Origin of the sequence: Streptomyces chlorus, assembly GCF_042655885.1 — a bacterium.
GTDB lineage: Bacteria > Actinomycetota > Actinomycetes > Streptomycetales > Streptomycetaceae > Streptomyces > Streptomyces chlorus.
Genome location: NZ_JBHSOA010000008.1, coordinates 6,163 through 62,469, shown reverse-complemented (window position 1 = coordinate 62,469; position 56,307 = coordinate 6,163). Strand labels below are relative to the sequence as shown.

The window sequence follows — 56,307 nt, the reverse complement described above, 5'->3', positions numbered from 1 at the left end:
AACATGCTCCGCGCTTACGCCTGGGCCCTGCAGGAACCCCCCAGCCGGATCATCGGCCGCCTGGACGAGGCGCTCCTGCACATCACCGATGTCGCCATGGCCACCGTGATCTTCGCCCGGCTCGAAGAGGCCCACGACGGCCATTGGAAACTGTCCTGGACCAATGCCGGCCACCCGCCACCCCTGCTGATCAGCCACAACGGCCTGACCGACTACCTCACGGACGGCCACGGCATTCTCCTGGGCACCGGGACCCGTGGCCCCCGCACCGACGCCGTCGCCCTGCTGCCCCCCGGATCCACCCTTCTGTTGTACACCGACGGGCTGATCGAAGAACCCGGCCACACCCTCGACGAGGGTCTGCACCGGCTGCGCCAACACGCCGCCGCCCTCGCCCACCGCCCTCTGGCCTCCTTCACCGACCATCTGCTGCGCCGGGTCCGCCCCGTCGCCAACGACGACGACGTCGCCCTCCTCGCCCTGCGGACGCCCACCCGAACGCGATCCTGACCGGCGGCTCCTCGACGGGATCCCGGCCCGGCGTGCGGCAGGATCGGTGGGACGGCCGGGTCGGTGCGGAAGTCCATGGCGAAGGGCCGGTCCGCGGCCAGTGCCCGGTCCCGGGCCGCCTCGACATGCCGGGGTTTCTTCACCCGCACACCGTCCAGTCCGATCCGTTGGGCGATCTCCGCGTAGGGCAGGTCGGGGATGTGCTGCGATTCCTCGAACTGCGGCGCGCCGGACATCGCCCGCATCTCCCAGGTGACCTGGTTGAGGTCTCCGTTGTTCAGCACGGCGACGATCAGCCGTGGATCGGACCACTCCTGGCGGTACTTCGCCGCGGTGCCCCTCTCCACGAGCTCGCACACCATGCCCTCGGCGGCATCCCCCGTCACGGCACGGCCCAGCCGCTCCGCCCGGCCGACCGCGGTCCTCGACACACCGCTGAAGCGGCCGCGACAGCCTTGTGGGTGTCCCGCCCCTACCGGGGTACCCGGCTCCGGAGCGGCGAATCCGTCCCCCGTCGACGACGGGTGGCGCTGCCGTCGCAGAAGCCGAGGAGGAGGACCTATGTCGCATCCAGCACGCCGCAGCAGGGGCTCGTTCTCCGGGTGGGACGCCCTCCGGGAGCTCGAAGACCTCCGCTCCCGGATGGAGCACCTCATGCGCTCCACCTTCCCCTTTCCCGGCGACGACTTCTCCGAGGCCGGCACGGCCGATACGTGGACGCCGCCGGCCGACGTCGAGGACACCGGTGACGCCCACGTAGTGGAGCTGGAGCTCGCCGGCGTGGACAAGGACCGGATCAATGTCGAGGTCAGCGACGGTGAACTCGCCGTCCACGGTGATATCGAGGAGCGGGAACGCACGGGCATGGTCCGGCGGCACACCCGTCACGTCGGACGGTTCCACTACCGCACGACACTGCCGCCCAACGCCGACACCGAGCACATCAGTGCGGAGCTGGCCAACGGAGTCCTCACGGTGCGTGTCCCGAAGACCGGGAAGGCCACGCCGCGCCGCATCGAGATCACCGGCTGAGCCGAGGGCGGGGCCGGCCGTCAGCGAGCGGCCGGCAATCCCGTCCCGTCATTCCTTCCCACACCCCGAGCATCCGAGCAAAGGCAGCGATCATGCGAGCTCACCTCGGCGATCAACTCGTCATCGAAAGCGCGGCGACCGGCGTCACCCGGCGCGACGGCGAGATCATCGGACTCCACCACAAGGACGGGACACCCCCGTACGACGTGCGCTGGTCGGACACGCAGGTGGTGACGCTCGTGTTTCCCGGGCCCGACGCGCACATCCTGCATCCGGGGCACGAGCCCGGGACCGCCCGGGAGCCGTCCCGTCCACCGGGCGCGGCCGGGGCGGGTGCCGATTCCGGTGCACCCCACACCGGCGACCTCGGCCGGCGGGTGGCCACCGAACGCGAGCGGCAGGGCCTGACCCGGACCGAGACGGCTCGCCGCGCCAGGATGGCGCCGGCGTACCTCGCGTACCTCGAGGAACACCAGGCCGATCCGAGCCTGGCGACGCTCATCAACCTGGCCGGGGCGCTGAACACCACGGTCCAGGCCCTGCGCGGCGGCGGCACCGAGATGCCGCCGGGCCAGGGCGTCGCGCTCGCGCACCCCCGGCTCCTGGACCTCGGCCCCGAGGAATGCCGCGCCCTGCTGTCCACCCACGGTGTGGGGCGCGTCGCGGTGTCGACCCCGGACGGCCCGGCGGTCGTCCCGGTGAACTACGAGGTCGTCGATGACGTGATCGCCTTCCGCACCGCTCCCGACTCCGTGCCCGGGACGGCCGTGGGGTCGGACACCGCCTTCGAGATCGACCATGTGGACGAGGCCATGAGCCAGGGCTGGAGCGTGCTCGCCGTCGGCCCCGCGCGGCTGGTCACGGACCCCGACGACGTGCGGCGGCTGACCGAACACGCCCACACCGCTCCGTGGGCCGGGGGCGAACGCGAGATGTGGGTGTCGATCCGGCCCACGAGCCTGACGGGGCGCCGCATCAGTCCGGCCGACCCCTGAACGGCGCCTTCGCACAGCTCACGCTCCGCCGCCCCGGGCACGCGAGCCCGGGGCGGCGAACCCGGCCTGATCCCCGAACCGCACCACAGGACCCGGCGAAGGGAGGCCCCGGTGCCGGGGCACCCCCGCCGATGAGCGGAGATGCCCCGGTCCGTGGGAGCGTGCGGCCGTCGGAGGTCCGACGACTCCGCGGCCGTCAGAGGAGCCAGCGGTTGCGGCTGACGAAGGGGAGCCGCGCCCAGACCCTGCCCAGGCCCCAGGTGGCGCCGGCGCCCGCGGCGGCGAGGGCGATCAGGACGACGGCGTAGATCAGGTGGTAGTCGACGAACGGGTTCGTCGACATGCTCGGCGATCCGTTCGACAGGTGCTGGGCCGGCGGCCATTCCGCGACCCACATCAGCGCCATCATGAGGGTGCCGCCGACCGCGGCGAGCCGCAGGCCGATGCCCGCGATCAGGGCGACGCCGATGCCGAGCAGGCCGAGCATGAACAACCAGTCGGCCCACACCGCCCCGGCCCAGTCGTGGAAGGCGGACTCCATCGGCCCGACAGCGACGCCGCTGAGGAACCCCTGGGTCGGCGAGCCGCCGTCGGTCCATGCCTTGCCGGAGGGGGTGGCGTAGCCGAGGCCGAACGTCTTGTCCAGGAACGCCCACAGGAAGACGAAACCCGTCAGGATCCGGAGCCCGGCGAGGATGTACGCGCGGGTCGCGGTGTCCGCCGCCGCCGTCGACTCGGCGGACGCGGGAGCCGTCCCGGCCCGGCGCAGAGACGGGACGCGGAATCCCGGACGCCGTTGGGAGTTGTCGTGAACTGCCATGATGCTCATCCCTCCAGGGGTGTGCGATGCGCAGAAGGTGAACGGCTCTCGTTACACCTTCAATATCTCGCATCGCAGGCCTCCTACGGAAAGGCTGCACGGCCCGGTCTCCGGGTCGAACGTCCCTCTGTCCGGGGCCAGTTGGTAGAGCCCGGGAGAGGTCGGACCAGGTCGAAGTCGACCGGCAGCACGGCGGGCAGGGCCCGGCGCGTGTGGACGATACGGCCGACAGGCACCGTGCCCATCAGCCGCATACACTCCTGCCGCCCGAGTTCGCGGAAGCCGTCACTGGGGTGGGACGGCGCTCGGTCACGGCCGCAGCGGCTGCCTGTCCCCTCACGTACGTGCCACGCGTGCTGCGGCCGACAGTTGCTTCTCGAAGGGCAGCAGGCCGATGGTTTCCGGGTCGGCCTCCGTGTCGAACAGCGGCGTGTAGCCGGTGGCCAGGTACAGGCCGCGCGCCTCGGGCTGGCGTGGACCGGTGGTGAGGTGGACGCGCCGGTAGCCGCGGGCCTCCGCCTCACGTTCCAGTTCCTCGACGACGCGCCGGGCCAGGCCAGGCCGCGCCGACGGTGGGCGGAGTGCGTCCAGATCCGCTTCAGCTCGGCCGTGGTCACGTCGTACCGGCGGAAGGCACCGCCCGCGACCGGCTCGCCGTGCTCCAGGAGCAGGAGCAGGACGCCGCCGAGCGGGGCCGTGAACTCCTCGTCGGGGTAGCGGGCGAGTGCGGCATGGGCCTCCTCGCCGTAGCGCGTCGCGTACTCGTCATACACGTGCGGAGGTCTTCCGGGGAGGCCCTCCGGGCGCCTCCCCGGAAGACCTCCGCACGCTACCGCCCCCAAGGACGTTCGCCTCAGCCGACGCCGGCCGGCGACGCCGTCGTACCGGCGGACTCCGCGGACTCGGCGGACTCGGCGGTGAGCCGTTCCATGCCGCTGGTGTCCTTCAGCGGCTTCTCCTTGATGAACAGCACGACGATCACGGCGAGGGCCGCGACGGGCGTGGCCACGAGGAAGAGGTCCGCGGTGGCGACGCCGTAGGCGTGCTCCACGATCCCCCGCATCGGCTCGGGCAGCGTCGTCATGTCGGGCACCCCACCCCCGCCGGACTCGTTCGAGCCGGCCGGGATGCCCGCTTCCGTCAGGCCCTTGGTCATCTCGGTGGCGACCCGGTTGGCGAGGATGGCCCCGAGCACACTGGTGCCGATGGTGCCACCCATGCTCCGGAAGAAGGACAGCACCGAGGTGGCGGCGCCCAGCTCGGTCGCCGGGACGTCGTTCTGCGCGGCCAGGACCAGGTTCTGCATCAGCATGCCGACGCCGATGCCCATGACGGCCATGTAGACGCTGAGCAGGGCGAAGGGGGTGTCCGCCTCGATGGTGGACAGCAGTCCGAGGCCCGCGGTCATGATGATGGAGCCCGCGACCAGGTACACCTTCCACCGGCCGGTGGCGGTGATGATCTGCCCGGCGACGGTCGACGAGACGAGCAGACCGAGGATCATGGGCAGGCTCATCAGGCCCGCGACGGTCGGGGACTTGCCCAGGGAGATCTGGAAGTACTGCGAGAGGAAGACGGTGCCGCCGAACATGGCCACACCGACGAGGAGACTCGCGACCGTGGTGAGCGTCACCGTGTGGTTGCGGAAGATGCCGAGGGGGATGATCGGCTCCGGCACGCGCGCCTCGACGAGGACCGCGGCGATCAGCAGCAGTACTCCCCCGCCGGTCAGAGCGGCGGTCTGCCACGAGATCCAGTCGAACTCACGGCCGGCGAACGAGACCCAGATGAGCAGGGTGCAGACACCCGCGACGATCAGGAAGGCGCCCAGGAAGTCGATCTTCGCCTCGCGGCGGACGGTGGGCAGCTTCAGAGTGCGCTGCAGCAGCGCGATGGCGAGCAGCGCGAACGGCACGCCGATGAAGAAGCACCAGCGCCAGCCGAGCCAGGACGTGTCCACCAGAACACCGCCGATGAGCGGTCCGGCCACGGTGCCGACCGCGAAGACGGCGCCGAAGATGCCGGCGTACTTGCCCAGCCTGCGCGGCGGGATGATGGCCGCCATCACGATCTGCGCCAGAGCCGTGAGTCCACCCGCGCCGATGCCCTGCACCACGCGGCTGAAGATCAGCAGGCTCACGTCCTGGGAGAAGCCCGCCAGCAGGGAGCCGACGACGAACAGGGACAGGGACAGCTGGAGCAGCAGCTTCTGGTTGAACAGGTCCGACAGCTTGCCCCACAGGGGCACCGTCGCCGTCATCGCCAGCAGCTCGGCCGTGATGACCCAGGTGTAGGAGGACTGGCTGGCCTCCAGGTCGGCGATGATGCGCGGGAGCGCGTTGGCGACCACGGTGCCGGCCAGAATGGCGACGAACATGCCGGCCATCAGCCCCGACATGGCCTGGAGTATCTGCCGGTTGGTCATGGAGGTGGGCGGCGCCTCTGCGGGCGCCGATGATGAGGTCACTTCAGCTCTTTCACAAATGTTCGAAGGTCGGGTGAGAAGCGGGTCCGCTCAGGCTTCATCCGCCGGTGCGACCGGCACGCCCGGCACGACCGGTTCCGCAAGTCCGGCGGCCAAGTGGTCGAACACCGTCCGGAAGACGGCCTCGAAGGTGGACTCGTCCTGCCGCACGCACCAGTACTCCACGGCGACACGGACCGCCGTGGTGCCGACTGAGGCCAGCAGTCTCGGATACAGCCCCAGGGCCTGCCTCCGCAGCTGCCCCTCGGCCGTTTCGAAGGGGGGACGGTCCCCGGTGAACAGCGGCGAACCGGCGCCGATGCGCTCCGCGAGCGTCTCGGCCAGAATGAACTCGTCCTCGATGTGGGCGCCGACACTGCGCGCGAGCAGGTGCGGTGACCTGCGCAGCACTTCGGAGTACAGCCGCCACAGCTCGTGCTGCTGTTCCACCTCTCCCAGTTCCGCGGCCAGCGCGTCGCGCAGCGCCACCAGCGGGGAGACGTCGGCGGGCGCGGCGAGCACCGCCTGCCGGACGCGCACGCCCGACTCCGCGCCCACCATCACGAACGCCTCGTCACGGGAGTCGAAGTAGTTGAAGAACGTGCGGGGCGATACACCGACCGCTTCGCTGATCGCGTCGACGGTGACGTTCTCCGCGCCGTGCTCCGCCGCCAGCCGCACTGCGGCCGCCACCAGAGCAGCGCGGGTCTCCCGCTTCTTGCGGCCCCGAAGCCCACCCTCTGCGGGGTCCCTGTTACGCACGTCGTGCAGGATACGCAAATATGCAGAGCCTGCAAAAATCTATCCGGCCTCGCTCCGCCCCCCTTCTCTCCCCGACGGCGGTGAAGAAGCGCCTGGGACGGCTGCGGGGCACGGGAGTGCTCCACCTCGCCGTCGAGTACGACCACGAGCCCCTCGGGCAGGGCATCGAGGCGCTGATCTGGCTGACAGTCGCCCCGCACGCCCTCGCCGAAGCAGGCGCGGGGGTGGCCGGCCACTCGGCGGTGCGGTTCGCCGCCGCCGTCACAGGGCGGACGAACCTCGTCATCTCGGCTCTGTGCCGCAGCACCGAGGAGCTCTACACGTTCCTCAGCGAGGGGGTCGGCGCCCTGCCCGGCGTCCACACGACGGAGACCGTCCTCACGCTCCGCCGGGTCAAGACCCTCACCTCCGAGCACAGGTGACACCGGGGCCGGACGCGCGTACGGGGTTCCGTGAGTTCCCTGCCGGCCACGCGACGGTTCATCCGGGTGTCGTCCAGCGGGGGGCTGTCTCGGCCCAGGCCCTCTCCCAGGCGGCGAGGTTGCGGCGACGCACGGCGTGGCGGGTCACGGCATGGGCGGCGGCGCCGGTGAGGGCGATTCCAACGGCGGCGAGGAGGGCGCAGCCCATGCTGTGGCTGCGGACCTGTTCACGCGTCAGCGGCGGCTCGGTCGCCTCGCCGTCGGCGGTGACCCAGATGCGCACCGGGCTGCCCGCCGACAGACCCGGCGGGACCTCGGCCCGGGTGGTGGCGGTGCGCCCGTCGGGGGTGGTGAAACGGACCTCGGCCGGGTAACGGGCGAGCTTCGCCTCGTCGGATCCGGGCTCCGGATGGCGCGGGACGTCCTCGGTGAGGGTCGCGCTCGTCTCGTGCCGGGTCAGAGTCTGGTGGCGGGCCGTGTCCGCGTAGTGGCGGTGGGCGAGATCCGCGACGACGACGCCGGCCACGGGCGCCACGGCCAGTACGGCGAGCAGCAGCCCGAGGCCGAGCCTGGCCTGGAGACGGTCGGTGGGGCGGCGCAGGGGATTGGGCCGACGGCGCCACGGCCGGGGGTCCGGGGGCGGGCCGAGGCGGGGTCCCGGGGGCGGCTGTGCGGGAGGAATGGTGCCCGCCACGTCGTAGCTCCTTCGGGGTGGGTCGGTGTCGAGGCGCGGGTCACGTACGCGAGTCACCGGCGCCCGGCGGAATGGGCCGGGCGCCGGTGACGGTGCCCTTCGCACGCGGCACCCCCTCGGCGAGGTGCGCACCGAGGTGCCCCACCGGGAGCGGTCCGGTGGGGTGGATGTCCGCGGCGAGGGCGGCCACCGCCTGCGCGCCCGGGACGGTGGATGCAGCGCGCGGGCGGAGGAATTCGGCGGCCGGGCGGGTCACCCGCGTACGTGCCCCGCACGCGGGCGATCCGCCCGCACGTGCCTCCTACGCACATGCTCCGTCCGGTCCGGTGGCCGGTGGTGTGCCGTGGTCATCGCGCGGCCTCCCGCACCTGCTGGCAGCGGGCGCAGTAGCGGGCCTGCGGGACGATCAGCAGCCGGTCGCGCTCGACGCGGCCACGGCACAGGTGGCAGACGCCGTAGTCCCCGGTGTCCATGCGGGTGAGCGCCGCCTCCACGTCGGCGAGCACCATCCGGGCGGACGCGGCGAGCCTGACCTGGACTTCGAGCTGGCCGGCGACCGGCGGTCCGTCCGGGTCCCCCGGATACGGCCCCGCATCGACGGCGAACTGGCGCAGCTGGTCCCGGCGGAACAGCTGTTGCTCACGCAGGTTCGCACGCAGCAGGGCGAGGTCCTCGGACGTGAGGACCTCGCCGTGCTCGTCGATCGTCTGGTGGGTCACCACTGCACCCCCCTTTGGGCGGAGCGGAAGAAGAACACGGACGGGGCGGGGCCGGGGCCTGGGCGGGTGCGGTCAGGCCGCGCGGCTCTGGCACGAGACGCAGTACGGGGTGTGCGGAAGGATTTCCAGCCGCTCCGCCGGAACGGGCTTGGCGCAGCCCAGGCAGGCGCCGTAGCTGCCGTCCTCGACACGGGCGAAGGCCTCGTCGATCTCCTTGAGGACGCGTTTGATGGCGTCCCGCTGGTTGGCCAGCAGATGGTCGTCGGGGCTCTGTCCGGTGTCGTCGAGGGCCTTGAGTTGTGCCACCCGTGTGGTGCGGGCGTGTTCGAGGCGCTGCCGGATCTGGTCCACGGCGGGGTGGTCGGTGCGCGATTCGGTGAGGGGCAGGTCGAGCGACACGGGAAGTCTCCTCCGGTTACAGATGGTCGATCCATCACCATCGCCGTTTCCCCGCCCGGAACCCATTGGGCGCGACACCCATCTCTGCCGGGTCCGAGGACCCACCCCGGGCGACATGGGCCCGCCGGGCGGGCGGAAATGGGTCACGGAGCCCATTGACCGGAGGCCGTCGGCTCGTGCACTGTGTCTGTTTCGCTGTTCGCCGGGATCAGGGGCCGCTGCCGCATCAGGTGTCGCGGTGCCCGACAGTAGAGGCGGTGCCCGACAGTAGAGGCAGACGAAAGAGGAAAGGCGTGACCTCCGTGTCCCTGTACTGGCGGATCTTCGGACTCAACGCGTTGGTGCTGGGCGCGGCCACCGCGTTGCTGCTGTGGGCTCCGGTGACCGTGTCCGTGCCGGTGCTGCTGACCGAGGCGGTGATCCTCGTGGGCGGCATGAGTGTGATGCTCGTCGCCAACGCGGCCCTGCTGCAGATCGGGCTCGCCCCGCTGGACCGGGTGACCCGGCTGATGACCACCGTCGACCTGCTGCGGCCCGGTCAACGGCTTCCGGTGCGCGGCGGCGGGGAGGTCGCCGAGCTGGTCAGCACGTTCAACGCCATGCTGGAGCGGCTGGAGAAGGAGCGCGCCGCGAGCAGCGCCCGCGCCCTGCTCGCCCAGGAGGCGGAGCGGCGCCGGATCGCCGCCGAACTCCACGACGAGGTCGGGCAGAGCATGACCGCCATCCTGCTGGCCCTGAAGCGGGTCGCCGACGAGGCGCCCGCTCCGCTGCGCGACGAGATCCAGCAGGTGCAGGAGATCACCCGGGAGAGTCTGGACGAGGTCCGCCGGCTGGTGCGCCGGCTACGTCCGGGCGTACTGGACGATCTCGGTCTGGTCAGTGCGGTCACCTCGCTCGCCACCGAGTTCGCCACGCACACCGGGTTGCGGGTGCAGCGCCGTTTCGGCGCCGATCTGCCCACTCTGGACAACGGTACGGAGCTGGTGATCTACCGTGTGGCGCAGGAGAGTCTGACCAATGTCGCCCGGCATGCCGAGGCGCGTTCCGCAGTGGTGAGCCTGTACCGGGACGACGACCGTGTCGTTCTCGAGGTGACCGACGACGGCCGTGGCATCGGCGCCGCCCACGAGGGGGCCGGTCTGCGCGGTATGCGTGAACGGGCCCTGCTCATCGGGGCCACACTGGACATCACTCCCGTCGCCCGGACCGGTACCCGGATCCGGCTGGCCGTGCCCGCCGTCAGGAAGCAGTCATGAACCATCAGGTCCCACCGACCCCGATCCGCATCCTGCTCGCCGACGACCACGCCCTGGTGCGCCGCGGCGTCCGGCTGATCCTCGACCGGGAGCCGGACCTGGAGGTCGTGGCCGAGGCCGGTGACGGTGCGGAGGCGATCTCCATGGCCCGCGCCCAGGAGATCGACCTGGCGGTGCTGGACATCGCCATGCCCCGGATGACCGGTCTGCAGGCCGCCCGTGAGCTGTCCGCCCTGAAGCCGGGCCTGCGCATCCTGATGCTGACGATGCACGACAACGAGCAGTACCTGTTCCAGGCGCTCAAGGCCGGGGCCGGCGGGTACGTGCTGAAGTCGGTCGCCGACCGCGATCTGGTCGCCGCCTGCCGGGCCGCGATGCGGGACGAGCCGTTCCTGTACCCGGGGGCGGTCACTGCCCTGATCCGCAACTACCTCGACCGGGTCCAGCACGGCGAGGAGGCACCCCAGCTGCTGACCCCGCGCGAGGAGGAGGTGCTCAAGCTGGTCGCCGAAGGACACTCGTCGAAGGAGATCGCCGAGATGCTCTTCATCAGCATCAAGACGGTGCAGCGGCACCGCGAGAACCTGCTGAGCAAGCTGGGGCTGCGGGATCGCCTGGATCTGACCCGTTACGCCATCCGCGCGGGGCTCGTCGAGCCTTGAACACCACCCTGCCGGGACGCGCCTCCCGCACCGCCCGCCTTCCGCTCCCCGCCGTCGCGGTCCTGGCCGCCCTGGCCGCCGTACTCCTGACCCTGGGGTTCGGCCTCACCGACGACCCACGGGCCGTCCGCGCGGCGCAGCCACCCGGCTACGACGCCCCTGCGGCGCCCGGTGCCCCGGCGTCCGACGGGCCGGGACCGTCCGTTCCGGACCCCTCCGCCGCGCCCGGGACCCACTCGTCCGACATCCGTCCGCACACCGACGACGGCTGCACCGCCCGTATCGTCCCCCTGAGGCCGCAGCGCGATGCCGGGGAGCGCACGGTGCCGGCGGGCCATCTGCTCTTCACTCCCGCGCACACCCCCCGCATACCCCCGCAGCCGGCCCGGCCCGCCCCGGCGGCCGGGCATGCGCCGCCCGCCGCCGCCCACATGCCGTCGGACCTCGGCCGGGGGCCTCCCGGACCGTCCAGCACATGAGAGTCCTGTTCCTTTTCCTCTCCGCCGCGTCCCGGACCGGCCGCGGTGTGCCTGCTGGAGTCATCCGTGAAAAGTTCCGCCCGTGTCCGGGCGTTGTTCGCACTTGTCGTGATCGTCCTGTCCGTCTACATCGCCGCGACGGTCCCCGTCCGTCTGGGACTCGACCTGCGCGGCGGTACCCAGATCGTGCTGGAGACCCGTTCCACCGAAACCCTTGAGGCCAACGGCGAGGCGACGGACCGCACGCTCGAGGTGCTGCGCGGCCGTATCGACGCCCTCGGTGTCGCCGAACCCACCATCGTCCGGTCCGGGGACAACCGGATCATCGTGGAACTGCCCGGTGTGCAGGACCCGCGGCAGGCCGCCGAGGTGCTGGGCCGTACCGCGCAGCTCACCGTCCACCCGGTGCTCGGCCCCGGTACCGATCCCGAGTCCGCCAAGAAGCTGCCCAAGGGCGAACGCGTCCTGGGAGGCGAGGCCGGGGAGCGGCTCCACCTGGCCCCCGCCGCGCTCACCGGCCAGGACGTGAAGGGCGCCGAGGCCACCTTCGACCCGCAGAGCGGTGCCGGCTGGATGGTCACCGTGGACTTCGCCGACGACAAGGGCTGGTCGAAGCTGACCGGCGAGGCGGCCTGCAATCCCGCGGGTGATCACAAGCGCCGGGTCGCGATCGTGCTGGACAACAAGGTCATCTCGTCGCCGCAGGTCGACCCGTCCGTGGCCTGCGGGGCCGGCATCACCGGCGGGTCCACCCAGATCACCGGGTCCTTCACCGGTGACGACTCCAAGGAACTCGCCCTGCTCATCAGCGGCGGTGCTCTTCCGGTGCCGGTCGAGACGGTCGAGCAGCGGACCGTGGGCCCGACGCTGGGTGCCGAGGCCATCGAGTCGAGCGCCTGGGCCGCCGCCGTCGGCACCGCGCTCACCGCGCTGTTCATCATCGTCGTCTACCGGCTGATGGGTTTCCTGGCCATCGTGGCCCTGGCCTGCTACGGCGTGATCTCCTACGCCGCTCTCGCGGGCCTCGGCGCGACCCTGACCCTGCCGGGTCTGGCTGGTTTCGTCCTGGCGATCGGTATGGCCGTCGACGCCAATGTGCTGGTCTTCGAACGAGCGCGCGAGGAGTACAGCAAACGCAACCGGCCCAGCAGCCGCTCGGCCCTGACCGCCGGCTTCAAGGGCGCGTTCAGCGCGATCGCCGACTCCAACATCACCACGCTCATCGCGGCGGGGCTGCTGTTCCTGCTCGCCTCCGGTCCGGTGAAGGGCTTCGGCGTCACTCTGGCCATCGGTGTCCTCGCCTCCATCATCAGCGCACTGGTGATCACGCGGGTGCTGGCCGAGTTCGCCGTGGAGCGCCGCTGGGTGCACCGCCGTCCCAAGCTCACCGGTCTGGCCTCCATCGGGCGGGTCCGTGAGTACCTCACCCGTCGCAACCCGCAGCTGATGCACCGCCCGCGCCGCTGGCTCATGGTGTCCCTCCTCGTACTCATCGTCACCGGCGCCGGCATCGTGGTGCGCGGGCTGAACTTCGGTGTCGAGTTCACCGGCGGCCGGCTGATCGAGTACTCGACCACCAAGACCGTCGATCCGGACCGAGCCCGTGCGGCCCTGGCCGACGCCGGCTTCCCGCAGGCCGTCGTGCAGTCCTCCGGGGACAACGGCCTGACGGTGCGTACCGAGGAGCTGAGCAACGCCGAGGCGGTCAAGGTCGCCGAGACCATCGACGAGGTCGGCGGCGGAGCGGAGAAGGTCCGCGACGAGCTGATCGGCCCGAGCCTCGGCGACGAACTGCGCCGCAACGCGCTGATCGCGCTCGGCCTGGCCCTCGGCGCCCAGCTCCTGTACCTCGCCTTCCGGTTCCGCTGGATGTTCGGTACGGCGGCGGTCAGCACCCTGGCCCACGACGTGGTGATCCTCACCGGTATCTTCGCGTGGCTGGGCAAGCCGATCGACGGGATCTTCCTGGCCGCGCTGCTCACCGTGGTCGGTTACTCGGTGAACGACTCCGTCGTGGTCTTCGACCGCGTCCGGGAACTGTGGCAGAAGGATCCCAAGGCGCCCCTGCCCCAGTCCACCAACATGGCGGTCCTGCAGACGGTGCCCCGTACGGTCAACACCGGTATCGGTGTGATCTTCATCCTGGCCGCGCTGGCTCTGCTGGGCGGTGACTCGCTCACCGACTTCGCGCTCGCCCTGCTGATCGGCATGCTGGTGGGTACGTACTCGTCGGTGCTGACCGCGTCACCGCTCGCCATCGAACTCGATGCGTACAGCGGCCGCCGTAACCGTGGCGGCCGTCGCGGCGGCAGCCGTGGCCGTAGCGGTCCGGTGCGCGGGAAGTCCGGCGACGGGGAGAGCTCCGGGCGGGCCAAGGCGGGCAGCCGCGGACAGTGACGCCGCACGGCTCGCCGTAGGAGACGGCAAGGAGCCGTAGACGACCGCGGTCGTACGCGAGAGCGCCGCCGCAGGCCCCGGTCCGGGGTCTGCGGCGGCGCTCTCGCATATCTCGTACGGGGCGTCTCTCGTACGGGGCGTCGCGGGCGTGCTCTACACCACCGCCGCCGCACTCCGGTCGTGGTCCGCGGGCCGGCGGGCGAACCGGGTGCGGTGCAGCTCGGCGTAGCGGCCGCCGACCGCCAGGAGTTCCTCGTGCGTGCCCTGTTCCACGATCCGGCCGGCCTCGACGACCAGGATCCGGTCCGCGGCCCGGACCGTGGACAGGCGGTGCGCGATGACGAGGGCCGTCCTGCCCTCCAGGGCCTCCGTGAGCGCCTCCTGGACGGCCGCCTCGGAGGTGTTGTCCAGGTGGGCGGTGGCCTCGTCGAGGAGGACCACCCGCTGCCGGGCAAGGAGCAGCCGGGCGATGGTCATCCGCTGGCGCTCACCGCCGGAGAACCGGTAGCCGCGCTCCCCGACCACCGTGTCCAGACCGTCGGGCAGGGAGCGCACGAGGTCGTCCAGGCGGGCACGGCGCAGCGCGTCCCACAGGTCGGGCTCGCTCGCGGCGGGCGCGGCCAGCAGCAGGTTGGCGCGGACCGTGTCGTGGAAGAGGTGGCCGTCCTGGGTGACCATGCCGAGGGTGTCGCGCAGCGACCCCGCGGTCAGGTCCCGGACATCGACGCCGCCCACCCGCACGGCGCCCGAGTCGACGTCGTAGAGGCGCGGCAGCAGCTGCGCGATGGTCGACTTGCCGGCGCCGGAGGAGCCGACGAGGGCCACGGTCTGCCCGGGTTCGGCGCAAAAGGAGATGCCGTGCAGGACCTCGGCGGAGCCGTGCGTGTCCAGGGCGGCGACCTCCTCCAGGGAGGCGAGGGAGACCTTGTCGGCGGACGGGTAGCCGAAGCGGACGTCGTCGAACTCGACGGAGACCGGGCCGTCGGGCACGTCCCGGGCGTCCGGCTTCTCCTTGATGAGCGGCTTCAGGTCCAGCACCTCGAAGACCCGCTCGAAGCTGACCAGGGCGCTCATCACCTCCACCCGCGCCCCTGCGAGGGAGGTCAGCGGCGCGTACAGGCGGGTCAGCAGCAGTGCCAGGGACACGACCGCGCCGGGCTCCAGGGAACCGCGCAGGGCGAGGTGGCCGCCGACGCCGTAGACGAGGGCCAGGGCGAGGGCGGAGACGAGGGTGAGCGCGGTGATGAACACGGTCTGGGCGGTGGCCGTCCGTACGCCGATGTCCCGGACCCTGCGGGCGCGCACCGCGAACTCCTCCGACTCCTCCTGCGGGCGGCCGAAGAGTTTGACCAGGGTGGCGCCGGGGGCCGAGAAGCGCTCGGTCATCCGGGTGCCCATGGCCGCGTTCAGGGCGGCGGCCTCGCGCTGCATCCCGGCCATGCGGCGGCCCATGCGCCGGGCGGGGATCACGAACACCGGCAGCAGCACCAGGGCGAGCAGGGTGATCCGCCAGGAGAGGGTGAGCATCACGGCCAGGGCGAGCACCAGCGTGACGACGTTGCCGACCACGGTGGACAGGGTGTTGCTGAAGGCCCGCTGGGCGCCGATCACGTCGTTGTTGAGACGGGAGACGAGCGCACCCGTACGGGTGCGTGTGAAGAACGCGACCGGCATCCGCTGCACATGGTCGAAGACGGCGGTCCGCAGATCGAGGATGAGTTCCTCGCCGAGGGATGCCGACAGCCTCCGGCCGAGGATGCCGAGGGCTGCCTCCGCCACCGCGATCAGCGCGATGAGCAGGGCCAGCCGGACGACCGTGGCCGAGTCGCCGTCGGACACGATGGTGTCGACGACGCGGCCGGCCAGTACGGGGGTGGCGACGGCGAGCAGCGCGGTGGCGGCTCCGAGCAGGACGAAGAGGGTCATGCGGCGGCGGTGCGGGCGGGCGAACCCTGCGATGCGGCGTAGCGTTTCCCGCGCGAAGGGGCGGCGTTCCTCCTCGGCGTTCATGACGCTGTGCAACTGGGTCCAGGCGGTGGTCTCCATGCTCATGTCGGAGAAGGTAGAACCCCAAGCGTTGTTGAGGTCAAGGCTCGCCACTCGTTCGGGGCATGTGAGGTCCGTATGACGCTCCAGCAGCCGCTGCCCAGCCGTAAGCCGCCGTCCGGCCTGCCGCCACCCGCAGTTGGCGCGGGGCGGAAAGGCTTCCTTGATGTGACGCGGACCATCCGCAGGATCCTGTACGTCCTTCCCCTGCTGCTCGTGACCGTGGTCGCGGTGCGGCAGCGGTCGGTGCTCGCCGACGGCTTCGTCCATCTGGGCACCGCGCGGTGGCCCTGGCTGCTGGCCGCGGCCGGCTCGACCTGTCTGACCTGGGTGGCCGCCGCGTGCACCCGGCAGGGCGCGGTCCTCGAACGGCTCCCCGCGCGGCGGCTGCTGGCCACGCAGTTCGCGGCGGGCGCGGCCAACCATCTACTGCCGACGGGGCTGGGTGCGAGCGCGGTCAACCTGCGGTTCATGACGGTGCGCGGGCTGTCCCTGACCCGCTCCTCGGCCGCCCTCGCGCTGTATCTGCTGGCGGAGTCCATCGGCCGGGTGGCCCTGCTGGGCGCGCTGCTCGTCGTGTTCCCGGACGTGTTGCGCCCCGGATCCCTGCTGCCCGAGGGCGCGTTGGGCCCCCTGCTGCTCGTGCTCGGCGCGGTGCTGGCCGCCGCGACGGCCGTGCTCGCGCTCGTACGGCGGGTACGGACGGCCGTGGTCTCCTTCCTGCGAACAGCACTCGGCGAGGCCCGGTCGGTGCACACCCGGCCGTCGAGGGCGCTGGCACTGTGGGGCGGTGCGCTCGCGTTCCCGGCGCTGCAGGCGGCGTCGCTGATCCTGGTGGGGCTGGCGCTGGGGCTGTCGGTGCCGGTCGCGCACATGGCGGTGGCGTATCTCGCGGCGACCGTCGCGGTCGCGCTGGTGCCCACGCCGGGCGGGCTCGGTTCGGTGGAGGCTGCCCTGATCGTGGCGCTGGTCGCGGCGGGTGGGGCGGCCGCGGTGGCCACGGCGGTGGTGCTGGCGTTCCGGATCGTCACGGTGTGGCTGCCGTTGCTGCCCGGAGCACTGACGCTGGGCGCGCTGGTGCGGTTGAAGGTGATCTGACCAGGGCGGCAGCAGGGCGCCTCCCGGCCACGGTGTGGTACGAACTGCCCTGCCGGATACGGCAGGATGAGCGATTGCGCCGACCGCAGGCCGGCCGGTTCGGCACGGCGCACCCTCCCGGGCCGCACTCTCCCGGCACCCCCGAATGCGAGCAGGTGACGAGACGTGACACGACATCACATACGCCCCACGGCATGGGCGCTCGCCGGAGGTGAGCGATGACGCGCGCGCTCACCATGAACGATGTGCTGTTCGCCGGTATCGCGATCGTCGCGGGCCTGGTCGCGGCGTTCCTGCTGCGCATGCTGCTGCGCTGGCTGGGCCGGCACGCGGACCGGACCCAGTGGCGCGGCGACGACGTCGCCGTGGACGCCCTGCGCATGATCGCGCCGTGGGCGGCCCTCGCGGGCGGTGCCGCGTCCGCGGCGGCCGCGCTGCCGCTGACCCGGACCGTGCAGCACAACGTCAACCAGACGCTGACGGTGCTGGTCATCTTCGCGGCGACGCTGTCGGTGTCGCGGGTGGTGGCCGGCCTGGTGCAGTCGGTGACCCAGGCCCGGTCCGGCGTCGCCGGCTCGGCCACGATCTTCATGAACATCACCCGGATCCTGGTCCTGGCGATCGGCTTCCTCGTGGTGCTCCAGACGCTGGGCATCTCCATCGCCCCGATGCTCACCGCTCTGGGCGTCGGCGGTCTGGCGGTCGCGCTGGCGCTCCAGGACACGCTCGCCAACCTGTTCGCGGGCATCCACATCCTCGCCTCCAAGACCGTCCAGCCCGGTGACTACATCCGGCTGAGCAGCGGCGAGGAGGGCTATGTCGAGGACATCAACTGGCGTCAGACGACGGTCCGCGCGCTCTCCAACAACCTGGTGGTCATCCCCAACGGGCAGCTCGCGAAGACGAACATGACCAACTTCATGCGTCCCGAGCAGGAGCTCACCATCCTGGTGCAGGCCGGAGTGTCGTACGACAGCGACCTGGAGCAGGTCGAGGAGGTGACCAAGGAGGTCGTCACCGAGGTGATGACGGAGATCACCGGTGCGCTCCCGGAGCACGAGCCGGCGGTGCGTTTCCACACCTTCGGCGACTCGCGCATCGGATTCACCGTGATCCTCGGCGTCGGCGAGTTCAGCGACCAGTACCGGATCAAGCACGAGTTCATCAAGCGCCTGCACCGGCGCTACCGCGAGGAGGGCATCCGCATTCCGTCGCCCGCGCGGACGGTGGCGTTGCAGCAGGGCTCGGTGGTGTTCCCGCAGCAGCGCGGCACCGAGCCGGAGCCGGGCGACATGACGGCGTTCCGCCCGGTGTGACGTACGGCCCCGGTGTGACGTACGGAGGGCAGGCCGGTCCGCGGTGGTCCCCGGGGCCCGCGGTGGGTGGGCGGGGCGGCCGCCCACCGCCGGGGTCCGAAACCCATGGGAGCCGACACGGTCGGCCCCCATGCGGTCCGGACCCCTGTCGAGCTCAGGGCGCGTACGGGATATCTTGATGTCGAGCAATGTTGCAGACGGACGTGGAGCGGAGCACCCGGTGACTGACTCGAGCATCATCTATACGCACACTGACGAGGCCCCCGCACTGGCGACGTATTCGTTCCTGCCGGTGGTCCGGGCGTACGCCGCACAGGCCGGTGTCCCCGTGGAGACGCGTGACATCTCGCTGGCCGGACGCATCATCTCCGTGTTCCCGGAGTACCTCGCCGAGGACCAGCGCGTCCCGGACGCCCTCGCCGAGCTCGGCGCGCTGGCGAAGACCCCCGCAGCCAACATCATCAAGCTGCCGAACGTCTCGGCGTCGATCCCGCAGCTCAAGGCCGCGGTCGCCGAGCTCCAGGGCCAGGGCTACGCGCTGCCGGACTACCCGGACGACCCGAAGACCGACGAGGAGCGCGAGATCCGCGCCCGCTACGACAAGATCAAGGGTTCCGCTGTGAACCCGGTCCTGCGTGAGGGCAACTCCGACCGCCGCGCCCCCGCCTCGGTGAAGAACTACGCCAAGAACCACCCGCACCGCATGGGTGCCTGGAGCGCCGACTCCAGGACCAATGTGGCGACGATGGGCGAGAACGACTTCCGCTCCACCGAGAAGTCCGCGGTGATCGCCGCGGACGGCGCGCTGCGCATCGAGCTGGTCGGCGACGACGGCACCACCACGGTGCTGCGCGAGTCCGTACCCGTCCTGAAGGACGAGGTCGTCGACGCCTCCGTGATGCGGGTCGCCGCGCTGCGCGAGTTCCTCACCGTGCAGGTCGCCCGCGCCAAGCAGGAGGGTGTGCTGTTCTCCGTGCACCTGAAGGCCACGATGATGAAGGTCTCCGACCCGATCGTCTTCGGCCACGTGGTGCGCGTCTTCTTCCCGAAGACGTTCGCGCGGTACGGCGAGCAGCTCGCCACGGCCGGCCTCAGCCCGAACGACGGTCTGGGCGGCATCTACAAGGGCCTCGAGGGCCTGCCCGAGGGCGCGGAGATCAAGGCGTCCTTCGACGCCGAGCTCGCCGAGGGCCCGGCGCTGGCGATGGTCGACTCCGACAAGGGCATCACCAACCTGCACGTCCCCTCGGACGTCATCGTGGACGCTTCCATGCCGGCCATGATCCGCACCTCCGGCCACATGTGGGGCCCCGACGGCCAGGAGGCCGACACCCTCGCGGTGCTGCCGGACTCCAGCTACTCCGGCGTCTACCAGGCCGTGATCGAGGACTGCCGCGCCAACGGCGCCTTCGACCCGTCCACGATGGGCTCGGTCCCGAACGTCGGCCTGATGGCGCAGAAGGCCGAGGAGTACGGCAGCCACGACAAGACCTTCGAGATCCCGGTCACCGGCACCGTCCGCCTGGTCGACCAGGCCGGCGATGTCGTCCTGGAGCAGACCGTCTCCGCCGGCGACATCTTCCGCGCCTGCCAGACCAAGGACGCGCCGATCCGCGACTGGGTGAAGCTGGCCGTCACCCGCGCCCGCGCCACCGGCGACCCGGCCGTGTTCTGGCTGGACGAGACCCGCGCCCACGACGCCAACCTGATCGCCAAGGTCGAGCAGTACCTGACCGAGCACGACACCGAGGGCCTGGACATCCGCGTCCTGAACCCGGTCGAGGCCACCAAGCTGTCGGTGGAGCGCATCCGCCGCGGCGAGGACACCATCTCGGTCACCGGCAACGTGCTGCGCGACTACCTCACCGACCTGTTCCCGATCCTGGAGCTGGGCACCAGCGCCAAGATGCTGTCGGTCGTCCCGCTGATGGCGGGCGGCGGCCTGTTCGAGACGGGTGCGGGCGGTTCCGCGCCCAAGCACGTGCAGCAGCTGGTCAAGGAGAACTACCTGCGCTGGGACTCCCTGGGCGAGTTCTTCGCCCTGGTGCCGTCCCTGGAGCAGTTCGCCGAGACCACGGGCAACACCCGCGCCAAGGTCCTCGCCGACACGCTCGACCGCGCCACGGCGACCTTCCTCAACGAGGACAAGTCCCCGAGCCGTCGCCTCGGCGGCATCGACAACCGCGGCAGCCACTTCTACCTGTCCCTGTACTGGGCGCAGGAGCTGGCCGGGCAGACCGACGACGCCGACCTGGCGAAGGCCTTCGCCTCGCTCGCCGAGACCCTCGCCACGAAGGAGCAGAAGATCGTCGACGAGCTGATCGCCGTCCAGGGTGAGCCGGTCGAGATCGGCGGCTACTACCAGCCCGACCCGGCCAAGGCCGCCGCGGTCATGCGCCCGTCCACCACGTGGAACGAGGCGCTCGCGTCGCTGAGCTGACGCGAGCAGGCAAAGGATCCACTGGCTCCGCCCCGGTCGGCATGACGCCCGGCCGGGGCGGAGCCGTGTTCGGCGCCGGCCCGGCCGGCGGGCCGTGCCCCGGTCACATCACGTTCGTGAATGCCGCGTGAAGAGACCGACCACTTACTGAGACGCCATCTCATTTCCAGCCCCCCTCGTCGTAGCATCGAGCTGGTGACACGCTGCCACCGCGACCGCGCACGTGTCACCACTACGGCGTGTCGCGCGAGAAGCCGACACCTACGTCGGCACGTGGTCTTTCCCGACGCCCTGATCCCCAGGGACATCCGGCACGCCCCCGCACCCCACAGGTACATCCGCGGATCCGCACGCCCACCCGTCGTCCGCGCCCGCACTGCGCACGAGGAGCACACCGTGAGTCAGCCCACCGAACCCGCCCTCGCCGGTCACACTCCCGAGGAGACGTCCACCGGTCCCGACATGTCGGCCTGGTCGTTCGAGACGAAGCAGATCCACGCCGGCGCCGAGCCCGATCCCACGACCGGGTCCCGGGCCACGCCGATCTACCAGACGTCCTCGTTCGTGTTCCGGGACACCCAGCACGCGGCCGACCTCTTCTCGCTGGCGGAGCCGGGGAACATCTACACCCGCATCCACAACCCCACCCAGGACGTCTTCGAGCAGCGCGTCGCCGCCCTGGAGGGTGGTGTGGCGGCGGTGGCGCTGTCCTCGGGGCAGGCCGCGCAGACGCTGGCCCTCCTGACACTCGCCGGGACCGGCGACCACATCGTCTCGGCCTCCTCGCTGTACGGCGGAACGTACAACCTCTTCCGGCACACCCTGCCGAAGTTCGGCATCGAGGTGTCCTTCGTCGACGATCCCGACGACGCCGATGCCTGGCGGGCGGCCGTCCGGCCGAACACCAAGGCGTTCTTCGCCGAGACGCTGGGCAATCCGCGGGGCAACGTGCTCGACGTACGGGCGGTCGCGGACGCGGCGCACGGGGCGGGCGTGCCGCTGGTCGTGGACAACACGATCCCCACGCCCTATCTGCTGCGCCCGTTCGAGCACGGCGCGGACATCGTGGTGCACTCGGCGACGAAGTTCCTCGGCGGGCACGGCACCACGCTCGGCGGCGTGGTCGTGGACGGCGGCACCTTCGACTTCGGCGCGCACGCCGAGCGGTTCCCGGACTTCACCGAGCCCGACCCCAGCTACCACGGCCTGCGCTACTGGCCGGCGCTCGGACCCGGTGCGTTCGCGGTCAAGCTGCGCGTCCAGTTGCTGCGCGACCTCGGACCGGCCATCGCCCCGCACTCCGCCTTCCTGCTGCTGCAGGGCGTGGAGACGCTGAGCCTGCGCATGGAGCGGCAGTCCGCCAACGCGCAGGCGCTGGCGGAGTGGCTGGAGCAGCGCGACGAGGTGGCGGTGGTGCACTACCCGGGCCTGCCGTCCAGCCGCTGGCACGAGGCAGCGCGGACGTACCTCCCCCGCGGTGCCGGCGCGGTGTTCTCCTTCGAACTGAAGGGCGGTGTCGAAGCGGGCAAGCGGTTCGTGGACGGTGTGGAGCTGTTCAGCCACCTCGCCAACATCGGTGATGTGCGCAGCCTGATCATCCACCCGGCGTCCACCACCCACAGCCAGCTGGACGAGGAGCAGCTCGAGGCGACCGGCACCGCGCCGGGTCTGGTGCGGCTCTCGGTCGGCATCGAGAGCCTCGCCGACCTCACGGCCGACCTGGAGTCCGGTTTCCGCGCGGCCAAGGGTGCCCCCTGAGCGCCTTCGCAGCCTCCGGAACATCGGTTCCCCTCCCGTCGGCCACCGGGGCCTGGCAGGAGGGGGACCCGCCCGGACGGCGTCAACGGCACGCCCTCGGTACGCCGCTGCCGCTGGAGGCGGGCGGTGAACTCCCCGGTGTGGAATTGGCGTTCGAGACCTGGGGGCGGCTTGCGCCGGACGGGTCCAATGCCGTCCTGGTGCTGCACGCGCTCACCGGTGACAGCCATGCGGCCGGACCGGCCGGCCCCGGTCATCCCACGGCGGGCTGGTGGGACGGGCTGATCGGGCCCGGTCTGGCCCTCGACACCGACCGCTGGTTCGTCGTCGCCCCGAACGTGCTGGGCGGCTGCCAGGGCAGCACGGGACCGGCTTCACCACGCCCCGGCGGGCGGCGCCGGTGGGGCGGTGCCTTCCCCTACCTGACCCAGCGGGACCAGGTCGCCGCCGAGGCCCGGCTGGCGGACGCGCTCGGCGTCGGGACGTGGGCGCTGGTCGTCGGCGGTTCGATGGGCGGGATGCGTGCCGTGGAGTGGGCGGTGACGCATCCGGAACGCACGGGGGCGCTGCTGCTGCTCGCCACCGCGGCGGCCGCGAGTGGCGAGCAGATCGCCTGGTCCACCCTCCAGCTGCACGCCATTCGCAGCGATCCGCACTGGTGCGGCGGCGACTACCACGACACCGGCCGGGGCCCGCACGCCGGACTGGGGATCGCCCGCCGCATCGCCCACGTCACCTACCGGAGCGAGCCGGAACTGTCGGCCCGGTTCGGCCGGGAGCCGCAGGGTACGGAGGATCCGTGGCGCGGCGGCCGGTACCAGGTCGAGTCGTACCTCGACCACCACGCGGTCAAGCTTGTCCGGAGGTTCGACGCGGGCAGCTACGTGGCGTTGACGGAGGCGATGAACGGCCACGACGTGGGACGCGGCAGGGGTGGCGTCCCTGCGGCCCTGCGCCGGGTGACCGCGCCCGCGCTGGTGGCCGGGGTCGACTCGGACCGTCTCTATCCGCTGTCCCAGCAGGCCGAGCTGGCCGCGCACCTTCCCGGTGCCGACCGGCTCAGAGTGGTGGAGTCGCCCTACGGACACGACGGTTTCCTCCTCGAGACGGAACAGGTCGGCGCGCTGATCCGCGAGTTGCTGGGGTAGCCGGCACGGCGGCTCCCGGTCTCGACGTGTTGTCAGTGGTGTGTGGCACCTTGATCATGCCGTGCACCACTGACGAACCCTCCTGGAGCAGCCCGATGGCCGACACCCCGCAGTCCTACGATCTCCTCCCCGGAGCCGGGGACTCCCCCGTGATCCTCCATGTACCGCACTCCTCGCGGGAGATACCGGCCGAGGTGCGGTCCGGGATCGTGCTGGGCGACGCGGAGCTGGAGCGGGAGCTGGACCACATCACCGACGCGCACACCGCCGCGATCGCCGAGGCCGCCGCCGAGGCCGCCGGGATCACTCCGTGGCGGTTCGTGAACGGGCTGTCCCGGCTGGTGATCGACCCCGAGCGGTTCCCGGACGAGCGGGAGGAGATGCTGGCGTCCGGGATGGGCGCGGTCTACACCCGCACCACGCACAAGGAGGCGCTGCGGCCCGACGGGTTCGACCACGGGCCGCTGATCGAGCGGTACTTCCGTCCGTACGCACAGGCCATGACCCAGGCGGTGGCGGACCGTCTGGCGGCCACCGGGCGAGCCGTGATCATCGACGTCCACTCCTACCCCACCGCGCCCCTGCCCTACGAACTCCACGGCGCGGGCCCGCGCCCGCCGGTCTGCCTGGGCACCGACGCCTTCCACACACCGGCCGGTCTGCTCGACGCGGCCCGCGAGGCGTTCGCCCCCTGCGGGGAGACGGGACTCGACAGCCCGTTCGCCGGGACGTACGTGCCGCTGGAGTTCTACGAGAAGCGGGCCGAGGTGACGGCACTGATGGTGGAGATCCGCAGGGACACGTACATGGCCGAGCCTGGCGGTCCCGCGGGGCCGGGCCTGGTGGATGTGGCCTCCGCTCTCCGGGACCTGGTGGACGCGGTCTCGCGCTGACCGGATGCCGTTCCCGTCGCCCGGGCGTAGCGCGTCGCGCTGCGCCCGGCCCTGGATACGGGTCAGGTGCGCAGCCACTCCGTCTCGACCACGTCCCCGGCGGTCCGCAGGCGCAGGGCGAACGGGCCGGAGAGCGGGATGGCGCCGGTGAAACGGCCCATGTCGTCGGCGGTGAGGACGGAGCCCGGCTGCGGTCCGCCCAGCACCTCGATTTGGGCCTGCTGGGGCGGCATCAGCTGCCCCATGAGGCCGTGCGCGGTCACCTCGACGTCCACGGTCACCTCGCCCGCGTTGAAGGTGAGCATCCGCGGCGGGTCCTCGGCCCCTCTGACCGGGATGGCGTCGACCAGCGAGTCGAAGCTCAGCTCGGCCACCTTGGCGTCCAGGTCGTGCAGCGCGTAGGCGTCCACGGCGATCTGCAGCAGCGCCGGCGGCAGCGGGTCCAGGACGGCGGCGGCCTGCCGGAGTTCCTCCTCCAGCAGGTCGGCGTCGGCGTCCGAGCCGCGCGGACCGTCTACGGTCTCACTCATGCCGTTCACCTGATCTCCTTCAAGGATGCCCCAGCCTTCAGGCCGGAGCGGGGGCACCACGTGATCGGGTGAAGTGCCTGCCGCGCGTTGCGAGAACCAAGCGCGCACACCGTGCCGATCGAGGACCAGGACGGCACACCCGAGCTTTGCTCAACAAACCGGGCAGGTTCCGTCCCGGCTGGTGTCGAGGGAGTAGGACCTCGTAGGTCGCTGACCTGTGGGGCTTCCTGAGCCAGGAATCCCCCTGCTTCAACTGGGGGCGGGTTCAAATCGCCCCCCGTGCCTCGAGCCGGGCCCTCAGTCGGCGCAGACAGCGCTGGCGCAGGGGCCCGATGCTGCCCACCGCGATACCGAGCGCGGCGGACACCTCCTGATAGCTGGGTGGCGGCGAGGCGATCAGCACGCGCAGCAACTGCCTGCACCGGTCGCCGAGTTCCTCGAACTCCTGCCACATCCGCCGTACCCGCTCGCTCTGGGCGGCGGCTTCCTCCGCCTCCAGCAGCGACTGCTCCGGTGTGCCGTCCTCGCTGATCCGGTCCAGCAGCTGCGGGTCGTCCGTCAGGGTCAGCCGGCGCGCGTTCCTGAGCACCTTCAGGCACTCGTGCCGCGCCGTACTGGCCAGCCAGGCGCCCGTCTTCTCCGGTTCGCGGATCCGCCCCAGATTCTGGGCGAAGCGGAACCACACCGTCTGGTAGACCTCGTGCGCGTCGGCGTCGGAGAGCCGGTGGGCGCGCACCACGGACCACACCAGAGGGCCCAGCCCTTCCACGATCGACTTCCAGGCCGCCGCGTCACCGCCGACGGCGGACTGGACCAACGCGCCGACATCACTACGGTCCACTGCCCCACCCCTCGTGTACGGCACGTCATCGTACGCCGTGGAGGGGGCGGTTCCGCACCTCATGTCCGGGTGGAGGGGGCGGTTCCGCACCTCATGTCCGGGTGGAGGGGAGCGCGACCGGCGTGGGACTCCAGGTGGCCGGGATGAGTGCCGGTACGTTCGCTCCGCGCACCTCGGCGACCTCCCTGTTCCCGTCCATCAGCTGCGTCAGGGCCTTGCGCGGGTCGTTCTCGGCCCGAGCGGTCATGTGGGCGGCGATCATGCCGACGGCGACGGGAGTGGCGAACGAGGTGCCGCTCCACTGGGCGAGGCCCTCGAACATCACCTGGTCCGGCTTGCCGGAGCCGCCCTCGTCGCTCAGGACGCCGGTGTGCCGGGGGTGCCGGCAGGTGCAGGCGTAGCCGAAGCCGTAGCGGCAGGCGTCGTAGGTGGAGTGCTGGTAGACGTACGGCACGGGGGTCTCGAAGCCGGTGAGCGCGCTGGTGAGGCGCTCGCCGGGAGCGTAGGCCTTCACCCAGGCGCCGTGGTTGCTGAAGCAGGCGCCGAACTCGGCGTCGCCGCGCAGGGCCCCGATCGACAGGACGGCGTTCTCGAAGCCGGGGAGGCCGGCGTAGGCGGCGGGCCAGAACGGGGTGGCGCTGGAGTTGTTGCCGGCGGCGGCGACCAGCAGGGTGCGCTGCTGCCGGAGTTCCCGCATGAAGGCGTCGACGCCGAGCAGTCCGTCGGTGCGGCCGTTGGAGGTGCCGGCGGAGAGGCTGATGACATCGGGCCAGCCGCCTTGGTCCACGGCCTCGAACAGCTTCTCGCCGAACTCGGACTCCAGGATGGCACCGGCGTCGTTCAGGGTGCCGCGGACGGTGATGTCGGTGTTGGGGGCGACGGCCGCGACGAGCCCCGCGATGAACGTGCCGTGGCCGCAGTACTGCCTCAGGATGCCGTCGTCCCCGCACTCCTCGACCTGGGCGTCGCCCTGGGTGTGGGCGAGGAGCGGGTAGGACCGGTAGTCGTTCATGAGGCCGGTGTCGATGACGAGGACTCCGACGGCACTGTCCGGGTTGTGGGCTCCGTCGGCGACGGCCGGGTTGGGCTGCGCGCCGGCCTCCACGGGCACGGGCTCGTCGCCGGGGCAGGCGTTGACCGCGATCGACACCACGTGGTTGCGGCTGACCAGCCGTCGGCCGGTGCGGCCCTCCGGCTCCCGCAGGGCGCGCAGGGCGCCCGCGACGGCGAGGTCGCCGCTGCCGTCGCCCTGCCCGGGGTCGGCGACCTGGATGCGCGTGATGCCCGAACGGTTGGTCTCCGGGCCCGTCCGGCGCACATGATCGGCGGTCAGGCCCGCGAACGTGGTGAAGTGCCGGCGCACGGTGTCCTCGACGAGGCGCGCCTCCTCGCCGTCGCGGGCGAGCACGACGCCCTTCTCGTAGAGGAACTCTCCCGCGTCGTCCGGGCCGATCGCCAGGGGGACGTCGGGCATGGAGCGCTGGATCTGGTCGTACTGCTCACGGAATCGCTGTGGTGCCATGGCGTGTCCTCCACCGGGGCGATGGCGGCCGAGGCCGCGGAAGCTGTCGTAGAGCGGAGCTGGTGCGGGCGGAGCTGGTGCCGGGCCGTGCAGTCGGTGAACGGTACGTCGTGAATCAGAGTCGTGGGGCGGCCCTTTGATACAACATCGCACCTGTGAGGCACGGTTGCGGAGCACTACCATCCATGGAGTGACAGCGGGAAGCGAATCGGTGCTGGAGCTGCTGCCGATGGTCTTCGCCGACCCCGGCGAAGCCCTGGCGAGGGCGGAAAAAGTGCTGGGCGACCGTCCCACGCCGCTGCACGCGTCCGTCGCCCACCAGGTGATCGGCATCTGGCAGCGGGACTTCGGCGACATGCGGCTGGCCCTGACGCATCTGCGCCGTGCCCGGGACTGGGCGGCGCGCGCGGACTCGGCCGAGCGGGAGGCGGACGTCCTGGGCACCCTCGGGGTGGCGCTGGTGCACGCGGGGCGCACCCGGCAGGGCCTGGACGCCCTGGGGCGTGGCGTCGAGCGCGGTACCGGGCACACCCGCGCGCGTGTGCTGTTCCGGCTTGCCTACTCGTGGTGGGTGCTGGGGCATCACAAGGAGGCGCTGGAGGACGTACGGCGGGCCATCACCGTGCTGCGGCAGGTGGACGACGTGATCTGGACGGCGCGCGCCCTGACCCTGCGCGCGACGGTGCATCTGGCGCTGGGTGCGGTGAAGCAGGCGAACGCCGACTTCACCGCGGCGGAGTCGCTGTGGGACACCACGGGCCAGGAACACGACAAGGCGGACGCCGTGGAGAGCCGGGGTCTCGCCGCGTTCCGCTCCGGTGACATTCCGGCGGCGCTCAGACTGTTCGACGAGGCGGAGGAACGCTACGCCAAGCTCGGCACGCCGACGTTCATGCTCGACATCCGGCGCTGCGAGGTGCTGATGGCGGCGGGACTGGCGTCCGAGGCGCTGACGGCGGCGGACGCGGCGGTCAAGACGCTCGACGGGATCGGCGGCCAGTCCACTCGCAAGGCGGAGCTGCTGCTGACCGCCGCGCGGGCTGCCCGGCTGGCGGACGATCCGCAGACGGCGATCGTCCGCGCGGCGCTCGCCGTACGGCTGTTCACGGGGCAGCGGCGCGCCTGGTGGGAGACGCACGCGCGGCTGGTACTGATCGAGGCGCGGCACGCGGCCGGGCGCGGTTCGGGGCGGCTGGTCGCGGAGGCGGCGACGGTGGCCGACCGGCTGGCCGCGCTGGGCGCGCCGGCCGCGCCGGAGGCGTCCCTGCTCGCGGGCCGGATCGCGCTGGACCTCGGCTGGACGGCGGACGCCGAGCGGCATCTCGCGGTCGCCGCCCGCAGCAGACGCAGCGGGCCTCCGCTCGCGCGGCTGACGGGCTGGGCCGCGCAGGCGTTGCGGGCGCAGGCGGCCGGGTCCGCGCGAGGTGTCCTGGAGGCCTGCCGGCGAGGGCTCGACGTGCTCGACGACCACCGGATGACGCTGGGCGCGTCGGAGCTGCGGGCCCGTGCCACCGCGCAGGGCGCGGAGCTGGCCGCTCTGGCTCAGCGGGCGAGCCTGGTCTCGGGCGGGCCGCGGCGGCTGCTGGTGTGGAGTGAACGCTGGCGGGCCACCGCGCTGTCCACGCCGCCCACCCGGCCGCCCGCCGACCCGGCTCTGCTCCGCGGCATGACCGCCTACCGGGAGATCGCCGCCCGCGCGGAGGAGGCCCGGATGGACGGCAGGGCCGTGCCGGCGCTGGAGCGGGAACAGCGGCGCCTGGAGCGGGAGATCCGTTCCCGCACCCTGCACGTGCGCGGTACGGCGGCCGAGGGCCGGGGCCGGTTCGACGTCGGGGGCCGGTTCGACGTCGGCAGGCTGCTGCGGCGGCTGAGTGACAGCGGTGACGTCCAGCTGGTGGAACTCGCCGTGCTCGACGGGCGGGTGCAGGTGCTGCTGTGCGGGCAGGGACGGGTACGGCGGTTCGAGGCGGGTCCACTGGCCGCGGCGGAGACCGAGGCCGAGCATGTGCAGGCCGGGCTGCGGCGCCTCGCCCATCCGGGGGCGGATGCGCGGCTGCCGGTGGTGGAGGCCGCGGGCCGGCGTCTGGAGGAGTTGCTGCTGGGTCCGGCGGCGGCGCATCTGGGCACCGGCCCGCTGGTGGTCGTACCACCGGGGCGGCTGCACCGGGTGCCGTGGGCGCTGCTGCCGTCGCTGCGGGACCGGGTGTTCAGTGTGTCGCCGTCGGCGAGCGGCTGGCTGCGCGCGCGGGAGACCGCGCCGCCGCCCGGGGGCCGGCAGGTGCTGGTGCGCGGCCCCGGGCTCGCGACGGGTGGCGCGGAGGTGCCGGAGCTCGCCGGCCGGTACGGCGGGGCGAGGGTCCTGGAGGAGGACGACGCGAGGGTGGAGCGGGTACTGGAGGAACTGGACGGGGCCGAGCTGGCGCACATCGCCGCGCACGGCGAGTTCCGCGCGGACGGACCGCTGTTCTCTTCGCTGCGGATGACCGACGGGCCGCTGATCGTGCACGACTTCGAGCGGCTCGACCGCAGCCCCTACCGGATCATCCTGTCCTGCTGCGACACCGCGCGGTTCGCCAGTGTGGGAGCCGACGAACTCCTGGGCCTGGTCACGGCGTTGCTGCCGCTCGGCACGGCGGGCGTGGTGGCGTGCAGCGCGCCCGTGAACGACGCGGCGGTGGTGCCGCTGATGCTCGCGCTGCACAAGGGGCTCGACGCGGGGCTGTCCCTGGCCCAGGCCCTGCGCGACGCGCGGGCCTCGCTGCCGGGCGACACGGTGCACCGGGCCACCGGGTGGGCGTTCTCGGCGTTCGGCGCGGCCTGAGCCAAGCGGTCGGCCCCCGGCCCGGAGTACGACGGGTCAGGCGGGCTGGGCCTCCCGGAGTTCGATCAGCCGGGGGTCAGTCAGCCAGGGTTCCGTCAGCCGGGGCAGGGCGGCGCGGTTGCTCGCACCGAGGCGGGTGTAGGCGCTGTACAAGTGGTTGCCGACGGTGCGGACCGACAGCGTGAGGTGCTCGGCGATCTGCCGGTTGCTGAGGCCCCTGGCGGCGAGGGTGACGATCTGCCGTTGCCGTGCGGTGAGTTCGCCCAGGACCAGACCCGCGAGTGCCGGGGTGCGGGCACCCTGGCAGCGGCGGGCGAGGGCGACGGCACGCGTCCGTGCGGTGCGGGCGGCGCCCGGGTCGCGGTGGGCAGCGGCGGCCTGGGCGTGCGCCTCGGCCGCGAACAGCAGGAAGCCGCGCCGCTCCAGTTCCCCGGCCACGCGGTCCAGGGCGGGACCGTCGGCGCGCGCGAGGGCGTCGGCGTGGGCGGCGAAGACACCGGTGAGCCGCCCGGCGGCCCGCTCGGGGGTGCCCAGGCGGACGGCGTCATAGGGGTCGTGAGGGGCGTGGGGTGTGTGCCGACCGCTCGTGCGGGCGGCCGACTGGGCTTCGGTGAGGGCGAGTTCGACTCCGGCTCCGGCTCCGACTCCGACTCCGACTCCGGCTTCAGCTCCGACTCCGACTCCGACTCCGACTCCGGTTGAGCCGGGGAATGCGGAGGCCGTCGTGCCCAGTCCCTCGCGGGCCCATGCGGCGGCCTCCCGTACTTCGCCCCGCAGCCGCGCGTACCGGGCCCGCAGTGCCGCGTACCCGGCGGGCACCGGGACACCCTCCGCCACCAGCCAGTCCCCCACGGGCGCCGGGACGGTCCGGACGTCTGCCTGGCCGATCAGCGCGGTGAGGGCAGCGGCCTCGGCTTCCAGGGCGGATCCGTACTCCTCGGGTGCGCGGGCCAGCCGTCGCGCCCGCAGCCTGCCGGCCGCGGCCCGTAGGACGGGGCCGTGCAGGGGGTGGGCGAGACGGACGGCGCCCTGGTCGTCGACGTGGACCAGGCAGTCGTCCTCCAGGCGTTCGAGGGCTGCGAGGTCGAGGGGGTCAGGGCCCGCCGGGCCGACGACCGGGTCCATCGGGCCCTCCGGTCCCGTCGGGTCGTCCAGGTTCACCGGCAGGGGTTCGGCGAAGGCCAGACGGTCCAGCGTCTCGCGTTCGCCGGGGCCTGTACGGGTGAGCAGGTGGGCGGTGTGCTCGCGGACGGCCGGTGTGAGCGGCACCGGGCCCCGCCAGGCCCACTCGTCCGTGCCCGGTACACGGGTGAGGTCCTCGTGTCCCCTTAGTGCCCCCAGGAGTTCGCGCAGCAGCCGCAGGTCGCCGCCGGCGAGGCGGTGCAGCCGGTTGACGGTGAGGGGCTCCGGGATCCGGCCCGCGCCCACCGTGACCAGCCGTGCGGTCTCCTCGCGGGGCAGCGGCCCCAGGGGCAGGCGGGACAGCAGCTCGCCGGTCCACAGCCGGGACACCGCGGCGGGTACGGGAGCTCCGTCGGTGACGACGATCAGGAGCCGGGTGTCCGACCGCACGGCGAGTTGATGGACCAGGGCGGCGGAGGAGTCGTCGAGCAGGTGGGCGTCGTCGACCAGCAGGGTCCTTACTCCGGACAGGAGTTGGACCGCGCGGTGCAAGGTGACCGATTCGGGCAGCAGAGAGGCGAAGGCGGCGAACGGCATCCGGTGGGCCTGCGGGATTCCGGCGACCCGGGCGCAGTCGGTGCCGCGGACGGCCTCGGTGACGAGCCGGGTCTTGCCCCGGCCCGGCGGTCCGGTCACCACGAGGCCACGCCGGGCTCCGGCCAACGACCGGCGGACCAAATGCAGTTCGTCCTCCCTGCCGGTGAAGGGCCAGAGCGGCAAGGGCTCCAACGCCACCGAGTCCCTCATGGACGGCGTCTCCTCCCTCTCGTGGGGCCGGAACGGCGTGTACGGCGTGATCGTGTTCCCCGGCAAAGTCGTCACATCAACAGGAGCGGGGATACTCACGCCTGATACAGGGCGAGTTGAGTAGGCCCCGACTCAGGCGCCGGGGGCCGTCCGTGGGGCACTCTCTCCCCCATGCCCCCTCGCTACTGCTCGCTGACGCGGCAGCCGGCCCCCGCCTTCACGCCGGGGCTCGCCGCCGAGCGGCTCGGCGCGCTGACCGCCGGGCGGCGGATGTGGGTCAACGGCACCGTGCTGCACTACTGCTTCTTCCGCGGCGACACCGACGGGTCGGTCATTCCCGTGCCGGGGACCAAACGGACCCGGTGGGTGTCGTGGGGCGGCACCAAGACGCAGCAGGACGTGGTGCGCGAGTGCTTCGCCGAGTGGCAGGGTCTCGGGATCGGGCTCGCCTTCACCGAGGTCCGCGACCGCTCGGAGGCGGAACTGCGCATCGGCTTCCAGTCCGGCGGCGGCTCCTGGTCGGCCGTGGGCAAGGAGGCGCTCCTGACGGGTCTGCACGACCGCACCATGAACTTCGGCTGGGACCTGACCGAGCCCGCGGAGCGCGCGACGGCCCTGCACCAGATCGGCCACGCCCTGGGCATGCTGCACGAGCACCAGAGCCCCTGCGCGGGTCTCCACTGGGACGACGAGGCCGTGTACGCCGAGCTGGCGGGCCCGCCCAACCACTGGAGACGGGAACGGACGCACCACAACATCCTGCGCAAGCTGGACGCGAACGAGGTCAACGGGCCCGTCTGGGACGCCGATTCGATCATGGGGTACGCCTTCGCGCCGGGTCTGATACTGGAACCGGAGCAGTTCCGCGGGGGCGTCCATCCGCCCGGCACGCTGTCCGCGGCGGACAAGGAGTTCGCCCTCGGCTGGTATCCGCCGGCCGAACGGCCCGGCCCGCCCGCGCTGGTGCCGTTCCGTTCGGTGCCACTCGCTCTGGGCCCCGGGGAACAGGTCGACTTCCACATCGACCCGGTGGAGACCCGCGACTACACGGTGGGCACCTTCGGCGACGGCGACCTGGTCGTCGTGCTGTTCGAGGAGCGGGCCGGGGAGCCCCGCTACCTCGCCGGGCACGACGACGGAGGAACCCCGCGCAACGCGGCCCTCGCGGTCCGGCTCGTCAAGGGCCGCCGCTACTACGTCCGGATCCGCCTCTACTCCGCGCGGGGTTCGGGCGAGACCGCGGTCATGTGCTGGTAGCGGCACCGGTCCGCTGAACACGGACGCCACGACCACTGTCCGGCGCCGGGGGAGCGGTCGGGAGTCGGTCACCTTCGGGGGAGGGTGACCGGCTTCCGGCCCACGCCACGTCCGGGACCGCGGCGACCGGTTACCCCGGGGCCGGCGATCAGGCGGTACGGGCCTGTGCGCGAAGGGTCTTCAGCGTTCAGCGGGTCCCCGTACGGACGGCAGGTCTCAAGCCCCGGAAACCCAAGGGCCTTTTCGCGTCGACGCACGATCACCGTGAGCCGATTTTCTTTCGGCGGGCGGCAGTTGACGCGCCGGAACCGTCGCCGGTCTCCGTCGACACCCGTGTGCCTCGCCCCGTTAAAGTGCGCAGTGACACGATGGAGATCATGGGAGTGTGCTGAAACATGGACAATCTGCTGATAGTGCTGGTCGGGGTGGCCCTCGGGGTCATCTATTTGCTGCCCTCGTACCTGGCATTCGCGCGTGGTGCGAAAGACCGGTGGTTGATCCTCCTCATCAACGTCGCCTTCGGGGCATCGCTCATCGGCTGGGGTGTGGCCCTCTACATGGCCACCCGTACGCCGAAGCGGGCCAAGTCGCTTGCCCAGTAGGGCGACGGGTTCTGTGCCCGGGGGTGCGCCGCACTCCCACCCGCTGACGCCGGTCAAGAGCGCCGGCCCCCAAGTATGGTCAGGGCTGGTTCGGATGTCTCCGAACCAGCCCTGACCTGCGACTCTCACAAGTCGGGACAACATGATTTGAACCTGCGGCCCCCCTGCTCCCCCCAGTGAATGAGATACCGTCCAATCGCCGCTCACGCATCCTCACCGCCCCGCAGCTCTGCCCACACCCGTTTGCCCCACGGCAGCAGTTCGGTGCCCCAGCGAACGGCCAGCTCATTCACGAGTGCGAGGCCACGCCCGCCCTCGCCCTCGTCGTCCGGCTCCTTGACCGCAGGGGGCACCCTCGAGAAGTCCACGACACCGATGCGCACCCGGGCCGCCCCGGGCCGATCGACGGTAAGCCGGATGGATTCCCTCCGAGCATGCCGGACGGCGTTGGACACCAGCTCGGAGACGATCAGAGCGCCGTCGTCGGCCAGGTCGTCCAAACCCCAGACGGCGAGCGCGACGCGCACCAAGCGGCGCGCGGTGGCGGCGCTCTCCGGCTCGCACGGCAGGGTCTCGCTGTACCCGGGGCAGCCGGTGGGACGCGCCCGCGTTGCAGGTTGCGGCATGTCGGTCTGCTCTCTCAGATCGGCCGAGCCCGGGGGCCGTTCGCGCGGTCGCCGGGGCGCTGTCCTCTTATGTAAGCGACATGCCAGGAACGCTGACAGGGACGCAACGTCCCACTTTCAGCACGCTATTCGCTGACTCCCAGGAACTCTGCCAACGGTCGAAGCCCCGGCGGATGGTTGGGCAGCGCCCACAGGTCACGCACGATGGCCACGGCCAACGTGTGGTGCTGCATCCACGTCGGCGCCACCCGGCGCAGGGACTCCAGGGTCTTCACCGCCCCGGCCGCGTCCCCGATGTCCGTGTGGGCTCGGGCCACGTCCAGCAGCAGCCACGTCCGCCAGGACGGCGGGGTGTCCTTGCTCAGCCGCATTCCCTTGGCCAATGCCAAGGCGTCCCGCGGGTGACCGTACTGAACAGCGAGGCGGACACGTTCAATGCGGACCGACGAGGGGCTGAAGACACTGACCATACGATGGTCGCCACCGTCGGGCAGCTTCGAGACTCGGGCGGCTTCCTTCTCCGCCGCCTCCATCATCGTCGCCGCACGCTCGTAGTCGCCGCTCCTCGCGGCCGACGTGGCGGCGCTCATGGTCAGCGCTCCCCACACCTTCAGGCCGTCGGCTGTCTCGTCACGGCCTGCGTTCACCATGTCGTCGGCGGTGCGGAGGGCAATGCTCAACGCATCCTCCAGGCGACCCTGCCGCTGATAGGTCCACGCCGTGGAGTTGACGATCATCGGCAGAAGCAGCGGATCGGAGGACTGTCCCGCAGCGTCCATGGCGCGCTCCAGGCTCGTCAGAGCAAGGTCGGTCTTGCCCATCCGCACGGCAACGTGTCCGGCGAGCTGAAGCACCTTGCCCAGGGCTGCGAAACCGGCCCCGCGGTCGTCGTCGTTGCCCGAAGCCGTGGCGGTGCGCGCATCAGAGAGCAAGTCCGGCAGCGCCTTCATCACCGTGTCGAACTCTGCGGCGTGGTACTGCGTCCAGCCGTCCGCGATCTGCTCGCGGAGACGGTCCAGCGAGAAGTCAGGCCCTGGCGGCTCCGTCTCCGGCCCCCAGAGCACGGGCATGATGGCACGGCGTACGGCCACGAAGCGTGGTCCGTCGTTCTCTCCTGTGGAGGAGACCGCAGGCGGGTCGCCCAGGAGCGTGGTCAGTTCCACGCCGAGACCGTTGGCCAGTGCGTGCAGTGTGGGCAGGCGCGCCGAGTGCTTCCGACGCTGTTCGAGCTGGCGGATCACATCGACGGACACGCCGGAGCGTTCGGCCAACTCTTCTTGCGTCAAGGAGGCCAGACGGCGCAAGCGGCGCAGGGTCCGTCCCAGGTCTTCGTTTGCCACGCTGCCACGGTACGCCGCCACGACTGGTGAAGATCTCTGATGGCACCGCCCGCAGTGGCCGAACTGCTCGGCTGACCTTGATCAACAGCGCTTGTGAGAAATCGTGAGACGACGACCCCCGAAAACGATCGAGGGCCCTGCCTCACCGAAGTGAAATAAGGCCCTGACCTGGGCTCGAAGCCCTCTTGCACCGTCGGGACGACAGGATTTGAACCTGCGACCCCTTGACCCCCAGTCAAGTGCGCTACCAAGCTGCGCCACGTCCCGATGCATTCCGCGCGGCGTACCGCGTGATCACGCAGGTCAACAGTACCGCATACGGAAGGCGGCCCGGCACCGGAGGGCGCGGGGGTCCACGACCGCGGCTCGGGCCGTGTGACTCCCAGCCCGGCCGCGTCGGGCTCCCGGGCAGCCCTCGGGAGCCCTTCCTGTTTTTCGGGTCTCCGCAGGAGTCACCCCGTGGCATCGCCTCGCGGCACACCGTCGGCCTGGGCGTCGGTGTCGACCGGTGGGGTGCCGTGCGTGTGGAAGGACGCGGTGGTCCGCAGTCCCCATGCCTGGCCCTTGGTCCGCTCGGCCTCCGTCCAGGTGATCAGCGGCCGGTCGGGCACGAGCAGCAGGCGGGTGAGCGGGTTGCACAACTCGACGCGGTTGCCGCCCGGTTCGTAGATGTAGAGGAAGAACGTCTGCCGGGTCGCGTGCCTGTGGGGCCCCGTCTCGATGAACACCCCGGTGACGACGGCGAGATCGGCGGCGCGCAGGATGTCCTCGCGGGTGTCGGTGGCGAAGGCGACGTGGTGCAGCCGCCCGTTCGAACCCGTCCAGTCCTCGGTGTGGACGACGTCGTACGACTTGTGCGTGTACGTCAGCCGGCGGGCCGCGATCCGGCCGTTGTCGAGCCGGACCTGTTCGGTGGGGCGTGCCCCGAGGACCCGCTGCCGGAACTCCGCGTTGGCGAGGACGTCGGCGGCGAGGAAGTTGACGTGGTCGAGCCGCCGGACACCCACGCCCCGGCCGGGTTTGGCCTGCGGCTGGTTCTTCAGCGCGGGTTTCGGTTCGTCGGGGGCGCGGTAGTGCTCGCCCTCCCCGTACAGGGCGTGTTCGTGGCCGTCCGGGTCGGTCGTGACGTACAGCTTGCCGAGGCCCGGTTCGTCCTCGGTCAAGCGGCCGGATCCGCCCGCCTCCTCGATCGCCCGGGCCCGGCGGTGCAGGGCCTCTGTTCGCTGGAGGTCCGCAGGGCGAGCCGGCCGAGGCCGGGCCGCTCGCAGGCGGTGAGCACCAGGCTGCGCTGTTCGTAGTCATCGAAGGTGTGCAGCCGGACCGTGTCGCCGTCCTGGCCGTTGGCCGTGAGGCCCGGGTAGTCGGTGAAGAAGGCGACGCCGGCGTCCAGGTCCGGGGTGAAGAGCTGCACGTGTCCGAGGTGGGCGAGGTCGCCGAGCGGCGGGGCCGTCGGGGACCTCCAAGAGCTTGGACGGGGACTCGGGGACGGTCCGGTCAGCCGCGCAGGGCCTCGATCACGCTGGTGAGGTGGGCGCGGACGGCCGCCTCGGCCGCCTCGGGGTCCCTGGCCCTGATCGCTTCGATCATGGCCAGATGCTCGACCAGGGAGTGCTGCGAGCGTCCTGGCCTGAGCGCCAGCCGGAATCGGTGGCGGACCAGTTGGCCGTTGAGGCGGTCCAGCAGGGCCACGGCCGTCCGCTGACCGGAGAACTCCTGGATGCGGGTGTGGAGTTCCTGGTTGAGCTGGGAGTAGGTGAGGGGGTCGCCGTCGGCCACGGCCTTGGTCATCGCCGTGCCCAGTTCGGTGAGCCGGTCCAGTTGCGCGTCGTCGGCCGTGGCGGCGGTCTTGGCGGCGCACAGCCCTTCGAGCACCATCCGGCATTCGGTGATGGCGACCGCTTCCTCCACGGTCACCACCCGCACCCGTGAGCCGCGGTTGCGGATCCGCTCGACCAGGCCCTGGGCCTCCAGGTCGATGAGCGCGGCCCGGATGCTGGCCCGGGTCACCCCGAACTGCTCGGCGAGCTCGTTCTCCACCAGCCGCTGGGCCGGCGCCATGTCGCCGCGCAGGATCGCTTGTCGCAGCTGCGCGAAGGCATGCCGCTTGGCCTGCTCTCCGGTGCTCGGGCGGCCTTGGTCGGGCATCGTCGCTCTCCCCTGAGTGGGTGCCTGGTGACCCTAGGCTCATCCAGACATAATGGTCAACAATTTCGTTCGCTCCATTGCGGACAAGTACTGCCCACCCGGTCCGCTCCTTGACACCCTCACCCGTGCACACTCAAGGTTTGTCTGGACAAGGATGGACAGAACAGGGAACGATCCGGGTACGGAACGGTCCGAGGAAGGGCTCTCATGGTGGATACGCTCGGTGTCGCCGTCATCGGATTCGGCTGGATGGGGCGGGTGCACACCCAGGCGTACGCGCGGGTGCCGCACCACTATCCGCAGCTCGCCCTGCGCCCGGAACTGATCACGGTCGCCGAGGAGGTGCCGGGCCGGGCCGAGGAGGCTGCCGCGCAGTTCGGGTTCGCCCGCACCACCCGCGACTGGCGCGACGTGGCCGCCGACCCGCGCATCCAGGCGGTCAGCATCACGGCCCCGAACTTCCTGCACCGTGAGATCGGCGTCGCGATGGCCGAGGCCGGCAAGCACATCTGGATCGAGAAGCCGGTCGGTCTCACCGCCGACGACGCCCGCGCGGTGGCGGACGCCGTCGAGAAGGCAGGCGTCCGCAGCGCGGTCGGCTTCAACTACCGCAACGCACCCGCCGTCGAGGCGGCCCGCGCGCTGATCGCCGCCGGCGACATCGGGACCGTCACCCATGTCCGCATCCGTCTGTTCAGCGACTACGCCGCCCATCCCGAGTCCGCTCTGACCTGGCGCTACGAGCGGGAGCGCGGCGGCAGCGGAGTGCTCGGCGACCTGGCCTCGCACGGCGCCGACCTGGCCCGCTTCCTGCTCGGCGACATCGCCTCGCTGACCGCCGACACGGCGATCTTCCTGCCCGAGCGGGCCCGCCCGGCCGGCGCCACGGCCGGCCACTCCCGCGCCGCCGGCGGCGAACTCGGCCCGGTGGAGAACGAGGACTACGTCAACTGCCTGCTGCGCTTCGCCTCCGGCGCGCGCGGGGTGCTGGAGGCCTGCCGGGTCTCGGTCGGCGAGCAGAACAACTACGGCTTCGAGGTGCACGGCACCAAGGGCGCCGTGTTCTGGGACTTCCGGCGGATGAACGAACTCGGCGTCAGCCGCGGCACCGCCTACCAGGACCAGCCGGTGAGCACGGTTCATGTCGGTCCGGGCGACGGCGAGTTCGGCGCGTTCCAGCCGGGCGCGGCGAACGCCATGGGCTACGACGACCTGAAGGTCATCGAGGCCCACCGCTTCCTGCGCTCCGTCGCCGAGGACACCGCGTACGGCGCCACGCTCACCGACGCCGTGCGCAGCGCGGCCGTACTGGACGCGATGGTGCGCTCGGCCGAGAGCGGGTCCTGGGTGACGGTGGACGCCTCCTCGTGACGTTTCAGCAGGCCGCGCTCTCCCGGCGGCCCAGCCAGACCTTCAGCGGCACCAGCACCAGCCACCACCACATGGCGGCGGGCCCGACGACCAGGGCCAGCGGGATGGTCGCGAGGAACACCGCCACCGTCGAGCCCAGGTCGGCGATGGAGAGCTTCTCGTCCCGCGCCGGGGCCGCGTCGCCGCGCAGCCAGGGGCGTCTGGCGAGGAGGACGGCCAGCGTGAGATGGACCCCGCCGAGTGCGGCGACCGCCGCCGAGTAGATGACCGCCGAGACGCGCTCGTCGCCGTACTCCGAGATCAGCGCGGTCGGGAACGGCAGCAGTGCCGCGATGCCCAGGCCGAGCACGGTCAGCGAGATCACCTGTCCGTCCACCTGCCGGACGGTGCGGAAGATCGCGCGGTGCTCGCGCCAGAAGCCGGCCAGCACCACCAGGCTGACCGCGTAGGCGCCCAGGTTGGGCAGCAGCTCGCGCAGGGCGTCGTGGTACTCCTCGGGGCTCAGTCCCTGCGGCACGGAGAGGTCCAGAACGAGCAGGGTGATGGCGATGGCGAACACGCCGTCGGCGAGGGTCACCAGCCGCTCGGGCCCGCCTTCCGGGGTCGGTTTCCTCATGCGCACGACGGTAAGGGCCTGTCGGAGAACGACATGTGGGCGAGCGGCGCGCTGGCCTGCGGGTTCAAGTCTCAAAACCCACAGGTTAATTTCCGGCAGGCCCTAAGGGCTGTCCGGTAATCCGTGGTGGACCAGCGCGCGGCGTCGGATGCGGTGCATCGCAAGGCGGAGGGGCGTCCGCATACTGAATGTATGTGGACGTTCCGACAACGCGGCGAGGTGCCGTAGCCGGCGTCGCGCGCCCGCCAGGGATTACCGGACAGCCCTTAGGCAGCCCCGGCCCGCCGGACCGGGATACACGCCCGGGCCGCGGCTCCTTCACCGCGAGCCGTCACCCGGCCACCGTGCCGGGCGGCATGTTGTAGGGGGTGACCACCTGGATCGCGGAGGGGAGGGTGGGGCCGGCCGGCGGCAGGGCGCCGTGCGCGCGCATCACGATGTGGCAGGCCTCGCGCAGGTCATGGCGCAGGTCATGGTGGAGCACCGCGGACAGCCGGTGCTCGCGCAGCAGCCGGGCATTGTCGTGGTCGAGGTCGTGGGCCACGAACACGGCGCACTCCCGCCCGGCGTCCTCGAAGGCACGCAGGGTCGCGATGTTGCCGCCGCCGATCGAGTAGACGGCACGGATGTCCGGGTCATGGTCCAGGGCGGCCCGGACGAGGTCGTACTGGGTCGTGTCCAGGCCCTGGCCCTCGGCGATCTCGACGAGGGTGCGCCGGGGGTGGCGGGCGCGCATGGTGCTGCGGAAACCCATCTCGCGCTCCTCCTCGTTGCGGAAGGATCCGCTGCTGAGGCTGGTGAGCACATTGCCGGGCCGCTTCCCCAGCCACTGGCCCACGAGGTACGCGGCGGTCGCGCCGGCCGCCCGGTTGTCGCTGCCGACGCAGCCGACGCGGGCGCTGGTGGGCAGGTCGGTCACCAGGGTCACCACCGGGATGCCCGCGGCGGCGAGCCGTCCGACGGCCTCGGTGATCCCCGGGACGTCCGGCGCCTTGAGGATCACCCCCTGCGAACCGCGCCGGGCGATCCGGTCGAGGACGCCGGTCAGTCCGTCGGCGGGGCCGGTCTCGCGGAAGTGGAAGCGGGAGCGGACCACCGCCGGGTGCAGCGTGGGCAGTTCGGCCTCCAGGGCGGCCCGCACGGCGGTGGAGAACCGCTCGGGCGACTGCATCACGATGTCCACCATGAACGTACGGCCGACCAGCCGGACCTGGGTGCGCTGCCGGTCCAGGTCGGCGATCGCCCGGCGCACCTCCTGCGCGGTGCTGTCCCGTACTCCGCCCCGGCCGTTGAGCACCCGGTCGACGGTGGCCTCGCTCAACCCTGCCTGACGTGCGATTTCCCTGATCGGGAAGGGATGGCCCATACGACCGGCTCCTGAGAATCCTGAGGGGTTTTTGATGGCTGGCTGCTGGTTGCCCGAAGGCTTTGTACTGACAAGAATGACAGAGCCGAGTCCCCCGCTGACCCGAAACGTGACCCGAAAGGACGACCATGTCCTTCTCCACCGCTTCCACCCCGGTCCAGCCGTCCGCCGAGCAGCGGTCCTGGCTGTCCGAGCAGGACTGTGACCTGGACGCCTTCCGTGCCCTGGTCGAGCGGACCACGGACCGTGCCGCCCACCCGCTCGCGGCCGCCGTGGAACGGAACGTGCTGCTCTACGACGCCGACCGGCTCGCCCTCGCGGACCGCCGCGAGGCTCAGGCCGAGCTGGTGCGCGCCCTCACCGACGGCCCCGGCATCGTGGTCGTCCGGGGCGCCTTCCCCGACCCGGCGGTCGTGGACCGGGCCACCGCCGTGTTCGACGCCCTGATCGCCCAGCAGCGTGCCACGGGTGCCACCGCCGGCGACCACTTCGCCAAGCCCGGCGCCAACGACCGGGTGTGGAACGCCCTGGAGAAGGCCGCCCTCCACGACCCGCAGGCCTTCGCCGACTACTACGCCAACGACGTGATCGCCCTGGTGTCCGCGGCCTGGCTCGGCCCCGGCTACCAGGTCACCTCCCAGGTGAACGTGGTCAACCCGGGCGGCGCCGCCCAGACCGTGCACCGCGACTACCACCTCGGCTTCCTCTCCAACGAGGTCGCCGCCGCCTACCCGGCGCACGTGCACCGCCTCTCCCCCGTGCTCACCCTGCAGGGCGCGGTCGCGCACTGCGACATGCCCGTCGAGTCCGGTCCCACGCTGTACCTGCCGCACTCGCAGAAGTACGGGCCCGGCTACCTCGCCTGGCGGCTCCCCGAATTCCAGGAGTACTTCGAGGAACACCACGTGCAACTGCCGCTCACCAAGGGCGACGCGGTCTTCTTCAATCCGGCCCTGTTCCATGCCGCCGGCGCCAACCACTCGGCGGGCATCCGGCGCATGGCCAACCTGCTCCAGGTGTCCTCCGCGTTCGGGCGTGCCATGGAGACGGTGGACCGCGAGACCGTGACGGCGGCCGTCTACCCGGTACTGCTCAAGGCGCGGGCCGAGGGCGCCGGCGAGCAGTGGCAGGAGAACGTGATCGCGGCGAGCGCCGAGGGCTATCCCTTCCCCACCAACCTCGACGACGACCCGCCGGTCGACGGCATGGCCCCGCCCTCGCAGGCGGACCTCGTCCGGCGGGCGCTGCGCGAGGGCTGGACCGTGCGGACCCTGCGGGAGGCACTGCGGGCCGGCACCAGGCGGCGCGAGAGCTGACCCCACGCCGCCACCCACCCCCTCATCCACCCCACCACCCCGCGCGACCGGCTCAGGAAGAAAGGACCCCGAACGGCATGGGACTTCTCGACGACAGGATCGTCCTCGTCAACGGCGGCAGCCAGGGCGTCGGCGCCGCCGTCGCGCGGGCCGCGGTCCGCGAAGGAGCGGTGGTGGCCGTCACCGGACGCCGCCCCGCGCCCGGTGAGGCCCTGGTGGCGGAGCTGACTGCCGCGGGCGGCAAGGCGATGTTCGTCCGCGCCGACCTGGCCGACGCCGAACAGGCCAAGGACTCCGTCGCCGAGGTGGTACGGGCGTACGGCCGGGTCGACTGCCTGGTCAACTCGGCGGGGCTGACCTCGCGCGGAACGCTGCTGGACACCACCCCGGAGCTGTTCGACCAGCACATCGCGATCAACCTCAAGGCCCCGTTCTTCGCCATGCAGGCCGCCGTGGCGGACATGGTGCGGCGTGAGGAGCCCGGCACGATCGTCAACATCATCACCTCGTCGGCGCACGGCGGGCAGCCCTTCCTGGCCCCCTACGTCGCCGCGAAGGCCGGGCTCGTCGGCCTCACCCGCAACGCCGCACACGCCCACCGATGGGACCGGATCCGGATCAACGGGCTGAACATCGGCTGGACCGCCACCGAGGGCGAGGACGCCACCCAGCGCACCTTCCACGGCGCCGGCGACGACTGGCGAGAGCTTGCCGCCGCACGGCTGCCGATGGGCAGGCTCGGCCGGCCGGACGAGATCGCCGACTTCGTGGTCCTGCTGCTGTCCGACCGGTCCGGCGTGGTCACCGGGTCCGTGATCGACTGGGACCAGAACGTCCTCGGCGGCCTCGACTGACCGCCTTCCCCCGCTCGTACGACCCCCCGCACTCCCCGGCCACCCCGCTCACCCCGTTCACCCCCGACCCAAGGAGCACCACCCCCATGCGCATCGGAATCCTCGGTCTCGGCCGCATCGGCGCCTTCCACGCCGAGACCCTCTCCGGACTCGACGCCGTCGAGTCGCTCGTCGTCTCCGACCCGTTCGCGGACGCCGCGAAGGCCGCCGCCGAGCGGTTCGACGCCGAGGTCGCGGACTCTCCCGAGGCCGTGCTCGCGGCCGGCGTGGACGGCGTGGTGATCGCCGCGGCGACCGATGCCCACCCGGGGCTGATCCTCGCCTGTGTCGAGGCGGGCGTCCCCGTGTTCTGCGAGAAGCCGGTGGCCCGCACGATGGCCGAGGGCGTACAGGTGCTGAAGGCGGTCGAGGGCCGGGACGTGCCGATCCAGATCGGCTACAACCGTCGCTTCGACGCCGGCTTCGTCGCCGCGCGGGAGGCCGTGCGGGGCGGGGAGCTGGGCAAGCTCCACACCGTGCGCTCGACCACGCTGGACCCCGCGCCGCCGCCGGCCGCGTACATCGCCGCGTCCGGTGGCATCTTCCGTGACTGCTCCGTGCACGACTTCGACATCATCCGCTGGGTCACCGGCCGCGAGGTGACCGAGGTGTACGCGGTCGGCGGCAACCGGGGCGCCGACTACATCAAGGAGGCGGGCGACGCCGACACCACCGGCGCGATCCTCACCCTGGACGACGGCACCATCGCCGTCGTCTCCAACAGCCGCCACAACGCCCGTGGTTACGACGTCCGCATGGAGATCCACGGCTTCACCGACTCCATCGCGGTCGGTCTGGAGGACAAGCTTCCGCTGCGGTCGGTGGAGCCCGGGGTGACCTTCCCGGCGGGCACTCCCCACGACTTCTTCATGGACCGCTTCACCGCCGCCTACCGCGCCGAACTCACCGCGTTCACCGAGGTCGTGGCCGGCTCCCGGCCGTCCCCGTGCACGGTGGCGGACGCCCTGGAGGCGGGCTGGATCGCCGACGCGTGCACCCTGTCCCTGCACGAGCACCGCCCCGTCACCATCGAGGAGGTACGGCAGGCGTGAGCGGTGGTACGCGCTCCTCGACTCGAGTGACGTGAACAACGCGTGTGGGGCCGCCCTTCCGGAGGGCGGCCCCACACGCATCACGTCGCCTCACCCGTACAGCGCGGGTTTCTCCGCCAGTTCGACCGCCACCCGGCCGCCCTCCTCCAGGGCCCGGACTCCGGCCTCGCAGACGGCGGCCGCCGCGTAACCGTCCCAGGTGCTGGGGCCGCCGACCTCGCCCCGGCAGGTGGTGTCGACCCAGGCCCGGAGCTCGTCGTCGTAGGCCTGGTCGAAGCGTTCGGTCCAGTCCTGGGTGATGGTGCCGCCCCAACGGCCGGCCACGTTGGCGACCAGGTGGTGGTCGTCGCCGACGCGGGCGGTGCCGCGTTCGCAGACGATCTCGGCCTGGACCTGATAGCCGAAGCCGCAGTTGACGAAGATCTCGACATCGCTGAGCGCGCCGCCGTCGGTCTCCAGGACGACGAACTGCGGGTCGCGCAGCCCGTCGGGCGCCCCGGGGGAGGATCCGGGGGCGTGCACCGTGACCGCCGTGATCTCCTGGCCCAACAGCCAGCGGGTGACGTCCACTTCGTGGGAGACGGAGTCGGTGATCAGCATGGAACTCGTGAAGAAGGGTGAACTGGCCACATTCCGGTGCCTGTTGTGCAGCATCAGGGGCCGGCCCAGCTGTCCCGTCTCCAGCAGCTTCTTGAGGCGGACGTACTCGGCGTCGTAGCGGCGCATGAAGCCGACCTGGACGCGGCGGTGGCCGAGTTCCTGTTCGGCTTCGACGACGCGCAGCGCGGAAGCGGCGTCGGGGGTGAGCGGTTTCTCGCACAGGACGGGCAGGTCCCGCTCGAACGCGGCGAGCAGGGCGGCCTCGTGGGCCGGTCCCGGGGAGGCGATGAGTACGGCGTCGACGCCGGGCGGCGCCATCGCGGCGGCCGGGTCGGTGTGTACGGTGCAGCCGTCGATGCCGGCGGCCACCGCCTTGGCCCGTTCCGCGTCGGTGTCGGCGACGGCGGCGACCCGCGCGCCGCTGATGACCCGGTCGATCCGGCGCACGTGGTCCGCGCCCATGCGACCCGTGCCGATGACGGCGATTCCCAGGGGGTCGTTCCCGTGCACGGTTCTCGCCTCCCTTTCCAGGGGGGTCGGGCGCCGGGGTCAGGCGCCGCAGGAGCGGAGGAACTTGCGGGTGCGCACCGCGATCGGCAGCGGCTTGTCCGGCTCGCAGGGGTACATGTCCTGCTCGACGATCGCGAACAGGTCCACGTCCAGCTTCTGGGCTGCGGTCAGGACCGCGCCCAGCTCCGGTACTCCGGCGGGCGGTTCGCACATCACGCCGCGCTGGACGGCGGGGCCGAACGGGATTCCGCCCGCGACCACGTCGGCGAGGATGTCCGGGTCGACCTGCTTGAGGTGCAGGTAGCCGATGCGTTCGCCGTAGGTCTCGATCAGCTTGACGCTGTCGCCGCCGCAGTAGGCGTAGTGCCCGGTGTCGAGGCAGAGGTTGACCAGGGAGGAGTCGGTGGAGTCGAGGAAGCGCTCGACGTGCTCCTCGGTGTCGATGTGGGTGTCGGCGTGCGGGTGGACGACGATGTCGAGACCGTAGGTGTCCCGCACCTGACGGCCGAGGCGTTCCATGCCCTTGGCGAGGTGGCCCCACTGCTCGGTGGTGAGCTCCGGGGGCTCCAGGATCTCGGCGGTCTTGTCGTCGCGCCAGAAGGACGGGATGACGACGAGGTGCTTGGCGTCCATGGCCCGGGTGAGCGAGGCGACCCGGCCGACCTGCTCCCAGGTGGACTCCCACTCGGAGGGGCCGCGGTGCAGTCCGCAGAAGATGGTGCCGGCGGAGACCTTGAGGTCCCGCTTCTTCACCTCGTCGGCCAGGCGGGCCGGGTCGGTCGGGAGGTAGCCGTAGGGGCCGAGTTCGATCCAGGAGTAGCCGGCTTCGGCGACCTCGTCGAGGAAGCGCTGCCAGGGCACCTGCTGGGGGTCGTCGGGGAACCAGACGCCCCAGGAGTCGGGGGCGGAGCCCACCCTGATGCGGTCGAGCGCGACTGCCATGTCAGGACTTTCCTTCCGGGGATGCCACTACGGGGGCCTGGAGGTCTCCCTCCTCGGGGAGCTCCTCGACGTCGACGCCGCGTACCTGTGCCAGCTCGTGCTTGAGGGCCGCGAGTTCGGTGCCGCCGGCCATGTGGTTGGTGAGTTCCTCCAGGGAGACCTCGCTGCGGGCGGCGGAGAGCTCCATGGTGCCCAGGCGCAGGACGCTGAAGTGGTCGCCCACCATGTAGGCGTGGTGCGGGTTGTGGGTGATGAAGATGACGCCGAGGCCGCGGTCGCGGGCGGCGGCGATGTACTTCAGGACCACGCCGGACTGCTTGACGCCGAGCGCGGCGGTGGGCTCGTCCAGGATGAGGACGCGGGCGCCGAAGTAGACGGCGCGGGCGATGGCCACACACTGGCGCTGGCCGCCGGAGAGGGTGCCGATGGGCTGATCGAGATCGTCGAGGACGATGCCCATGTTGCGCAGTTCCTCGTCCGCGGTCCTCTTCATCCGCTCGATGTCGAGACGGCGGACCGGCCAGGTGCCCTTGGTCATCTCGGAGCCGAGGAAGAAGTTGCGCCACACCGGCATCAGGGGGACGACGGCGAGGTCCTGGTAGACGGTGGCGATGCCCTTGGCGAGGGCATCGCGCGGGGTGGAGAACCGTACCGGGGTGCCGTCGACGAGGAATTCGCCCTCGGTGTGCTGGTGCAGCCCAGAGATGATCTTGATGAGGGTGGACTTGCCGGCGCCGTTGTCGCCGAGCACGCAGGTCACGCGGCCGGGGTGGACGCTCAGGTCGACCCCGTGCAGGGCGCGGACGTTGCCGTAGGACTTGCCTGCCCCGCGGAGTTCGACCAGGGGGTGCTCCCCGTCGGGGGCGGTGTCCTTGAGGACGGCACCGTGGGTGCCGGTCGTGTCGTCGGTCATTGCGGTCACCTCCGGGTCGCCGTGCGCTGGACCCACAGATTGATGAGGACGGCGCCGAGGAGCATCACGCCGAGGAAGGCCTTGAACCAGTCCGGGTTCCAGCCGGCGTAGACGATGCCCTGCTGCACCATGCCGAACATGAAGGCGCCGAAGACCGGGCCGATCGCGGAGCCGTAGCCGCCGGTCATCAGGCAGCCGCCGATCACCGCGGCGGCGATGTAGATGAGTTCCTGGCCCACGCCCTCGCCGGACTGCACGGTGTTGAAGGAGAACAGCTGGTGCATGCCGACGAACCAGGCGCCGAAGCCGACCAGCATGTACAGGGAGATCTTGGTGAACGTCACCGGCACGCCGACGGCACGGGCGCTCTCCTTGTTGCCGCCCACCGCGAAGATCCAGTTGCCGTACTTGGTGCGGAGCAGCACCCAGGAGGCGAGGACCGCGAAGACGAGCCACCACACGATGGTGATCTTCACCTGGACGCCGCCCACCTCGAAGCTGGACGCGAAGAGGGCCTTGGCCTGGGCGAAGCCGTCCATGTCGCTGATGTCGTCGGTCGCGACGTTCCCGGTGACCGTCTTGGTCACGGCCAGGTTGATGCCCTGGAGGATCAGGAAGGTGCCGAGGGTGACGAGGAAGCTGGGCAGGCCCGTCTTCATCAGGAACCAGCCGTTGAACATGCCGATGGCGAGGGACACCGCGAGGGCGGCGATGACGCCCACCCAGATGTTCATGGACAGCTGGTAGGCGAGCATGCTCGCGGTGAGGGCCGAGGTGACCACGGCGACGCCGGCCGAGAGGTCGACCTCGCCGCCGATCATCAGCAGTGCCACCGGCAGTGCCATGATGCCGATGGTCGAGGACTGGTACAGGATGTTCGCCATCGAGCCGCTGTCCCGCATCGGCGGGGCGGCGATCAGGAAGAACACCAGAACGACCACGACGCCGAGGAAGACTCCGACCTCGGGACGGGCCAGCAGCCGACGGGCCGGCGTGCGCCGCGTGGTGCGGCCGTCGTTCGCCTTCGGGCCGGGGGCCGGCGGTGGGGTCACCGCCGGCTCAGCCTGTCGGGTCATGCTCATCACCGAGTGCCCTTCGCGGCGTACTCGGAGACCGCGTCGACGTTGGACTTGTCGACGAACGCGGGGCCGGTCAGCACCGGCTGCTCACCTCCGCCGCTGTAGTTGCCGTTGTTCTTGTAGAGCCACAGGCCGTCGATGGCCAGGTAGCCCTGGAGGTAGGGCTGCTGGTCCACGGCGAACTCGATGTCGCCGGCCTTGATCGCCTTGGTCAGGTCCTTGTTGAGGTCGAAGGTGGCGACCTTCGCCTTGCTGCCGGCGTCGCCCACCGACTGCACCGCGGTCGGCGCGAAGGGTGCGCCGAGGGTGGCGACGTAGTCGACGGAGGAGTCCTGCTTGAGCTTGGCGGTGATCGTCGACTTCACCGACGGCATGTCGATGCCGTTGACGTTGAGGATCTGGGTCTCGCCCTCGAAGGTCTTCTTCAGGCCGTCGCAGCGCTGGGTCAGGCCGACGTTGCCCTGCTCGTGGATGACACAGACGGTGTTCTTGGCGCCGACCTCGTTGAGCTTCTTGCCGAAGGCCTCGCCGGCCACGGACTCGTCCTGGCCGAAGAACTCCAGCAGGCCGAGGTCCTTCCAGTCGCTCAGTCCGGAGTTGAGGCCGACGACGGGTATGCCCGCCTTCTCCGCCTTGCCGAGGACGCTCTTGAGCGCGTCCGGCTTGGCGAGGGTGACGGCGATGCCGTCGACCTTCTGGTCGATCGCGTTCTGCACCAGGTTGGCCTGGTTGCCCGCGTTCGGGTCGGCGGAGTAGATGAGCTTGACGTTGTCCTTGGCCGCGGCGGCCTCGGCGCCCTTGCGGACGATGTCCCAGAACGTGTCGCCGGGCGCCTGGTGGGTCACGAGGGCGACCGTCATCTGCGGCGTGCTCGCCTTGCCGGCCGACGCGCCGTCGCCGCCTTCCTCGGCCTTCTTGCCCCCGGAACCACTGGAGCATCCGGCGAGTGTCAGTGCGGCCGCCGCGGCCACCGCCACGAAGGGCGCGATTCTACGGGGGCGGTTGCGAGAAGAGCGGTCCATCTTTGCCTGCACCTCACTGTGCTACGCGGAAAAAGGGGCGGGGTCCGAGAATCCTCCCCGGAGCCTCGGACGTCCGGGTCTGCGTCGTCGTGCGAAACGCCTGTCGTGTTGGGACGGGATCAAATCCCCTGGCGTGCACTCTGTCAATACTTTGTTAAGACATCAGTTCACCAGCTAGTCCGAATGTAAGTACAAACTCTTGACATCGCCGCCCTCCGAGACCTACACCTGAGAGGCGGCAGGTCCCTGGATTCCACGTCCCCACCGTGGCAGGGCGCCCCGGGACCCGCATCCCCAGCAGTTCGAGGAGCTTCGCTCGATGACCGACTCAGACGCACCACAGTATTTCGACCTGATCACCATGGGACGCATCGGGGTCGACCTTTACCCACTGGAGACCGGCGTTCCGCTCGCAAAGGTCGAAACATTCGGAAAATTCCTCGGTGGTTCGGCCGCGAACGTCGCGGTCGCCGCCGCCCGGCTCGGCCGCTCCACGGCCGTGATCACCCGGACGGGAGACGATCCCTTCGGCACCTATCTGCACGAGGCGCTGAAGGGCTTCGGCGTCGACGACCGGTGGGTCACCCCGGTCGCCGCGTATCCGACGCCGGTGACCTTTTGCGAGATCTTCCCGCCGGACGACTTCCCGCTGTACTTCTACCGCCGGCCCAAGGCCCCCGACCTGGAGATCCACACCACCGAGCTGGATCTCGCCGCCGTACGCGGGGCCGGGATCTTCTGGATCACCGGCACCGGTCTGAGCGAGGAGCCGAGCCGCTCGGCGACGCTCGACGCGCTTCGGGCACGTGCCAAGGCGGGCACCACCGTGTTCGACCTGGACTGGCGCCCGATGTTCTGGCGTGATCCCGACGAGGCCCGCCCCTACTACCGCCAGGCCCTGCGGCACGCCACGGTCGCGGTCGGCAACCTGGACGAGTGCGAGGTCGCCACCGGAGTGCGCGAGCCCGAGGCGTGCGCCGAGGCACTGCTGGCGGCCGGCGTGGAACTCGCCGTCGTCAAGCAGGGCCCCCGGGGCGTGCTCGCCGTGCACCGCGACGGCACCCGCGCCGAGGTGCCGCCGGTCCCGGTCGACGTGGTCAACGGCCTCGGTGCGGGCGACGCCTTCGGCGGGTCGCTCTGCCACGGTCTGCTCTCGGGCTGGGACCTGGAGCGAACCATGCGCCACGCCAACGCCGCCGGCGCTCTCGTCGCCTCGCGCCTGGCCTGTTCGTCCGCCATGCCCACCGGGGCCGAAGTGGCGGACCTCCTCGCTCAGACCGTGCCGCCGGGCGGCGCGAGCCTGCCGAGCCAGTCCTGAACGGAGTCAATTCCTTGAATTTCAGCATCTGTGACCTCACCACGGTCCGGGCCCGGAATCCGCAGGCCATCGCCGAGGCGGCGGCCCGCCGGGCCCGCCGTCCGCTGATCGGCGACAGCGGACGGCTGATGATCGTGGCCGCCGACCACCCCGCGCGGGGTGCGCTCGGCATCGGCGACCGGCGCCTGGCCATGGCCGACCGTGCCGATCTGCTGGAACGGCTGTGCGTCGCACTGTCCCGGCCCGGCGTCGACGGGGTGCTGGCCACCGCCGACATCCTCGAGGACCTGCTGCTGCTCGGCGCGCTCGAGAACAAGGTCGTCATGGGGTCGATGAACCGCGGCGGTCTGGCCGGCTCGGCCTTCGAGATGGACGACCGCTTCACCGGCCACCGCCCCGAGGACATCGAGCGGTTCGGCTTCGACGCGGGCAAGCTGCTGGTCCGCATCGACTACGACGACCCGGGCTCCCTGAGCACCCTGGAGTCCACCGCCCGCGCCGTCGACGCCATGGCCGAACGCCGGCTCCCGGTGTTCGTGGAGCCGTTCATCTCGCGCCGGGTCGACGGCAGGGTCCGCAACGATCTGTCCGCCGAGGCCGTCACCCGCTCCATCGCCATAGCCTCCGGCCTCGGCGGCACCTCCGCCTACACCTGGCTGAAACTCCCCGTCACCGAGAACGCCGACGACATGGCGGAGGTCCTGCGCGGCTCCACGCTGCCCGTCGTCCTGCTCGGCGGGGAGGTCGGCGACCAGGAGGCGGCGTACGAGCGGTGGGGCAAGGCGCTGAAGCTGCCCTCCGTGCAGGGCATGGTCGTCGGCCGCTCACTGCTCTACCCGGCCGGGGGCAGTGTGGAGGAAGCGGTGGACACGGCCGTGAGCCTGCTGTGAGCCTGTTGCGACCGGAAAGGGTGCCATGACCCATCACCTTCCCGCGGACCGTGCTCCGGCCGGCCCGTACCTCGTCGACGTGACCCCCCGGTCGGCCGGCTGGGATCATTCCAGCCTGCGCGTGCTGGAACTGCCGCCGGGCGGCTCGCACACCTTCGACACCGGCGACAGCGAGTGGATCGTCCTGCCGCTCAGCGGCGGCTGCACGGTCGCCTCCGCCGACGAATTCGGCCACGACACGTTCGACCTCGCCGGCCGCACGAGCGTGTTCGACGGCGTCAGCGACTTCGCCTACGTGCCGCGCGACGCCCGCGCGACCGTCACGTCGGCGGGCGGCGGACGGTTCGCGCTCACCGGCGCCCGCTGCGCCCGGCGGCTTCCCGCCCGCTACGGACCGGCGTCCGACGTCCCCGTGGAACTGCGCGGCACCGGCAACTGCTCCCGCCAGGTCAACAACTTCGGGGCGGCCGGGGTGTTTGAGTGCGACAAGTTGATCGCGGTCGAGGTGATCACCCCGGGCGGCAACTGGTCGTCGTTCCCGCCGCACAAGCACGACGAGCACCGGCCGGGCGAGGAGTCCGTGCTGGAGGAGATCTACTACTTCGAGTTCGCGGACCACGACGGCATCCCCGGCCTCGGCTACCAGCGGGTCTCCCCGTCCGGTCCGGGCCGGGACACGGACGTGCTCGCCGAGGTGCGCGACGGCGACGTCGTGCTCATCCCGGACGGCTGGCACGGGCCGTCCATGGCCGTGCCCGGCCACCACATGTACTACCTCAACGTCATGGCGGGTCCCGAGGACGAACGCGCCTGGCTGATCTGCGACCATCCCGAGCACGCCTGGATCCGCTCCACCTGGCCCGACCAGCCCCTCGACCCCCGCCTGCCCCTCTACACCGCCCCCGAGAGGTCCGTATGAGCGCCCCCACCCGCCGACTGACGACCGCCCAGGCACTCGTGCGGTTCCTGGCCGCCCAGTACACCGAGCGGGACGGCGTACGGCACCGGCTGATCGCGGGCACGTGGGGCATTTTCGGCCACGGCAACGTGGCGGGCGTCGGGCAGGCGCTCGTCGAGTACGCCGATGTCATGCCGTACCACCAGGGCCGCAACGAGCAGTCCATGGTGCACGCGGCCGTCGCCCACGCCCGTCAGCTCAACCGGCTGTCGGCGCAGGCCGTGACGACGTCGATCGGCCCCGGCGCGACCAACCTGGTCACCGGCGCCGCGCTCGCCACCGTCAACCGGCTGCCGGTACTGCTGCTCCCCGGCGACTACTTCGCCTCGCACGCGGCGGACCCGCTGCTCCAGCAGCTGGAACATCCGGTCGAGGCGGACGTGTCCGTCAACGACACGCTGCGTCCCGTCTCCCGCTACTTCGACCGGATCAACCGTCCCGAGGCGCTGATCGCGTCCGCGCTGAACGCGATGCGGGTGCTCGCCGACCCGGCCGAGACCGGCGCCGTCACCCTCGCCCTGCCGCAGGACGTGCAGGCCGAGGCCTACGACTGGCCGGAGGAGTTCTTCGCCGACCGCGTCTGGCGGGTACGGCGTCCGGCACCGGACCCGGTCGAGCTGGAGGCGGCGGTCCGGGCCGTACGGGCCGCCCGGCGTCCGCTGATCGTCGCGGGCGGCGGGGTCCACCACAGCGAGGCCGAGGGGGCGCTCCGGGCCCTCGTGGACGCCACCGGCATCCCGGTCGCCTCCACCCAGGCCGGCAAGGGCTCCCTGCGCCACGACCACCCGGCCGACCTGGGCGGCATCGGCCACACCGGCACGGCGGTGAGCGACGAACTGGCCCGCACCGCCGACCTGGTGATCGGCGTCGGTACCCGGTACACCGATTTCACCACCGCCTCCGGCACCCTCTTCGCCGACCCGGACGTGCGCTTCCTCAACCTCAACATCACCGGCTTCGACGCCCACAAGCTGGGAGCGCGCACCCTGGTGTGCGACGCGCGGAGCGGTCTGGAGGCGCTGGCCGGGGCGCTGGCCGGGCACCGCGTGGACGCGGCGTACGAGGACGGGTACCGCGCCGGCAAGGAGCACTGGGAGCGGGTCGTCGAGGCCGCCTACCGCGCGGACGACGAGAGCGCCGTACCCACCCAGACCCAGGTGCTCGGCGCGCTCGACGCGGTCGTGGGCGACGCCGACGTGGTGATCAACGCGGCCGGTTCGCTCCCGGGCGACCTGCACAAGCTGTGGCGCGCGCGCAGCCCGCGCCAGTACCACCTGGAGTACGGCTACTCCTGCATGGGCTACGAGATCCCGGCCGCGATCGGCGTCCAGCAGGCCGCGCCCGGCACGCCCGTCTGGGCGCTGGTCGGCGACGGCACGTATCTGATGATGCCGACCGAGATCGTCACGGCCGTCCAGGAGCGGCTGCCCGTGAAGATGGTGCTGATCCAGAACCACGGGTACGCCTCCATCGGCGGCCTGTCCGAGGAGACCGGCGGCGAGCGCTTCGGCACCGCCTACCGGTACCGGGCCGAGGACGGCACCTTCACCGGTGCCCCGCTGCCCGTGGACCTCGCGGCGAACGCGGCCAGCCTGGGCATGGACGTGCTGCGCGCCAAGACCGTGCGGGAGCTGCGCCATGCCCTGGCCGAGGCCCGTGCCGCCGAGCGTCCGACGTGCGTGTACGTCGAGACGGATCCGGCACCCACCGCTCCCCCGGCCGAGGCATGGTGGGACGTGCCGGTGGCCGAGGTCGCCTCCCGCGAGGCCGCGGTGCGGGCGCGTGAACGGTACGACGCCCAGGTCGCCGGCCGCCGCCGGCACCTCTGAACCGCTCCGCCCGCACCCCGGGCTCGACACTCGAGTCCCCCGCTCCCGTTTCAACTCACCGCACGTGAAAGGTCGTCCGCTCTCATGAAGACCATCAGCCACTGGATCGGCGGCAAGCCCGTCGAAGGCACCTCCGGCCGTTTCGGCCCCGTCTGGAACCCGGCCACCGGCGCCCAGGAGAAGCAGGTCGCGTTCGCGGACACCAACGAGGTGGACGCCGCCGTCGCCGCCGCGAAGGACGCCTTCGAGAGCTGGGGCACCTCGTCGCTGGCCAAGCGCACGGCGATCCTGTTCAAGTACCGCGAACTGCTGGACGCCCACCGCGACGAGATCGCGGAGCTGATCACCGCCGAGCACGGCAAGGTGCACTCCGACGCCCTCGGCGAGATCGCGCGGGGCATGGAGATCGTGGAACTGGCCTGCGGGATCAGCGTGCAGTTGAAGGGCGAGCTGTCCACGCAGGTCTCCCACCGCGTCGACGTCGCCTCGATCCGCCAGCCGCTGGGCGTGGTCGCCGGCATCACGCCGTTCAACTTCCCGGCCATGGTGCCGATGTGGATGTTCCCGCTGGCCATCGCGTGCGGCAACACGTTCGTGCTGAAGCCGTCCGAGAAGGACCCCTCAGCCTCCGTCCGCCTCGCGGAACTGGCCACCGAGGCGGGCCTGCCGGACGGTGTGCTGAACGTCGTGCAGGGCGACCGGGAGGCCGTGGACCGCATCCTGGAGCACCCCGACATCGAGGCCGTCTCCTTCGTCGGCTCCACCCCGATCGCCCGCCACATCCAGCTGAAGGCGACCGAGCACGGCAAGCGGGTCCAGGCCCTGGGCGGCGCCAAGAACCACATGCTGGTCCTGCCCGACGCCGACCTGGACCTGGCCGCCGACCAGGCGATCAACGCGGCGTACGGTTCGGCCGGCGAGCGCTGCATGGCCGTGTCGGTCGTGGTCGCGGTCGGTGACATCGGCGACGACCTGGTCGGCCGGATCACCGAGCGGGCCAAGAAGCTCCGCATCGGTCCGGGCAACGACCCCGCCTCGGAGATGGGCCCGCTGATCACCCGCGAGCACCGCGACAAGGTGGCCTCGTACGTGGCGGGCGCGGCGGCGCAGGGCGCCGAGGTCGTGCTCGACGGCACGGGCCTGACGGTCGACGGGCACGAGGACGGCTTCTTCGTCGGTGTCTCGCTGCTCGACCGGGTGCCGGTGACCGCGGACGCCTACCAGGACGAGATCTTCGGCCCGGTGCTGTGCGTGGTCCGCGCGGAGACCTACGACGAGGCCATCGCGCTGATCAACGACTCCCGCTGGGGCAACGGCACCGCGATCTTCACCCGGGACGGCGGCGCCGCCCGCCGCTTCCAGCTCGAGGTGAAGGCGGGCATGGTCGGCGTCAACGTGCCGATCCCGGTCCCGGTGGGCTACCACTCCTTCGGCGGCTGGAAGGACTCCCTCTTCGGCGGCCACCACATCTACGGCAACGACGGCATCGCCTTCTACACCCAGGGCAAGGTCATCACCACGCGCTGGCCGGACCCGTCCGACGGGGGCATCAACCTCGGCTTCCCGAGCAACTCCTGACCCTCGGCCGCCCGAGCCAGGTTCTTTCGTTCGGATGATGCCGGATCAGGGAGCGGAGTCCGGCGCCGTGCCCCGCAAGGCGGAGGAGGAAGCCGTTGGGGTCTCCCCTTGCTCATGGGGGTCCCCCGCTC

48 protein-coding genes, 1 tRNA gene and 4 pseudogenes (1 of these 53 only partly in view) are annotated in these 56,307 nt (G+C 71.5%); 26 read left to right on the top strand and 27 right to left on the bottom strand.

The window, feature by feature from the left end:
* Positions 1 to 510: the end of a SpoIIE family protein phosphatase gene (locus ACFPZI_RS04125; RefSeq protein ID WP_381358324.1), read on the top strand. 1,215 nt of this gene lie to the left of the window's left edge; the window shows 510 of its 1,725 coding nt (coding positions 1,216-1,725); its start codon lies beyond the left edge, outside the window; its stop codon occupies positions 508 to 510.
* 83 nt (positions 511 to 593) lie between these two features.
* Here ACFPZI_RS04125 and ACFPZI_RS04120 read toward each other — a convergent pair.
* Positions 594 to 1,166: pseudogene (locus ACFPZI_RS04120) on the bottom strand (thiamine pyrophosphate-dependent enzyme); the annotation flags it as partial.
* Here ACFPZI_RS04120 and ACFPZI_RS04115 point away from each other — a divergent pair.
* Together ACFPZI_RS04115 and ACFPZI_RS04110 are read left to right on the top strand one after the other, a co-directional pair.
* Entirely contained in the window at positions 1,072 to 1,542 is a 471-nt protein-coding gene (locus tag ACFPZI_RS04115) for an Hsp20/alpha crystallin family protein (RefSeq protein WP_381358321.1), read from the top strand. The pseudogene ACFPZI_RS04120 and the gene ACFPZI_RS04115 sit on opposite strands and share 95 nt — an antisense overlap.
* Before the next feature lie 92 nt (positions 1,543 to 1,634).
* Entirely contained in the window at positions 1,635 to 2,537 is a 903-nt protein-coding gene (locus tag ACFPZI_RS04110; RefSeq protein ID WP_381358318.1) for a pyridoxamine 5'-phosphate oxidase family protein, read from the top strand.
* A 196-nt stretch (positions 2,538 to 2,733) separates the two neighbouring features.
* On the opposite strand, the gene ACFPZI_RS04105 is transcribed toward ACFPZI_RS04110, so the two are convergent.
* From ACFPZI_RS04105 to ACFPZI_RS04085, 5 genes and pseudogenes are all read right to left on the bottom strand, one after another.
* Positions 2,734 to 3,357, bottom strand: coding sequence for a DoxX family membrane protein (locus ACFPZI_RS04105; protein ID WP_381358316.1), 624 nt, complete (start codon positions 3,355 to 3,357; stop codon positions 2,734 to 2,736).
* 167 nt (positions 3,358 to 3,524) lie between these two features.
* Positions 3,525 to 3,611 (bottom strand): annotated as a pseudogene (locus ACFPZI_RS04100) (pyridoxamine 5'-phosphate oxidase family protein); the annotation flags it as partial.
* 82 nt (positions 3,612 to 3,693) lie between these two features.
* A pseudogene (locus ACFPZI_RS04095) lies at positions 3,694 to 4,124 on the bottom strand (GNAT family N-acetyltransferase); the annotation flags it as partial.
* An 86-nt stretch (positions 4,125 to 4,210) separates the two neighbouring features.
* Positions 4,211 to 5,782, bottom strand: a complete 1,572-nt coding sequence (locus ACFPZI_RS04090; RefSeq protein ID WP_381358401.1) for an MDR family MFS transporter — start codon at positions 5,780 to 5,782, stop codon at positions 4,211 to 4,213.
* Between the two features lie 90 nt (positions 5,783 to 5,872).
* Positions 5,873 to 6,592 (bottom strand): TetR/AcrR family transcriptional regulator, encoded by a 720-nt coding sequence (locus ACFPZI_RS04085; RefSeq protein ID WP_417801251.1) that lies wholly within the window; start codon positions 6,590 to 6,592, stop codon positions 5,873 to 5,875.
* A 71-nt stretch (positions 6,593 to 6,663) separates the two neighbouring features.
* Here ACFPZI_RS04085 and ACFPZI_RS04080 point away from each other — a divergent pair, with 71 nt between their 5' ends.
* The gene (locus ACFPZI_RS04080; RefSeq protein WP_381358312.1) at positions 6,664 to 7,005 is read left to right on the top strand and encodes an Lrp/AsnC family transcriptional regulator; all 342 of its coding nucleotides are present in this window, start codon (positions 6,664 to 6,666) and stop codon (positions 7,003 to 7,005) included.
* 58 nt (positions 7,006 to 7,063) lie between these two features.
* Here ACFPZI_RS04080 and ACFPZI_RS04075 read toward each other — a convergent pair whose 3' ends face one another.
* The 4 genes from ACFPZI_RS04075 to ACFPZI_RS04060 all read right to left on the bottom strand — a co-directional run bounded on the left by ACFPZI_RS04075 (position 7,064) and on the right by ACFPZI_RS04060 (position 8,817).
* Positions 7,064 to 7,699, bottom strand: coding sequence for an Rv1733c family protein (locus ACFPZI_RS04075; protein WP_381358310.1), 636 nt, complete (start codon positions 7,697 to 7,699; stop codon positions 7,064 to 7,066).
* 40 nt (positions 7,700 to 7,739) lie between these two features.
* Positions 7,740 to 7,955, bottom strand: a complete 216-nt coding sequence (locus tag ACFPZI_RS04070) for a hypothetical protein (RefSeq protein WP_381358307.1) — start codon at positions 7,953 to 7,955, stop codon at positions 7,740 to 7,742.
* Between the two features lie 91 nt (positions 7,956 to 8,046).
* Positions 8,047 to 8,418: a TraR/DksA family transcriptional regulator gene (locus tag ACFPZI_RS04065; protein ID WP_381358305.1), complete on the bottom strand. Its 372-nt coding sequence runs from the start codon at positions 8,416 to 8,418 to the stop codon at positions 8,047 to 8,049.
* 72 nt (positions 8,419 to 8,490) lie between these two features.
* Positions 8,491 to 8,817 carry a TraR/DksA family transcriptional regulator gene (locus tag ACFPZI_RS04060; protein ID WP_381358302.1) on the bottom strand — a complete coding sequence of 109 codons (327 nt, stop codon included), beginning with the start codon at positions 8,815 to 8,817 and terminating at the stop codon, positions 8,491 to 8,493.
* 302 nt (positions 8,818 to 9,119) lie between these two features.
* On the opposite strand from ACFPZI_RS04060, the gene ACFPZI_RS04055 reads away from it, so the two are divergent.
* The 4 genes from ACFPZI_RS04055 to secD all read left to right on the top strand — a co-directional run bounded on the left by ACFPZI_RS04055 (position 9,120) and on the right by secD (position 13,611).
* On the top strand, positions 9,120 to 10,073 hold the full coding sequence (locus ACFPZI_RS04055) for a HAMP domain-containing sensor histidine kinase (protein WP_381358398.1): 954 nt from the start codon (positions 9,120 to 9,122) through the stop codon (positions 10,071 to 10,073).
* On the top strand, positions 10,070 to 10,735 hold the full coding sequence (locus ACFPZI_RS04050; protein WP_381358299.1) for a response regulator: 666 nt from the start codon (positions 10,070 to 10,072) through the stop codon (positions 10,733 to 10,735). Before ACFPZI_RS04055 ends, ACFPZI_RS04050 begins: the two co-directional genes overlap by 4 nt.
* Positions 10,732 to 11,214 (top strand): hypothetical protein, encoded by a 483-nt coding sequence (locus ACFPZI_RS04045; RefSeq protein ID WP_381358296.1) that lies wholly within the window; start codon positions 10,732 to 10,734, stop codon positions 11,212 to 11,214. Before ACFPZI_RS04050 ends, ACFPZI_RS04045 begins: the two co-directional genes overlap by 4 nt.
* 66 nt (positions 11,215 to 11,280) lie before the next feature.
* Entirely contained in the window at positions 11,281 to 13,611 is a 2,331-nt protein-coding gene (gene secD / locus ACFPZI_RS04040; RefSeq protein ID WP_381358293.1) for a protein translocase subunit SecD, read from the top strand.
* 153 nt (positions 13,612 to 13,764) lie between these two features.
* Here the strand turns inward: secD and ACFPZI_RS04035 are convergent, their stop codons facing one another.
* Positions 13,765 to 15,663 (bottom strand): ABC transporter ATP-binding protein, encoded by a 1,899-nt coding sequence (locus ACFPZI_RS04035; protein ID WP_381358290.1) that lies wholly within the window; start codon positions 15,661 to 15,663, stop codon positions 13,765 to 13,767.
* Positions 15,664 to 15,735: 72 nt separating this feature from the next.
* Here ACFPZI_RS04035 and ACFPZI_RS04030 point away from each other — a divergent pair, with 72 nt between their 5' ends.
* The 6 genes from ACFPZI_RS04030 (at position 15,736) to ACFPZI_RS04005 (ending at position 24,310) form a co-directional block, all read left to right on the top strand.
* Positions 15,736 to 16,755, top strand: a complete 1,020-nt coding sequence (locus ACFPZI_RS04030; RefSeq protein ID WP_381358287.1) for a lysylphosphatidylglycerol synthase transmembrane domain-containing protein — start codon at positions 15,736 to 15,738, stop codon at positions 16,753 to 16,755.
* 218 nt (positions 16,756 to 16,973) lie between these two features.
* The gene (locus ACFPZI_RS04025; protein ID WP_381358284.1) at positions 16,974 to 18,071 is read left to right on the top strand and encodes a mechanosensitive ion channel family protein; all 1,098 of its coding nucleotides are present in this window, start codon (positions 16,974 to 16,976) and stop codon (positions 18,069 to 18,071) included.
* A gap of 220 nt (positions 18,072 to 18,291) precedes the next feature.
* A complete protein-coding gene (locus ACFPZI_RS04020; RefSeq protein ID WP_381358282.1) occupies positions 18,292 to 20,511 on the top strand; it encodes an NADP-dependent isocitrate dehydrogenase in 2,220 nt (739 codons plus the stop codon).
* A gap of 396 nt (positions 20,512 to 20,907) precedes the next feature.
* Positions 20,908 to 22,269 carry a bifunctional o-acetylhomoserine/o-acetylserine sulfhydrylase gene (locus tag ACFPZI_RS04015; protein ID WP_381358279.1) on the top strand — a complete coding sequence of 454 codons (1,362 nt, stop codon included), beginning with the start codon at positions 20,908 to 20,910 and terminating at the stop codon, positions 22,267 to 22,269.
* Entirely contained in the window at positions 22,266 to 23,417 is a 1,152-nt protein-coding gene (gene metX / locus ACFPZI_RS04010; RefSeq protein WP_381358396.1) for a homoserine O-acetyltransferase MetX, read from the top strand. Before ACFPZI_RS04015 ends, metX begins: the two co-directional genes overlap by 4 nt.
* Positions 23,418 to 23,512: 95 nt before the next feature.
* Complete coding sequence (locus tag ACFPZI_RS04005) at positions 23,513 to 24,310, top strand: N-formylglutamate amidohydrolase (RefSeq protein ID WP_381358277.1); 798 nt, start codon at positions 23,513 to 23,515, stop codon at positions 24,308 to 24,310.
* Between the two features lie 62 nt (positions 24,311 to 24,372).
* Here the strand turns inward: ACFPZI_RS04005 and ACFPZI_RS04000 are convergent, their stop codons facing one another.
* From ACFPZI_RS04000 to ACFPZI_RS03990, 3 genes are all read right to left on the bottom strand, one after another.
* On the bottom strand, positions 24,373 to 24,840 hold the full coding sequence (locus tag ACFPZI_RS04000; protein ID WP_381358274.1) for a hypothetical protein: 468 nt from the start codon (positions 24,838 to 24,840) through the stop codon (positions 24,373 to 24,375).
* A gap of 265 nt (positions 24,841 to 25,105) precedes the next feature.
* Entirely contained in the window at positions 25,106 to 25,744 is a 639-nt protein-coding gene (locus ACFPZI_RS03995; protein WP_381358271.1) for an RNA polymerase sigma factor, read from the bottom strand.
* 28 nt (positions 25,745 to 25,772) lie between these two features.
* Positions 25,773 to 27,203 carry a S8/S53 family peptidase gene (locus ACFPZI_RS03990; protein ID WP_381358269.1) on the bottom strand — a complete coding sequence of 477 codons (1,431 nt, stop codon included), beginning with the start codon at positions 27,201 to 27,203 and terminating at the stop codon, positions 25,773 to 25,775.
* A gap of 229 nt (positions 27,204 to 27,432) precedes the next feature.
* Here ACFPZI_RS03990 and ACFPZI_RS03985 point away from each other — a divergent pair, with 229 nt between their 5' ends.
* Entirely contained in the window at positions 27,433 to 30,024 is a 2,592-nt protein-coding gene (locus ACFPZI_RS03985; RefSeq protein WP_381358393.1) for a CHAT domain-containing protein, read from the top strand.
* 36 nt (positions 30,025 to 30,060) lie between these two features.
* On the opposite strand, the gene ACFPZI_RS03980 is transcribed toward ACFPZI_RS03985, so the two are convergent.
* A complete protein-coding gene (locus ACFPZI_RS03980; RefSeq protein ID WP_381358266.1) occupies positions 30,061 to 31,953 on the bottom strand; it encodes a helix-turn-helix transcriptional regulator in 1,893 nt (630 codons plus the stop codon).
* Positions 31,954 to 32,124: 171 nt separating this feature from the next.
* Between ACFPZI_RS03980 and absR1 the strand changes: the two genes are divergently transcribed.
* Both absR1 and ACFPZI_RS03970 read left to right on the top strand, forming a co-directional pair.
* On the top strand, positions 32,125 to 33,210 hold the full coding sequence (gene absR1 / locus ACFPZI_RS03975; RefSeq protein WP_381358264.1) for a beta-glucuronidase AbsR1: 1,086 nt from the start codon (positions 32,125 to 32,127) through the stop codon (positions 33,208 to 33,210).
* Positions 33,211 to 33,605: 395 nt separating this feature from the next.
* Positions 33,606 to 33,812 carry a superinfection immunity protein gene (locus tag ACFPZI_RS03970; RefSeq protein WP_381358262.1) on the top strand — a complete coding sequence of 69 codons (207 nt, stop codon included), beginning with the start codon at positions 33,606 to 33,608 and terminating at the stop codon, positions 33,810 to 33,812.
* Positions 33,813 to 34,015: 203 nt separating this feature from the next.
* Here ACFPZI_RS03970 and ACFPZI_RS03965 read toward each other — a convergent pair whose 3' ends face one another.
* The 5 genes and pseudogenes from ACFPZI_RS03965 to ACFPZI_RS03945 all read right to left on the bottom strand — a co-directional run bounded on the left by ACFPZI_RS03965 (position 34,016) and on the right by ACFPZI_RS03945 (position 37,923).
* Positions 34,016 to 34,438 carry an ATP-binding protein gene (locus ACFPZI_RS03965; protein WP_381358259.1) on the bottom strand — a complete coding sequence of 141 codons (423 nt, stop codon included), beginning with the start codon at positions 34,436 to 34,438 and terminating at the stop codon, positions 34,016 to 34,018.
* Between the two features lie 125 nt (positions 34,439 to 34,563).
* Positions 34,564 to 35,778 (bottom strand): helix-turn-helix domain-containing protein, encoded by a 1,215-nt coding sequence (locus ACFPZI_RS03960; protein WP_381358390.1) that lies wholly within the window; start codon positions 35,776 to 35,778, stop codon positions 34,564 to 34,566.
* A 193-nt stretch (positions 35,779 to 35,971) separates the two neighbouring features.
* Positions 35,972 to 36,045, bottom strand: a tRNA-Pro gene (locus ACFPZI_RS03955).
* A 185-nt stretch (positions 36,046 to 36,230) separates the two neighbouring features.
* A pseudogene (locus tag ACFPZI_RS03950) lies at positions 36,231 to 37,276 on the bottom strand (VOC family protein).
* Positions 37,273 to 37,923 carry a GntR family transcriptional regulator gene (locus ACFPZI_RS03945; protein ID WP_381358257.1) on the bottom strand — a complete coding sequence of 217 codons (651 nt, stop codon included), beginning with the start codon at positions 37,921 to 37,923 and terminating at the stop codon, positions 37,273 to 37,275. The pseudogene ACFPZI_RS03950 and the gene ACFPZI_RS03945 overlap by 4 nt, the downstream one beginning before the upstream one ends.
* A gap of 207 nt (positions 37,924 to 38,130) precedes the next feature.
* On the opposite strand from ACFPZI_RS03945, the gene ACFPZI_RS03940 reads away from it, so the two are divergent.
* Positions 38,131 to 39,294 (top strand): Gfo/Idh/MocA family protein, encoded by a 1,164-nt coding sequence (locus ACFPZI_RS03940; protein WP_381358255.1) that lies wholly within the window; start codon positions 38,131 to 38,133, stop codon positions 39,292 to 39,294.
* Between the two features lie 4 nt (positions 39,295 to 39,298).
* Here the strand turns inward: ACFPZI_RS03940 and ACFPZI_RS03935 are convergent, their stop codons facing one another.
* Positions 39,299 to 39,910, bottom strand: a complete 612-nt coding sequence (locus ACFPZI_RS03935; protein ID WP_381358253.1) for a TMEM175 family protein — start codon at positions 39,908 to 39,910, stop codon at positions 39,299 to 39,301.
* Between the two features lie 331 nt (positions 39,911 to 40,241).
* The gene (locus ACFPZI_RS03930; protein ID WP_381358250.1) at positions 40,242 to 41,276 is read right to left on the bottom strand and encodes a LacI family DNA-binding transcriptional regulator; all 1,035 of its coding nucleotides are present in this window, start codon (positions 41,274 to 41,276) and stop codon (positions 40,242 to 40,244) included.
* Positions 41,277 to 41,404: 128 nt separating this feature from the next.
* Here ACFPZI_RS03930 and ACFPZI_RS03925 point away from each other — a divergent pair, with 128 nt between their 5' ends.
* From ACFPZI_RS03925 to ACFPZI_RS03915, 3 genes are all read left to right on the top strand, one after another.
* On the top strand, positions 41,405 to 42,592 hold the full coding sequence (locus ACFPZI_RS03925; RefSeq protein ID WP_381358247.1) for a phytanoyl-CoA dioxygenase family protein: 1,188 nt from the start codon (positions 41,405 to 41,407) through the stop codon (positions 42,590 to 42,592).
* Positions 42,593 to 42,669: 77 nt separating this feature from the next.
* On the top strand, positions 42,670 to 43,446 hold the full coding sequence (locus ACFPZI_RS03920; protein WP_381358245.1) for an SDR family oxidoreductase: 777 nt from the start codon (positions 42,670 to 42,672) through the stop codon (positions 43,444 to 43,446).
* Between the two features lie 86 nt (positions 43,447 to 43,532).
* A complete protein-coding gene (locus ACFPZI_RS03915; protein ID WP_381358242.1) occupies positions 43,533 to 44,537 on the top strand; it encodes a Gfo/Idh/MocA family protein in 1,005 nt (334 codons plus the stop codon).
* Between the two features lie 90 nt (positions 44,538 to 44,627).
* Here the strand turns inward: ACFPZI_RS03915 and ACFPZI_RS03910 are convergent, their stop codons facing one another.
* From ACFPZI_RS03910 to ACFPZI_RS03890, 5 genes are read right to left on the bottom strand one after another with little or no spacing between them, the layout of a single operon-like run.
* Positions 44,628 to 45,647, bottom strand: a complete 1,020-nt coding sequence (locus tag ACFPZI_RS03910) for a Gfo/Idh/MocA family protein (protein WP_381358240.1) — start codon at positions 45,645 to 45,647, stop codon at positions 44,628 to 44,630.
* Positions 45,648 to 45,686: 39 nt separating this feature from the next.
* Entirely contained in the window at positions 45,687 to 46,589 is a 903-nt protein-coding gene (locus tag ACFPZI_RS03905; protein ID WP_381358237.1) for a sugar phosphate isomerase/epimerase family protein, read from the bottom strand.
* A 1-nt stretch (position 46,590) separates the two neighbouring features.
* The gene (locus tag ACFPZI_RS03900) at positions 46,591 to 47,502 is read right to left on the bottom strand and encodes an ATP-binding cassette domain-containing protein (protein WP_381358234.1); all 912 of its coding nucleotides are present in this window, start codon (positions 47,500 to 47,502) and stop codon (positions 46,591 to 46,593) included.
* 5 nt (positions 47,503 to 47,507) lie between these two features.
* A complete protein-coding gene (locus ACFPZI_RS03895) occupies positions 47,508 to 48,584 on the bottom strand; it encodes an ABC transporter permease (protein ID WP_381358232.1) in 1,077 nt (358 codons plus the stop codon).
* Positions 48,584 to 49,603 carry a sugar ABC transporter substrate-binding protein gene (locus tag ACFPZI_RS03890; RefSeq protein ID WP_381358229.1) on the bottom strand — a complete coding sequence of 340 codons (1,020 nt, stop codon included), beginning with the start codon at positions 49,601 to 49,603 and terminating at the stop codon, positions 48,584 to 48,586. The genes ACFPZI_RS03895 and ACFPZI_RS03890 overlap by 1 nt, the downstream gene beginning before the upstream one ends.
* Before the next feature lie 319 nt (positions 49,604 to 49,922).
* Between ACFPZI_RS03890 and iolC the strand changes: the two genes are divergently transcribed.
* The 5 genes from iolC to ACFPZI_RS03865 all read left to right on the top strand — a co-directional run bounded on the left by iolC (position 49,923) and on the right by ACFPZI_RS03865 (position 56,176).
* Positions 49,923 to 50,921, top strand: coding sequence for a 5-dehydro-2-deoxygluconokinase (gene iolC, locus ACFPZI_RS03885; protein WP_381358226.1), 999 nt, complete (start codon positions 49,923 to 49,925; stop codon positions 50,919 to 50,921).
* A 14-nt stretch (positions 50,922 to 50,935) separates the two neighbouring features.
* Positions 50,936 to 51,811 carry a Cgl0159 family (beta/alpha)8-fold protein gene (locus ACFPZI_RS03880; protein ID WP_381358223.1) on the top strand — a complete coding sequence of 292 codons (876 nt, stop codon included), beginning with the start codon at positions 50,936 to 50,938 and terminating at the stop codon, positions 51,809 to 51,811.
* 25 nt (positions 51,812 to 51,836) lie between these two features.
* Complete coding sequence (iolB, locus tag ACFPZI_RS03875) at positions 51,837 to 52,730, top strand: 5-deoxy-glucuronate isomerase (protein ID WP_381358220.1); 894 nt, start codon at positions 51,837 to 51,839, stop codon at positions 52,728 to 52,730.
* Positions 52,727 to 54,598 (top strand): 3D-(3,5/4)-trihydroxycyclohexane-1,2-dione acylhydrolase (decyclizing), encoded by a 1,872-nt coding sequence (gene iolD, locus ACFPZI_RS03870; protein ID WP_381358218.1) that lies wholly within the window; start codon positions 52,727 to 52,729, stop codon positions 54,596 to 54,598. The genes iolB and iolD overlap by 4 nt, the downstream gene beginning before the upstream one ends.
* Before the next feature lie 84 nt (positions 54,599 to 54,682).
* Positions 54,683 to 56,176: a CoA-acylating methylmalonate-semialdehyde dehydrogenase gene (locus ACFPZI_RS03865; RefSeq protein WP_381358215.1), complete on the top strand. Its 1,494-nt coding sequence runs from the start codon at positions 54,683 to 54,685 to the stop codon at positions 56,174 to 56,176.
* The last annotated feature ends 131 nt before the right edge of the window (positions 56,177 to 56,307 follow it).

Excerpts from the sequence above, each read along its gene's own strand:
- ACFPZI_RS04115 (WP_381358321.1), top strand. The coding sequence starts at position 1,072 with ATGTCGCATCCAGCACGCCGCAGCAGGGGCTCGTTCTCCGGGTGGGAC.
- ACFPZI_RS04110 (WP_381358318.1), top strand. The coding sequence starts at position 1,635 with ATGCGAGCTCACCTCGGCGATCAACTCGTCATCGAAAGCGCGGCGACC.
- ACFPZI_RS04105 (WP_381358316.1), bottom strand. The coding sequence starts at position 3,357 with ATGGCAGTTCACGACAACTCCCAACGGCGTCCGGGATTCCGCGTCCCG.
- ACFPZI_RS04090 (WP_381358401.1), bottom strand. The coding sequence starts at position 5,782 with ATGACCAACCGGCAGATACTCCAGGCCATGTCGGGGCTGATGGCCGGC.
- ACFPZI_RS04050 (WP_381358299.1), top strand. The coding sequence starts at position 10,070 with ATGAACCATCAGGTCCCACCGACCCCGATCCGCATCCTGCTCGCCGAC.
- ACFPZI_RS04035 (WP_381358290.1), bottom strand. The coding sequence starts at position 15,663 with ATGAGCATGGAGACCACCGCCTGGACCCAGTTGCACAGCGTCATGAAC.
- ACFPZI_RS04030 (WP_381358287.1), top strand. The coding sequence starts at position 15,736 with ATGACGCTCCAGCAGCCGCTGCCCAGCCGTAAGCCGCCGTCCGGCCTG.
- ACFPZI_RS04025 (WP_381358284.1), top strand. The coding sequence starts at position 16,974 with ATGACGCGCGCGCTCACCATGAACGATGTGCTGTTCGCCGGTATCGCG.
- ACFPZI_RS04005 (WP_381358277.1), top strand. The coding sequence starts at position 23,513 with ATGGCCGACACCCCGCAGTCCTACGATCTCCTCCCCGGAGCCGGGGAC.
- ACFPZI_RS04000 (WP_381358274.1), bottom strand. The coding sequence starts at position 24,840 with ATGAGTGAGACCGTAGACGGTCCGCGCGGCTCGGACGCCGACGCCGAC.
- ACFPZI_RS03995 (WP_381358271.1), bottom strand. The coding sequence starts at position 25,744 with ATGAGGTGCGGAACCGCCCCCTCCACGGCGTACGATGACGTGCCGTAC.
- ACFPZI_RS03990 (WP_381358269.1), bottom strand. The coding sequence starts at position 27,203 with ATGGCACCACAGCGATTCCGTGAGCAGTACGACCAGATCCAGCGCTCC.
- ACFPZI_RS03985 (WP_381358393.1), top strand. The coding sequence starts at position 27,433 with ATGGTCTTCGCCGACCCCGGCGAAGCCCTGGCGAGGGCGGAAAAAGTG.
- ACFPZI_RS03980 (WP_381358266.1), bottom strand. The coding sequence starts at position 31,953 with ATGAGGGACTCGGTGGCGTTGGAGCCCTTGCCGCTCTGGCCCTTCACC.
- absR1 (WP_381358264.1), top strand. The coding sequence starts at position 32,125 with ATGCCCCCTCGCTACTGCTCGCTGACGCGGCAGCCGGCCCCCGCCTTC.
- ACFPZI_RS03970 (WP_381358262.1), top strand. The coding sequence starts at position 33,606 with ATGGACAATCTGCTGATAGTGCTGGTCGGGGTGGCCCTCGGGGTCATC.
- ACFPZI_RS03965 (WP_381358259.1), bottom strand. The coding sequence starts at position 34,438 with ATGCCGCAACCTGCAACGCGGGCGCGTCCCACCGGCTGCCCCGGGTAC.
- ACFPZI_RS03945 (WP_381358257.1), bottom strand. The coding sequence starts at position 37,923 with ATGCCCGACCAAGGCCGCCCGAGCACCGGAGAGCAGGCCAAGCGGCAT.
- ACFPZI_RS03940 (WP_381358255.1), top strand. The coding sequence starts at position 38,131 with ATGGTGGATACGCTCGGTGTCGCCGTCATCGGATTCGGCTGGATGGGG.
- ACFPZI_RS03935 (WP_381358253.1), bottom strand. The coding sequence starts at position 39,910 with ATGAGGAAACCGACCCCGGAAGGCGGGCCCGAGCGGCTGGTGACCCTC.
- ACFPZI_RS03930 (WP_381358250.1), bottom strand. The coding sequence starts at position 41,276 with ATGGGCCATCCCTTCCCGATCAGGGAAATCGCACGTCAGGCAGGGTTG.
- ACFPZI_RS03925 (WP_381358247.1), top strand. The coding sequence starts at position 41,405 with ATGTCCTTCTCCACCGCTTCCACCCCGGTCCAGCCGTCCGCCGAGCAG.
- ACFPZI_RS03920 (WP_381358245.1), top strand. The coding sequence starts at position 42,670 with ATGGGACTTCTCGACGACAGGATCGTCCTCGTCAACGGCGGCAGCCAG.
- ACFPZI_RS03915 (WP_381358242.1), top strand. The coding sequence starts at position 43,533 with ATGCGCATCGGAATCCTCGGTCTCGGCCGCATCGGCGCCTTCCACGCC.
- ACFPZI_RS03905 (WP_381358237.1), bottom strand. The coding sequence starts at position 46,589 with ATGGCAGTCGCGCTCGACCGCATCAGGGTGGGCTCCGCCCCCGACTCC.
- ACFPZI_RS03900 (WP_381358234.1), bottom strand. The coding sequence starts at position 47,502 with ATGACCGACGACACGACCGGCACCCACGGTGCCGTCCTCAAGGACACC.
- ACFPZI_RS03895 (WP_381358232.1), bottom strand. The coding sequence starts at position 48,584 with ATGAGCATGACCCGACAGGCTGAGCCGGCGGTGACCCCACCGCCGGCC.
- ACFPZI_RS03890 (WP_381358229.1), bottom strand. The coding sequence starts at position 49,603 with ATGGACCGCTCTTCTCGCAACCGCCCCCGTAGAATCGCGCCCTTCGTG.
- iolC (WP_381358226.1), top strand. The coding sequence starts at position 49,923 with ATGACCGACTCAGACGCACCACAGTATTTCGACCTGATCACCATGGGA.
- iolB (WP_381358220.1), top strand. The coding sequence starts at position 51,837 with ATGACCCATCACCTTCCCGCGGACCGTGCTCCGGCCGGCCCGTACCTC.
- iolD (WP_381358218.1), top strand. The coding sequence starts at position 52,727 with ATGAGCGCCCCCACCCGCCGACTGACGACCGCCCAGGCACTCGTGCGG.
- ACFPZI_RS03865 (WP_381358215.1), top strand. The coding sequence starts at position 54,683 with ATGAAGACCATCAGCCACTGGATCGGCGGCAAGCCCGTCGAAGGCACC.